The organism is Rhodococcus sp. NPDC019050 (assembly GCF_055664235.1).
The window spans coordinates 1-57,671 of sequence record NZ_JBVOON010000020.1; the positions used below are offsets into that span (position 1 = coordinate 1).

Here is a 57,671-nt window from a genome sequence, read left to right on the forward strand (position 1 = left end):
CGCAAAACGCTCGGCTGGGATACCCCAGCCGAGCGTCTGCGTGATCTAATCACCACCAACTAACAGCGGTGTTGCGTCGACCCCTTGAAACCGCCCGATGGAAGGGCCCTTTCGTCGTCCGGGGACCAGCGCCGATCCTTTCTCGCGCTCGGCCGGTCGTTGCGGTGGCAACCCGTCGTGAGGACTGTCCCCCCGAACACGCAAAAGGGGGCCTCCTCCCGCGGTGCGGGAGGAGGCCGGACGGAGGGCAGCGGACTAGATACCGGCTCCGTCGTTCTGCTCGGCGTTCTGCTCATCGGTGCCTCGAGGAGCGGGCTTCTCCCCGTCGTGGTCACGATGATGTGCGCCGGGTCCGCGTTCGTCGCGGGTCGCGTCGCCGGGTCCACGTTCGTCACGGAACGGCCTTTCGCCTTCCTCGGATCCGGTGTCGCTGTCCGAACGGGGTCCACGCTGTTCGTCGGCGTCACCTCCGCGGTCGCCCGGGCGATCACCCGGTCCGCGTTCGCCGTCATGTCGAACGTCCGGCGCCGAATCGGGACGTTCGTGCCTGCGCTCGGCGGAGTCGTCGTTCTTCCGGCCGTCTTCCGCCTGCTGCGTGTCTTCCTGGGTCTGGGCGACCACTTCACTCGGGCCTGTGGGATCGTCTGTGGCCACTGCGGTTGCGACTCCCACCGATCCGGCCGCCACGGCTGCCGCCGCGACACCCGCGATGAGCCATCGCTTGTCGATGCGCATTGTTTTCGCACCCCTTTCGTTACCTGTCCGCATTACCGACGGTAGGAACCGCAGATGAAATCTTCCTGAGAAACGGTTGTGGAATCGGCGTGCGATTCGATGCGGATCGTCTGTGCTGCAACATATTCTGTGACAGGTGCCACAAAAGGCGAGGCCCGCACCGGTCGGTGCGGGCCTCGTAGATCGGGCGGAGACTATGCGAGCGACCGGGCCATACCCCGCTGCACGGCAGCGATGATCTGAGGCCGCAGTTCGGCGGCGGGAACGATCCGGTGTACCGACCCCACACGCTGGGCACGCTGGATATTGTGGATCGCCTCGAACTCGGCGGCGACCTCACCCAGTTTCTCGGAACGCACCGTCGTGCGCAACGCTGCGAGTTCCACACCGAGGCGGGACTTTTCCCCGTCTTCGGCTGCCGCGAACCGGGACTCGAGTTCGACGGTCCGGGCATCACCGGCGGTGCGCTTGTTGACGTCCCGGGTGAAGACGACCGCGGCAGCGGGAGCGCCGCCGAGCACGGACGCGAACGAGCCTTCGACCGCCAGCACCTCCATGTTCTCGTTCAGCGCGCCGGAGAACACGACGAAGGCGCCGCCGTGGTAGCGGGAGACCACCACGAACACGATCGGACCGTCGAAATTGACGATGGCACGGCCGATTTCGGCACCGTACTCGAGCTGGAGGTTGCGCAGCGACTCGGGGGACCCGTCGAATCCCGACAGGTTCGCCAGCACCACGAGCGGCCGGTTGCCGCTGGCGGCGTTGATGGCGCGGGCGGTTTTCTTCGACGACTTCGGGAACAACGTGCCCGACGTCCACTGATCCGGTCCGTCGGTCGGGAACCAGCCCTTGCGCGGGATGGCGCGGGACTCGATCCCGATCACGGAGACCGGGATGCCGCCCAGGTGTGCATCGAACACCACCGAGGTGTCAGCGTCGGCCATATCGGCCCAGCGCTCGAGCACCGAGTGGTCCTGGTCCACGACCGACCGCATCACGGTACGGATGTCGAACGGCTTCTTGCGATCGGGATTCGTCTCGGACGAGAAAATCTCGCCGACCGTGGTGAAGTCGCTCGACGGGTGGACGTGCGGGTAGAGACGCACGTCGCGGTCGGCCGGGTCGAGCGACTCGGCTGCGCGTGGGAAGCGCTCTCCCGGAGCGACATACGCGTGAGCGTAGTGCGCGAAGAGGGTCTCGACAGCCACGCGGAGGTTCGGCGCCCAGTACTGCGCCTGGCCGTTCGGCCCCATCACGCGGTCGTATCCACCGATACCGAAGTTGTCCTCCGCCGAGACACCGCCGGAGTAGTCGAGCGACTGCTTACCCGTCAGCACCATCGCGCTGTCCGGGGTCATGACGAGAATGCCCTTGGTGTGCATGAGCATCGTCGCTTCGGCGTTCCAGTACGGCTGCGCGCCGACGTTGATGCCCGCGACCACGATGTTGATCTCGCCGCCGTTCTGAGTGAACGTGATGATGCGGCGTAGTCCCCGCGACACCCAGTCCATGTTCTCCGTCCCGGAGTCCATGGAGATGGTGGCACCCGACGACAACGCGAACCACTCGACCGGAGCACCGAGGCGCTCGGCCAGATCGATCGCTGCGACGAGTCGGGAACACTCGGCTTCGGCGACGGTCCCCAGTGCCTTGGTCGGATCGCCGAACAGGGCCACCCGTGTCATGCCCTCGGGGTAGCGGGGCGTCGGGGTGTCCACGATCCCGACGATCAGGCCCGCGGTGTTGCGTCCATACGGGCGGTCGACGGCAACGAACTGCCCCTGCTCGTCGAAGTCGTATTCGGTGAAGGTGCCGTCACCGCCGGTGAGCAGAGGAATCAACTCGTACGGGTACACGGTGCCGCGCGCACGCGACCGCTGCACCTTCTGGGTGTACTCGTCGAGCGGCTTGAGCGGTTCCTTCGGAGGTTCGGTGACCCGCACGACGACACCGGCACCGGAACGGTACGAGAATCGTAGGGCCACTTCGCGCGCTTGCTGATCCGGGTTTTCGCGCAACCGGCCGATGACGGTGATCTCTTCGAGGCCGGCACCCACGGTCAGCGGTGCGGCACTTCGGGCGACCCGGCGCAGATCGTCGCTACCGAGGTCGACGACGGGCCAGACGTAGAGGACGACGCGGTTGGTCTCGAGCCGTCGCCCGCCTCGTGCGGCCTGCGCGCGACGCATCCCGTCGAGCGAACTCGCGAGCGCGCGTTCGAATGCGGGAAGGGACACGATCCTGCCGGCCTCGTCGCGCTGCTCCGTCAGATCCCGCACCTCGGTGAGGGCGATGAACCGTTCGTCGGACGGATTATCCTTCGCGACAAGGTGATAGAGGTAGGTGTCCGGGCTGGACGGCAGGCGCGTGCCGTCGAAGTTCTTGAGGCGCCACAGATCGAGTCGCTGCCCGGTCAGGGGATGGATGTCGCGAATGTTGCCTTCTTCGGCGTACCCGGATTCGTGTGCGCGGAAGGTGAATACGTGTTCTTCGGCGATATCGGTGTGGCACACCGTCACGGTGACTCGGCGCACCCGGGAGATCGTCTCCCTGACGGAGAGGATCGAGGACAGGACGGACGCCTGAGCGTCGGCATCTGCCGGTGCGTCCTCCCATGCGACATAGAGGTCGATCACCAGGTTCTCGATGTCGGGCAGGTCCGAAGCCGATTCCTCGATCGTGTCCAGTAGCGACGAGAGATCGGCGTGGGACGTCTCCGCCGAGATCAGGTAGAGGCGAGTGCCGCGCAGATCGAAGTTGCCGGTGACGAACTGCCGTCCGTCGACGACACAGGAGCGCACGTCTTCGAGGGTCCGGATCTTGTAGGCGCGACGGGTGATGACCTCGAGCAGCGGACCGGGGACCGTACCGGGTCGCGAAATCTGCTGGGCGAGAAGGTCGACGAGGGGCTCGGGGGTTGCGACGAGCGAGTCGATCCGCTGCGCGTAGTCGGCGGCGTGCGGATGCTCCGCGAGATAGGCGAGCGATCCGCGCACACCGTCGTACACCTGCTCGCGGGCCTTGCGGATGACCGGTTCTTCGAAGTAGCGGTAGCGCAAGTTGCGGGCGATGTCGCCGACGACCGGGAATCGGACCTGGGTCGCGACGATCAGCCGGTCGAGGACCTCGTTGAGTTCGTGGGAGAGTCCGGATTCCATGTCGTCGCGTTCGACCCAGCGGTCGAGCAGTGCGGTGACCACCGGGACGTGCGTTTCGATGCGTTCGAGGGCGAGGAACAACCGGTACACCGCGTCTTCGAGATCGTGGTTGCGCTCGAGTTCGGTCACGTCGTAGTGGTGCAGTGCGCGTGAGAGGCGAGCGCGGAAGCTGTCGGGAAGTCCACCGACCTCGACGTCGAGCGACTGCAGGTAGCCGTGGAAGAACTCGCGCGGACTGTGTACGCGATCTTCGGTGTTCCGCTCCTCGTCCGTCGGACGGTTGCGCGAGAGTTCGCACACGTCGGCGAACGTGGTGAGCAACGAGAGTTCGGCGCGGACGAGATCGCACGACTGCACTCCCTCGGAGAGCCGCTCGTATTCGGCGAGCAGTGTCGCGGTGCGCTTGGCCGACACGTCGTAGCCGGTGACGAGAGCCCCGAGCGAATCGAGTCGTGCGAGGGCGTCGGCGGCGTGGTCGTCGCTGAGAACCGGTGCCGGCGTGGGGAACTGGACACGCTCGACCGATTCGGTGACGACCTCTTCGACGATCTGATCGAGACGCAGCAGTGGCGCCCCGGCGTCCACCTGCGCGTTCACCACTCCGAGGATCTCGCGGACCTTACCGGCGAACGGCGCGCGGACGGCCGTCTCCATCTTCATCGATTCGAGAACGACGAGGGTCTGCCCCGCCTCCACCTCGTCGCCGACCGCGACGGGCACGGCCACGACGACGGCGGGCGCGGGGGTACGGACGACACCTGCCTCGTCCTGGCTGATCTGGTGGCTGATCCCGTCGACTTCGACGAGGAAGTGCGCCGGCCCGGCGATCGAGACGATGTGGTGGCGCCGTCCGTCGAGCGCGAGGCGTGACTCGTAGTCGCCCAGACGCTCGAGTTCCACGTCGAACTCGGAGACCCCGGTGTCGAGGCGGTACCGGTGTGGGCCGACCTGTCCGACGACGAGTTCGTACGCCTGGCCCTGGTAGCTCAATTCGATCTTGCGTCCTACGGCGTGCCGGGCGCGGGGCCGTCCGCCGCGTGCGGAGGCGAGGAATGCGGCGCGTTCCCGGGCCTCGTCGGCGTCGTACACGTCGACAGCGGTTGCGACCAGCGCGATGTCGGCGACCTTCGTCGGTCCGGTTTCGCTGCCGGCGCCGGTCCGGTCGAGCCAACCGGTGTCGGCGGACGCGTCGACGACCTCGGGACGGTCGAGCAGGTCGAGCAGGAAGGACTTGGTGGTCGTGCCACCGTCGAGGACGACGGTGGTTTCACGCAGAGCGGTGCGCAGCCTGGCGAGTGCTTCGGCGCGGTTGCGCCCCCACGCGATGACCTTGGCGACCATAGAGTCGTAATCGGGGGGAATCACGTCTCCCTGGGCGATGCCGGTGTCCACACGCAGACCGGAGCCGAGTGGGAACTTCAGCAATTGGACCGTGCCGGGCGCGGGTGCGAACCCGTTGGTGGCGTCCTCGGCGTTGAGCCGGGCTTCGACGGCGTGGCCGAATTCCGGAGGGCACTCGCCGGGCAGCGCCTCACCCGATGCCACGAGGATCTGCAACTTGACCAGGTCGATGCCGGTGGTCACCTCGGTGATCGGATGCTCGACCTGCAGGCGCGTGTTGACCTCGAGGAATGTGAAGGTCTTCAGGTGAGGCTGGTAGAGGTACTCGACGGTGCCGGCACCGCAGTAGCCCGCGGCACGCACGAGATCGGCGGAGACCTTGCGAAGGTGATCGGACTGCTCCGCGGTGAGCAGGGGCGACGCCGACTCCTCGATGACCTTCTGGTTCTTGCGCTGAATGGAGCAGTCGCGAACACCGGGGGCCCACACGTTGCCGTGCGTGTCGGCGACGACCTGCACCTCGACGTGGCGTGCGTCGGTGACGAGGCGTTCGATGAAGACGACGGGGTCACCGAAGGATCGTTCGGCTTCACCCTGGGTGCGCTCGAGCGCCAATTCGAGTTCGTCTTCCGCGTAGACCTTGCGGATGCCGCGTCCGCCACCGCCGGAGCGCGCCTTGATGATGAGCGGGTAGCCGATGGCCTGGGCATGTCGCCGGGCGTCGGCGCGGGAGTCCACGGGTCCACCGGACCAGGGGGCGACCGGCACGCCGACCTTCTCGGCGAGAAGCTTGGCTTCGACCTTGTCGCCGAGCAGGCGCATCGCGTCCCCGGACGGTCCGATGAAGGTGATGTTCAGCCGGGCACACAGGTCCGCGAAGGCGGGGTCTTCCGCGACGAAGCCCCAGCCGACCCAGACTGCGTCGGCCTTCGCTTCGAGGAGTGCCCGCTCGAGTTCGGCGTGGTCGAGATAGGGGGTCGCGGCGGTGGTCGAGGGGTGGAGAGTGACGCCCTCGTCGGCCTGACGGACGAACATGGCCCGGCGTTCGGCGTCCGTATGCAGAGCAATCGTCTTGATGCCGTAGCCGTGTTCGGAATTGAGTTCCCGGACAGCCCGGATGAGACGGACCGCCGCCTCGCCCCGGTTGACCACTGCGATCCGCTTGAACATACTCGTTGCCACCGTTCTCCATGGTTGTGCGCGCAAGTCACGCGCGCGTCGGAAAGGTCCACCCCGACGAGGAAGACAATTTATCCGGTCCTCGGCCCCTACGTCACGAATCGGTAAACGCGAGCGGGCACATCTCTCCGTCGACTCCTCGTACATCGTGGTGGGCTTGCGTGTCTCGGTCACCGACTCTGCGAGTTCTGGCGACCGATTCGTCGAAAGCGGTGCGAACGCGCCCCGGTCCTCATCCGGTGGTCGCCGCCGTCGACGACACACACCCCCGTGCGGATGGAAACGCCCCGTACGGCTAACAGCATGGACGAAACATGAGGGTTTGTCACGTTTGGCTCCCGAACGCGGCTCCACCTGCGAAAACTCGCGTATCGGAGGCGTTTCAACACCGTTTTTCGCGTCTCTGGCCCCCGGGAAACAGTGCGAGGGGGTGGAACGGCCGACCCGTACCGCGAGGTAACACCGGCGGGTAACTTCGGCGGTGGCTTCGTGTTCGCTTCGTACTGCCGGGTATGTCCTTGCGGCACAAGGACTTCGGTGGCAAGGGTTGTGCGTGTCGTGCGAACCGGCCTGGTTCCGGAACTCGTGGTGTGACATCGATCACGAAGGCTGAATGCGCTGTCCGCTCAATGGAAATGCGCTGCCCGCCCGATGGAACTGCCCGCCACCGGCGGGTACGTGGCGAATCGGGTCCTGCCGACCCTCGCCGCCGATCGTGACCCGCCGATTTCTGGGACAGTGGATGACAGCAAGGCCTACGAGGAGGTGCCGATGCCCGGCTCAGATCGACCCGAAGTATCCGGCGAGTTCGAGACACCCGAGCGTCGGCGGGAGCGCATCGCGGGACAGGTGCGACGCTGGTGCGACCGGTGTGCGATCGACGGCCGGCACGGACCGCTCTCCGATGCGGCAGCGCTGGCGCTCGCTGCGGGCTACCTCGACGAGGGAGCGCGAACGGTGCTCGCCAACCGACGGCGCGCAGGGCGGAGTCTGCCCACCCTGGACGGCTTCGGGGCATTGCGCCTGCTGTCCGACGAACTCGCACACGTCACCGCCCGGGCGAGCGGACAGCGACCGGGAGCCGCGCGACTGGTTCTCGAGTTCCGCGCGAACGAACTCGGCAAGCGGTTGCGCGCCGCCGAACATGCCTTCCTCCATTCACCGTCGCACTACGCGCAGGGTGTGCGTGCAGTGCGCCGGGAACGCCGCGACGGCCTCCATCTGGAACTCGATCAGCGAGAAGCCCTGTTCGCGGCACTGCGGCGCACTCCGGCACCGCTTCCGGTCGCGCCCACCGAGCAGGCGCGCGGGGCTGCTCTCTCGATTGCCGTGGACCGGGTCTCGCGATGGTCGGAACGAACACCGGTCGCCGATGCCGGCCGGCGCGCGGCCGACATCCTCGCCCGCCGGATGCCGGAGGACGACGACCGGTTCGCCGACCGGTACGACACGCTGTTGTTCCTTGCCGGCTCGCTCTACGACCGGATCGAGTCGTCGGCCGCGTGGCGGTCGGAGTACTTCGCGGTGCAGCGTGCCCAACTCGATCTCGCGGAGGAGGTCACGCAGATCGCGGTGGACACTGTGGCTCTGCGCGGACTGCTCACCGAACTGCGTGCCGCGCTCGGCAGCGTCTCCGGCGAGGGTGGCGCGGCCGCGCGGGCTGCGTTGGAGCAGCGGGTTGCGTCGCTCGGTCCCGTGTGGGACCAGCTTCTCGCCCGCGTGGCGGCCCTCGCCAGGATCGGCGACCTGCTCGGCAATGCCGAGAGCCGGATGAGCATGGTCGACGTCGCGCGCCGCACCGCGAGTCTCGACGATCGCATCGACGACCTCATCGGCCGCTCGGGTGCGCGCGAACTCTCTGCGGAGAATACGGACTTCGTCGGGGACCAGTTCGGGTCGGCGGCGGAGCTCATCGGGTCGTTGCACACCGCGCTCCGGAGCGACATCGCCGAACTCACCCGGAAGGATTGACCGTGTCCGTTGTGTCCGGTCACAGCTATTGAGCCGTTAGCAGGGGCATGCCACCCAGTCCAAGAAATGTGAGGTGCTTCACTGGTGGAAATGTCCGATTCGGTGGTATCGTCCTCGCGTTCATTCGGGGTTGGACGACGGGGGTGGCGCGAGTGGTTTCACGGCGGTTGTGGGCGGGGCTCATGGTCGGGATCTTGGCGGCTTTCGTTGCGGGGTGTGGAGGGGACACCACCGTGACGGTGGTGGACGATCCGCCGCTCGAATCGGCGTTCGAGGCGGTGCTCGCCGAGGGGCAGGAGCGCACCCTCGGGGACCTCGCCCAGGTCGCCGACCTGAAGGGCGAGGAATGGGACCGCATGTACTACTTCCGCGTCCCTCTGCTCATGAGCGAGGTCAACCGCATCCTCGGTACGTCGGGTGTCGTGTGGAAGGATCTTCCGACCGTCGGTGCCGAAGGCATGATCGTGTTCATGTCGGAGGGCAACGTGGTGCACGCCGTCGTCGACCGTTCGCCCGCCCTCGCTCTGAGCGGATTCGCCACTGCCGACTCGGTTGTCCGTCCGGATACCTCGGGCGGGCTGGGCAAAGTCGGCGTGGAGGCCAAGGGGAGATAAGACCGGACGTCATGTTTGTCCGGATCGCGGTGTACGTTTCTACGGGAAGAGAAGTCGAATCCTTCCGAAGAGGTGCACGGTGGCGCGGGTAATCGCGACGATCAACCTGAAAGGTGGCGTCGGCAAGACCACGACGACCGCTGCATTGGGCGAGTTCATGGCGGCGGAATTCGGGCAGCGAGTCCTGCTCGTCGACCTCGATCCTCAGACGAACCTCACGACGATGATGATCGGTGAGGAACGCTGGAAGGAACTGAACGAACTCGACCGCACCCTGGCGGCGCTGTTCCGGGGCGCGATCGAATCCGATACAGCGGCGTTCGATATCGAGAAGGCACTGCAACACGACGTCTCACCGGTCAAGTCCGTGCGTGGGGTGGATCTTCTCGCGTCGTCCCTCGATCTCATCGAGATCCAGGAGGGGCTCAGTCATCGGCAGTACGCGGATCCCGGTTCGCACCGGCCCATCGAGATCCTCACGTCGGCGATCGAACCGATCGCCGACCGCTACGACTACATCCTTCTCGATTGCCCGCCCAATCTGGGCATGCTCACCCTCAACGGGCTGAGATGCGCCGACGGTTACCTGATCCCCACGATTCCGGACATCCTGTCCACGTACGGTATCCCGCAGTTGCAGAAGCGGATTCAGGAGTTTGCGCAACGAACCGGACACCCGCTCCGGGAGATCGGTCTCGTCATCACGAAGTATCGCAGCGCATCGAATCTGCACCGCAGCATCATCGAACAGTTGCAGCGCGACGACCGGATCGCCGACGTCGTGCCGGCCTGGGTACCCGAGGCGAACCAGATCGCGGCGTCCGCCGAGTTCGTTCCGTACGGCACGCTCAAGCGCAAATACGGCAACACCGGGCAGTCCGACGCGCTGCGCATTCTGACCGAAACCATCCTGATGAACGCGCAGGTGTACCTGTGACGAATCCGGACACCGGTGAGGCCCGCCTCCGCATGCAGATCGGCGAGGCCACCGCTGCACTGCTCCGACTCGACGACGCCGCGCCGGGTGCTGCAGGAACACTCGTCGCACTCGTGCGTGTCGTCGCAGACGAAGCCGCCCGGACCCCGCGCTTCGCGAAGGCACTGTCGGCCGTGCTGGCTCCCGAGAGCAGGCCCGCACCGATCGGAGCACCAGCCTCGAGTTCCCCGGGCCCCGCCTGTGCCACGTCACCGGACGCGCCGGCACCCCGGAACCGAGTTGTGCCGTCGGCGGTGAAGACGCCCACCAGGCGCGGCAAGCGTGCCCCCGGCCCCTTCGACCCGTTCGTGATCTTCCGGGACGGGGGTGAGTCCGGGCTGCGGGACAAGCTCGAGACCCTCGATGTCGAGGCACTGAAGGACATCATCGCCGAGCACTCGATGGACTACGACCGCCTCGCGATGCGGTGGCGCACCCCGTCGAAGTTGCGCGATCGCATCGTCGAACGTGTCAAAGCCTTGACTACCAAGGGAGACGCATTTCGGTGATGGTTCACAGAAACTATCGTTACCAGGCTGAGACCCGTAGGGTGAGCAACAGAGCCCCCGAGTTGTGCCGCGACACCGTCGCACCACTTCGCGTCGGTTTTCGGGCACGAGAGAAGGACAGCACGCATGGGTGATATCGCAGGTCAGGGCATAGCCGCTTTTGTGACGGACGTCCAACAAAGAGGCGGACGCGCAGAGCCGATCGACGACCACCGAACCGTGAAGGTCTGCGGTACCGACGGCGTCGAACGCGTGGTCCGCGTCCGCGTGACCGCGCGGGGGCCGTGGCTCGCCCGCCGACAGGACGGCATCGCCGGCAGCGACGAGACCGGGTCGTCGCACTGGGTGTTCGTCGACCTCGGTCAGACTCCGCCCGCCTTCTACATCCTCGAGTCCGCCGAGATCGAAGCCGGAATCGAAGAAGAGGTCGCGCTGTGGCTCAGTGAGCGCCCCGGCCGCACCGCTACCGGAAGTCATCCCATCGCGCTCAGCGGCGTCGCGCACGGCCACGACCGCTGGGATCTGCTGGGCCTCGACGCAGTCAAGGACACCACCCGTGCCTGTACGCCCACTCGGCGGAGCACCCGCCGGACGGCAGCACCGGCCGCACGTCCGGCAGCTCAGCCGGAGGAGATCGATCCGCGTGTCTTGGTGTGCGCCGATGTCGGCGGCTACCGCGTGCAGGGACGCTTCGATCCGGCGTCCGGCGCTCTCGAAATCACCCGTGGACCGATGGAGGGCCGGCGTTTCCCCGACCCCACCACCGCGGCCGACGCGGTCTCGGGCTTCCTCAGCGGCGACATCGAGTCGCACGACGGCGACACCTTCTGGCGGCTCGACGGACCGAAGGCTCTCGCCCTCGGCGAATACCTCGCTCGCAGCAACTGACAGGTTTTCCGTGGGTGCGCGAGCGATCGGGACGCGGTCGTCACACCACGACGGCGTACGCCGTGCCCGTGCGGATCCACAGCGCCCCTGAGCCCGCCGTTGCGCCCTGCGCCTTCAGCTCGCGTTTGAGGATCTTGTTGGTCGCCGTGACCGGGAGGTCTGCGTCGATCCGGACGTAGCGTGGCCACGCCTTCGGGGACAGATCGGTCTGCGCGGCAAGGAATTCGGAGAATTCGTCCGGACTCAGAGTGGTGTCGTCCCGGAGCACGATCGCTGCCATCACCTGGTCGCCGACGTGTTCGTCGGGCACCCCGTAGACGGCGACGCGGCTCAATTGCGGTAGTCGCTGAACGATGCGCTCGATCGGCGCGGCCGCGAGATTCTCACCGTCCACGCGCATCCAGTCCGCGGTGCGTCCCGCGAGGTAGATCCAGCCGTCGGCATCCTTGTATGCCAGGTCACCCGACCAGAACATGCCGTGCCGCATCCGTTCGTCGGTGGAGTCCTGATCGTTGTAGTAGCCGGTGAAGAAGCCGCCCCCTTGCGTGTTGACGAGTTCGCCGATGGCCTTGTCCGCGTTGGTCAGGGCACCGTTGGGGTCGAACTCGGCCGGCGCGCACTGCGTGACGGTGACGGGGTCGTACACCTCGACGCCGGCCAGTCCTTTTCCGATGGAGCCTTCGGGCGTGCCTTCTTCGCGGGTGATGATGACGGCTGTCTCCGTCGAACCGAACCCGTCCCATACTGTGCAGCCGAACCGCCTCGCGAACTCGACGATGTCGCGGTCGGTCGCCTCGTTGCCGAACGCGACCCGCAGCGGATTATCCGCGTCGCCCGGCTGCTCGGTCGTCGCCAGCAGGTACGCGAGGGGCTTGCCGACATAGTTCATGTACGTCGCTCCGTAGCGACGGATGTCGTCGAGGAAGCCCGACGCGGAGAACGTTGCCGGCGCCATGGCCGCGCCACTGCACAGCGACACACACCACCCGGCGAGGATCGCGTTCGAGTGGAACATCGGCATCGACAGATAGGCGACGTCGTCCGAGGTGATCGAGAAACGCGACACCAGGTTGTTGCCCGCGAAGATCACCATGATCTGCGCCAGCAGAACGGGTTTGGGGTCGCCACTCGTTCCGGACGTGAAGATCAACATGAACGGATCCATCATATCCACTTCGCGGTACGGCTCGAGTGGAGGCGCACCTTCGACGAGCAACCGCCACTGCGGGCTCGCGACGTCGAGCACCGTGGCGTCGCCTAGGTCGAGTCCTTCGAGCAGGGGCGCGTGGGCGGGATCGGTCAGCACCACCTGGCAATCCGCGCGCCGGATGTCACCGGCCAACCCCTCGCCGCGTCGCGTGGTGTTGATGCCGACCAGCGGGAACCCGCCGAGCCCGGCGGCAGCGACTGCGTGCAGCATGTCGGGTGTATTGCCGAGCAGCGTGCCGACGTGCATGGGCCGGTCACGGTCGAGAATCGACAGCAGCGCCGAGGCCTGAGCCGACGCCTCCGCCAGATGCTCGCGCCAGGTCCAGCGTCCGGTGTCGTGAACGATTGCGGCGGTGTCGTTGTCGAGAAATTCGCGCAGCGCCTGCTGAATGGTGTCGGCCATGGTCGTCGTCCTCAGTGGGGTCGAAGGGGAGTGACGGGATCGGAAACCACCGGGGTGTCCGGTGTCGGTCTCGCAGAACCGGTGAGATGCCGGGTGAGGAAGAAGATCTGATGCGCCACGGTTGCGTCGAACCAGTCCTTGCCCGGCCATACGTCGAAGTGGTCGCAGGGGTAATGGCGTACCTCGGCGCGCGCACGGAACGCCGCCTGCGCTGAAGCGTGCGGTGGGGCGCTGCGATCGAAGTCGGCGATCTGTACCAGTGCCGGGCACCGGACCGACGCGGCATGTCGTCCGGGCCGGTACCGGCCGAGCGACAGCACGATGTCCGCGTCGATTTCGTTGCGCCAGGTCGGTCCCGCGAGGGCGAGATAGTCCTCCCGGTGCCCGTCGAGGTTCAGCGCAGCTGCTTCTCCGGGACCGCCAACCAGTGGAATGATGCTGGGGCCGCGGCCGATTCGCGTACCCAGCCGGCTCCGTATCCCGGAAGCCGTGGACCGCAGCATGGCCGAGGCGGGTGTATGCCGGGCGGCCAGCACACCGGCGGAGAGTCCGTCGACCAGGGGAGTCAACGCTATGAGCGCCGCGACACCCGGGTCCTGCGCCGCGATGGTCAGCACATGACCGCCCGACAACGACACGCCCCACAGGACGACTCGATCCGGGTCGGCGCCGGGGAGGCGGCGCGCTGTATCGACCGCTGCGCGGTAGTCGGCGAGTTGGCCGTCGATGTCCACGCGTTGCCTCCGGCCACCGCCCGAGGACCCGAAACCGCGATAGTCGAACGCGAGGACGTGCATACCGGCGTCGGCGAAGCGCTCCGCGAACGGGGCCAGGCCCGAATCCTTCGTCCCGCCCAGCCCGTGCGCCATGACCACGACGGGAGCCCGGCCGGCGACCTCGAACGGTCCCGGTCTCGCGGGAAAGTGCCAGGCGTCGATGTCGGCGTCGCGCGACCGGAATTGCAGAGACCGGAATGTCATCGGGTGCCTCCGCCGGCCCGGGCGGTCCCGGCCGGAAGTTCGTGTGTGCGGATGTCGTGCTCGTATGCGAAATAGTCGAGTTGCTGGGTGTGCCGCGGCCGGTCGAGCATGTGGCCGGTGTACTTCTGCTGGTCCGCGGTGATGACACGTTCCATCTCGTCGTCCCCGGGTAGCGCGTACCTGCCCACCGCGTACGCCGCGATCACGCGGGCCTGGCATTCGACGAACGGGAACAACGTCGGCGTCGCCTGGGCGAATCCGGCGAAGGCGAGATCCGGGAACCCGGGCGCGAAGATCCGCTTGTAGAGCGCGATGTGGTTGTCGGGCGCGCTGAGGAAGTCCGGATCGAAGAACGGGAAGGTGATGTTGTACCCGGTCGCATAGACGACGATGTCGACTTCCGTCGAGGTACCGTCGACGAAATGCACTGTCCGGCCTTCGAATCGCGCGATGTCGGGTTTCGGCGTGATGTCGCCGGAGCCCAGTCGCAGCGGCAATTCGACCGACTGGGTGGGATGGGCTTCGAAGAACTTGTGGTTGGGGGAGGGGAGGCCGTACAACTCGGGTCGGCCGGAGAGCAGCGGTTGCCCCCATTGGGCGAGCTTGCGTTGCCAGGCCAGCGGCACGTACGGGACGGTCCGGTAGTACTTGTCGGCAGGACGCCCGGCGATGTACTTGGGGACGATCCACGCACTCGACCGAGTCGAGAGTGTCACCTCCGTCTGCAACGTCCTCGACGACAGTTCGACGGCGATGTCCGCGGCACTGTTGCCGATTCCCACCACCAGGATGCGTTTGCCGGCGAAATCGAGCGGTGTCCTGGGGTCGATGTAGTGGTGGGAGTGCATGGCCTCTCCCGTGAACTCGCCCGGGAATTTCGGGATCCTGGGGTCCCAGTGATGACCGTTGGCGACCACGAGGAACTCGAACCGCCGGGTGCCGCCGTCCGCGAGGTCGAGTTCCCAGCCCCCACCCGGCAGGTGCCGTGCCTGGCGCACCTCGTTGCCGAACTCGATGTTCTCGCGCAGGCCGAACGCGTCGGTGTATGCGTCGAGGTAGTCCTTGATCTGGGTGTGATGCGGGAAATCCGGATAGGACTCGGGCATCGGAAAGTCCTTGAATGACAACTGATGCTTCGACGTATCGATGTGGAGGGAGCGGTAGGCGCTACTGCGGCCGTTGGGGTTTCCGAATGCCCAGTTCCCACCGACCCGGTCGGACATTTCGAAGCACGTGTAGGGCACCCCGTAGTCGGACAACATCTTGCTCGTGGTCAAGCCGCTGATTCCTGCGCCGATGACAGCGGTGCTCGGTGCCGACATGTGACCTTTCCCCAGCCTCTGGTGATACCCATTCTTCGTGATGACGGTCACAATGTAGAACACGTTCCGGGAGAGAGCCATGCTTCGTGGATGTCGGGCGGTGCGCCGTCGCGACAGCGGTTCGCAACGCTTACCGAATCGGATCCTTAACGGTCCACGAGGAGGAGAGTCGCTACGTCGCGGCTTGCGCACCCCCGGGTTCCGGCGCCGCCATCGCGGCGAGGTGGGCGAGAAGATCGGGGTAGCGGCGCGTGTGCGCGCCACCGTTGAGATCGATGGTTGCGCCCGTCATCCACGACGCCGCATCCGAGACGACGAACGCGACGACCTCCGCGACCTCCTCCGGCCGCCCGGCGCGGCCGAGGGGTGTGTTCTCGAGATAGTCCTCGCGCAAACCGGGTACCAGCGCGACCCCGGCTGTGAGCGGGGTGTCGACCAGACCGGGGGAGACGGCGTTCACCCGCACGCCTCGTGCACCCAGTTCGAGCGCCGCGACCTCGGTGAGCATGAGGACGCCGGCTTTCGCCGCACAGTAAGCCGCCATCCCGGGCGCGGGTTGCCGCCCGTTGAGCGAGGCGATCGTGACGATGCTGCCACCGTCGCGCACCACCCGCCCGGCATGTTTCATCACCAGGAACGCGCCGGTCAGGCACACGTCGAGCGTGGCCTGCCAGCCCTCAACCGTGAGTTCGGTGATTGCCCCCGGCACCGAGACCCCGGCGCATTCCACGACGACATCGGGCGCGCCCTCGGTGGCGGTCACCTCGGTGAAGAGCGATTCGACGCTGTTCTCGTCGGTGACGTCGACGGGCATCGCCCGCGCTCGGCGGCCGAGTTCGCCGGCACGCGCGTGCGCGGCAGGTTCGTCGAGGTCCGCGATCACCACGTTCGCACCGCGGCCGTGGAGCAGGCGGGCCGTAGCCCAACCGATCCCCGACGCTCCGCCGATCACCACTGCCGTCCTGCCGTCCATTCGACCCCACCCTTCTCGACCGACACCGGAACACGCCTGTCCGACGAGTCTGGACAGTTGTCCGGCAATTGGGCAAGGTATTCGCCCACAGCGTGAATTCCGAGGCCGCAGTGGTGGCCGAGTACGCCGGAGAGAAACGAGTGGTGCCGTGACCCGACCCTTATTCGCGACCCGGTTCGACTTCCGTGCGCCCGGCGCGGCACCACGTGAGCGGCACGCGATGTTCGCACGCGCACTCGACCTGGTCGAATACGCGGAATCCAGCGGGCACGACGCCGTCATGGTGTCGGAGCACCACGGTTCGGAGGACGGGTACCTGCCCAGTCCCCTTCCGGTCGCGGCGGCGTTCGCAGCCCGCACCCGCACGATCCCCATCACCGTCTCGGCGCTGATCGTCAACCTCTACGACCCGGTGCGCCTCGCCGAGGACATCGCCGTGGTCGATCTGTTGTCCGGGGGCCGCGTGTCGTACGTGTTCGCGCTGGGATACCGGCCCGAGGAGTACGCGCTCTACCGCCGGCCGTGGACCAGTCGCGGACAGGACACGGAAGCCGCGCTCGAACTGGTGCTCGACGCATTGCGCACCCAGCGGGTGGACCGTGCAGGACGGGTCGGTGCCGTGACCCCTGCCCCGATGTCCCGGCCGCATCCGTTCGCCTATTACGGAGGCGGCACACCGACTGCCGCGCGCCGGGCAGCGCGCTTAGGCCTCAACTTCCAACCGCAGATCGCCGACGAGTCGTTGCGCGACCTCTATCGTGCCGAATGCGAGCGGCTCGGACGCCGACCCGGGCACGTGATGATGCCCCCACCAGGTCCGGCGACGGTGTTCTGCGCTGCCGATCCGGACGCGTTCTGGGCGCGGTACGGACACCACCTGCTCGCGGATGCCCGCGGTTACGCCGCGTGGCAGCAGAGCGGCACGGTGTCGTCGCACGTGTTCGACGGGTCGACGACCACGGAGGAACTGCGGGCTGCGGGCACCTATCTGGTGGATACGCCCGACGGGCTGGTCCGGCGGTGCAGGCAGGGCAGTCTCCCCGTCATCACTGCTCATCCGTTGTGTGCGGGCATGCCGGAGGAACCGTCGTGGGACAGCATGCGGTTGCTCGGGGAAGTGGTCGTCCCGGCACTGCGCGAGGATCGGGAAGCAATCGCCGAGAACCGCTCCGCGGGCTAGCTTCGCGATTTAGTCTGGGACGCATCTGCTTGCCCTGCAGGCTGACGACGCGCGCCGTCGGGTGCGTGTGGTTCGTTCTGCATCGTCGAGATCGTCGCTCCGGCGGCGTGAGGAGGACCGATGAACGCGGTGATTGCTCCGGTCGAGCCGACCCGGCCGTTTCCCCCTCGACGCAAGCCGAAGGGCGCGGTCATCCGCGACCTGATCACCACGACCGATCCGAAGACGCTCGGGTTGATGTACATCGTCACCTCCTTCGTCTTCTTCCTCATCGGCGGGCTGCTCGCACTGCTGATGCGCACCGAGCTTGCGCGTCCCGGCCTGCAGTTCCTGTCCAACGAGCAGTACAACCAGCTGTTCACCGTGCACGGCGGAATCATGCTTCTCATGTACGCGACCCCGGTGGTGTTCGGGTTCGCGAACTACATCCTCCCGCTGCAGATCGGCGCGCCCGACGTCGCCTTTCCCCGGCTGAACGCGTTCAGTTACTGGCTCTTCCTGTTCGGTTCACTCACGGTCGTGTACAGCCTGGTCACGCCGCGAGGAGCCGCAGACTTCGGGTGGACCTCCTACATGCCGCTGGCCTCGGAGGAACACACTCCCGGTGTCGGCGCGAACCTCTGGTTCCTCGGCCTGGTCATCACAGGTCTCGGCACCATCCTCGGTGCGGTCAACATGATCACCACGGTGGTCTGCATGCGCGCTCCCGGTATGACGATGTTCCGCATGCCCATCTTCACCTGGAACATCTTCATCACGATGATCCTGGTGTTGCTGGTGTTCCCGCTGCTCGCGGCCGCGTTCATGGGTGCGATCGTCGACAGGGTTCTCGGAGGCCACATCTACGATCCGGCCAGTGGTGGTGCGATCCTCTGGCAGCACTTGTTCTGGTTCTTCGGGCACCCGGAGGTGTACGTCGTTGCGCTGCCGTTCTTCGGCATCGTCTCGGAGATCTTCCCTGTCTTCAGCCGCAAGCCGATCTTCGGCTACAGCGGCCTGGTCTACGCGACCATCGCCATCGCCGCGCTGTCGATCGCGGTGTGGGCACACCACATGTACGCGACCGGCGCCGTTCTGCTGCCGTTCTTCGCATTCATGACATTCCTGATCGCCGTCCCGACAGGCGTGAAGTTCTTCAACTGGATCGGCACGCTGTGGAAGGGGCAATTGACCTTCGAGACACCCATGCTGTTCGCCGTCGGATTCATCATCACGTTCCTCTTCGGCGGCCTGTCCGGCATCATCCTGGCGAGCCCGCCGCTGGACTTCCACCTGCACGACTCGTACTTCGTCGTGGCGCACTTCCACTACGTGCTCTTCGGCACCATCGTGTTCGCGACGTACGCCGGCATCTACTTCTGGTTCCCGAAGATGACCGGACGGATGCTCGACGAGCGCCTCGGCAAGTGGCACTTCTGGCTGACCTTCGTGGGCTTTCACACCACGTTCCTGGTGCAGCACTGGCTCGGTAACGAGGGCATGCCGCGTCGGTACGCCGACTACCTCCCGTCGGACGGGTTCACCACGCTCAACACGGTCTCGACCATCGGTGCGTTCATCGTGGGGGCCTCGACGCTGCCGTTCCTGTGGAACGTCTTCAAGAGCTACCGCTACGGCCAGGTGGTCACCGTCGACGATCCGTGGGGTTTCGGCAACTCGCTCGAATGGGCGACCAGTTGCCCGCCGCCGCGGCACAACTTCACCGAGTTGCCGCGCATCCGGTCGGAGCGTCCCGCGTTCGAGCTGCACTATCCGCACATGTCCGAGAAGATGCGCACCGAGGCGCACGTCGGACCGGGCAGCAACAAGCGCGAGGTCAATGTGCTCGAGGGGGCCGATCGTTCCCCGTCGGACAGCACCGACGAAAGCCGGTGACCCGACCTCCCGTGCCTCAGGGGCCGGGAGACGGGTCGGGGACCCCGATCACGAGAGCGCGTGCGCGCCGCTTCACAGCGGCGGTGTCGCCGACGCCGAGAACGTCGAGCGACGCGGTCGCGAGCATTTCGGGAAGCTTCGCGTCGACTCGTTCGTCGTCGGCGCGGATCGCGATGGCCGACTCGACGAGCCGGAACGGTAGGCCCGCCCGGGGATCGTTCTCCCCGACTATCTCGGTCGCCAGATCTCGATAACGAATCGCCAGCTGCTCCCGCTCTGCCCGGAAATGCCCGAACCGCTCGGTGCGCACCTCGGGCAGCAGATACAGCGCACCGAGATTCCATCTGCCCGCGCACAACTGGGCGGTGTCGAACCAGGCCAGTGCGCACAACCGCACCGCCGGGGGGTGGTTGTCGTCCAGACTCGCGTCGAACTCGATCGTGGGTTCGACGGTGTCCTCCAGTAGTGCGACGAGGATGTCGTTCTTCGTCGCGAAATGGTTGTAGAGCGACGCCTGCCGGATGCCCACCGCGTCGGCAATGAGCCGGGTCGACGTCGAGGCGAACCCCCGGGTGGTGAAGAGTTCGGCTGCGGCATCGAGGATTTCGGCACGCGCGGTGGCGCCGGGGCGACGTGGTTCTCGTAGCCGGGGACGGCCCGGTCCTGCGTGGGTCACTCCCTCACCATGGCACAGCGCTCGCGTGTGCCGCGCAATCGTGTCCGGAGGTGAGAACTCCGAAATCAGGACGAAACATGGGTCACGGAGTTGTTACGCGGCGGCAATTCCCCGCATATGCGCACTCGGAAAACTGTCGAGTGACAGTTTCCCCGAGCGCCACGATCGGAGCACCATGACCGAGACCCTCGCGACGGCCACCACCCACGCCGCCCGCGCCCACGCACGGGCACAGTCGGGCATCGTCACCGACGGTATGCCTACTGTTCCGGCGTCCGCGTGGCCGGCGGCTCCCACCGGACGTGCCGCCTCCCTCGTCTGGGCCGAGACCGTGCCCGGTGGCCGCTACACGAGCAAGGTGCTCGCCCGGGGAACTCGCTTGCGGCTCCGCGACATCCACGGTGCAGCCTGCGCAAACCTCCTGTTGTTCCGCGCCGACGCCCCGCACGAGCGGCTCAACGTCGCCGACACGCTGAAAGTGCCGTGGCAGGCGTATCTGGGAACCGGCCATCCGCTGCTGTCGGATCAGGGCCGAGTGCTCGCCACGATCGTCGCCGATACCTCCGGCCGTCACGACGCGCTGTGCGGCACCACCCACGTCGCGGGAAACACCGCGAAATATGGAGTGGGAGAGCTGCACTCGCAGGCTCCCGCCGGACGTGAACTCTTCACTGTCGCCGCCGCAAAACACGATCTCGCCCCGCGCGACCTGCCCCCGTCGCTGTCGTTCTTCCACGGCGTGCGCGTCGAGGATGACGGCACGCTGATGAGCACCGGCTCGGCTGGGCCCGACACCTACGTCGAATTGATTCTCCACCTGCCGGTGATCGTGCTGCTCGCCAACACCGCGCATCCGCTGGATCCCGCAGAGGAGTTCCCGACCAGCACGCTCGAAATCCTCGCGTGGCGAGCATCCGCCGACCTCGACTCGCTCCCCGCTACCAACCCCGAATACCAGCGCGCCGTGCTCAACACCGAAGACGCCTGGGCTGCCGCTGCTTCCGGAATGGAGAACTGACATGACCGCCACGCTCGACTCCACGGACCTCGCTCTCGTTCCCGGCCGCGTCCTGCTCGACGAGGTCGTCGGGGTACGCGGACCCTGGTCGGCCGTCGTCGCCGCGGGCGACGTACTCACCATCGTCGATCTCCACGGCAACCAGGCCGTCGACACCCTCGTCTACGACGCACACGACCACACCGCCCGCTACAGCGCCGCCGCCACCGTCGCGGGTCAGGGCAACCTGTTCCTCACCACCGGATCGGTACTGCGCGACGCGGACGGCGGACCGCTGATGACACTCGTCGCCGACGAGGTGGGCATCCATGACACGGTCGGCGGCGCCTGCTCGCAGGAATCGAACACCCTGCGCTACGGGCACCACACCAAGCACCAGCACGCGTGCGTCGAGAACTTCCTCATCGAAGGCGCGAAATGGGGTCTCGGCAAGCGCGACCTGGTTTCCAACATCAACTTCTTCATGAACGTGCCAGTCGAGGCGGACGGCACCCTCGGGATCGTCGACGGCCTGTCGGCACCGGGTAAGCGTCTCGCGATCCGTGCCGAGCGCGACGTGCTCGTTCTCGTCTCGAACTGCCCTCAGATCAACAACCCCTGTAACGGTTTCGATCCGACTCCGGTGCGGATGATCGTCACCCGGCCCGAGGAGGCGTGAGACGCCCATGACCACCAAGATCACGGTCGAGCGTCCGGGGATGCTCACCACCGTCCAGGACTACCCAGGTAGGACCGGGTACTGGCAGGTCGGTGTGCCACCGTCGGGTCCGATGGACGACCTGTCGTTCCGGCTCGGCAACGTCGCTCTCGGCAATCCCGAAGGTGCGCCTGGACTCGAGACCACCATGGCCGGACCGGCGCTCCGGTTCACCGAAGCCACCGAGGTCTGCGTCACCGGCGCACCCGTCACGATCCGGGTCGACGGCACGGCCGTCCCGCAGTGGCGTCCGGTCACCGTTCCCGCGGGCGGCCTGCTCGACATCGGCGCCGTCACCGGGCCCGGCCTGCGTGCCTACGTCCTCGTCCGCGGTGGTCTCGACGTGCCCGAATTCCTCGGCAGCGCTTCCACGTTCACCCTGGGGACGTTCGGAGGACATGAAGGCCGGACCCTGCGCGACGGTGACGTGCTCGTCGTCGGGGAAGCCGCCGAGGGCACCAGCTCTCCCGTCCCGTCCGAACACGTGCCGGCGCTGAGCAGCCACTGGGAGATCGCGGTGACGGAGGGTCCGCACGGAGCCCCCGAGTTCTTCACCCGCGCCGACATCGACACGCTCTACGCGACCGAGTACGAGGTGCACTTCAACTCCGACCGTACCGGCGTCCGGCTCATCGGCCCCAAGCCGCAGTGGGCACGCGCCGACGGCGGAGAAGCCGGACTGCACCCGTCCAACATCCACGACAATGCGTACTCGATCGGCGCACTCGACTTCACGGGCGACACACCGATCCTGCTCGGCCCGGACGGCCCGAGCCTCGGCGGCTTCGTTTGCCCCGTCACTGTCGTGGCGGCGGACCGCTGGAAGCTGGGGCAACTCGCCCCGGGCAACACGATCCGTTTCGTGCCCGTGCGGTCGGAACGCGCGGCGTCGCGCCGGGACCTGGGTGTCGCACGGCGAGCGGGGCTCTCGCTCGTCTCGTCGTCCGGTGGAGACGGTGACGACGGTGTGCTCACCCGCCGTGACGGGAACACGGCCGTCACCTACCGGCGCAGCGGTGACGACAACGTCCTCGTCGAATACGGCGACATGACACTGGATCTCGCTCTGCGCGCCCGCGTGCACGCACTGCACCAGCGACTCGACGCCGAGCGCCCGTCCGGACTCCTCGAACTCACACCGGGCATCCGGTCGTTGCAGGTCAAGGTGGATCCGGACGTGTTGCCCGTCCCGAAACTGCTCGGATTGCTCGGCGAGGCCGAAGAGGCCATCGGTGACAGCGACGAACTCGAGGTGCCGAGCCGCCAGGTGCGCCTGCCGTTGTCGTGGGACGACCCCGCGACGCGGGAAGCCATCCAGCGCTACATGCACGGCGTCCGCGCCGACGCACCGTGGTGCCCGTGGAACATCGAGTTCATCCGCCGGATGAACGGTCTCGACACGGTCGCCGACGTGTTCGACACGGTCTTCGCGGCCGATTACATGGTGCTCGGCCTCGGCGACGTGTACCTCGGCGCACCGGTAGCGACGCCGCTCGATCCCCGTCATCGCCTCGTCACCACCAAGTACAACCCGGCCCGGACGTGGACCCCGGAGAACGCCGTGGGCATCGGCGGCGCCTACCTGTGCATCTACGGCATGGAAGGCCCCGGCGGGTACCAGTTCGTCGGCCGCACCACACAGGTGTGGAACCACCGGCATCCGGAACCGGCCGGCCCGTTCGAGGACGGCACCCCCTGGCTGCTCAGGTTCTTCGACCGCATCTCCTGGTACCCCGTCGACCCCGAGGAACTGCTCGACCTGCGGGCCGACCTAGCAGCCGGGCGAGGTGGGGGAGTCGACATCACCGAGGGCACGTTCTCGCTGGCGCGGCACCGCGAATTCCTCTCGGAGAACGCCGAATCGATCGATGCCTTCCAAGCGGTCCAGTCCGTGGCATTCGCTCAGGAACGGGGTCGTTGGGAAGCCGGCGGCGCATGACCACGCTGACAACCGCCGCGGTTTCGGGCACCCGTTTGGAGCGAACGCTGCTCTCTCGTCCGGGTTCGGCTCCGGACACCACGACTCGCGTGACGTGGCTGCAGGGCGACAGGCTGTACTGCGACCTCCGTCAGCCCGTGTCCATGCCGTGGGTCTCGGCACCGTCGCTGGGTTCGATGAGTATCGACGACCTGCTGGTTCTCGCGACGCAGGACGGTTTCGCCGGGCAGTTGCTCGGCCGAGGTACGCATGTGGAATGGAACCGCGTCGTGGCAGTGCATCCGGCAGGACCGCACCCGGATGCGGGAACCCTGGGCATGCTCGACGACACCACGATCGTCGAGCACGGCGTCTTCGAGGACTACCTCGAACACTGGCGAATTGCCGCCACCTCCACCGACATCGACGAATCGCTGCTCGAGGACGTGGACACGGGTGCTCCTGCGGTTCTGGTGCGGGTCGGCGACGACTTCGCCTTGGCCCGGGGGCGCGTGACGCCGCTCGGCTCACATCCCTTGGACGAACAGATACGCGGGGCGGCCACGCTCCGTGCAGCGCGAGAACTGATGGACTGTGAAATATCCGTCGGGGCAATCGAAAACGGTGCTTGGCGCATCTCCGCCTCCACACTCCCGTTCCGAATCGGCGCTCTCCTCACTCCGGAAGCCACCGGGATTCTGTCGACCCACGACACCGATGTCGAGGGCCGCCCGGCGACCCGAAGATTTCGCCGACTCGATTCCCCCGACAACGAACCGAAAGGCATGTCGTGACGTTCACCAGTATTCCGACCATCGACGTCACCGACCTCGTCACCGGCGACCCCGTGGGTCGCCGCAGCGTCATCGACGAATTGGGCCGAGCAGCACGAGAAGTGGGCTTCGCCCAGATCGTCGGACACGGGGTCGACCCAGCGTCCTTCGACGCCCTTCGTGAAGCCACGGAGCGCTTCTTCGCCCAGCCCGACGATGTGAAAATGAAGGTCTACATCGGCAATTCGACGAACCACCGTGGGTACGTTCCCGCAGGTGAAGAAGTCTTCGCCGGCGCGACCCCGGATCACAAGGAAGCCTACGACCTGTCGATCGACCTACCCGCGGACGATCCGGACTACCTCGCCGGCAATCCGCTCCTCGGGCCCAACCAGTGGCCCGACCTCGACAAGTTCACCGAACCGGTATCCGAGTACTACGACGCGGTCTTCTCCCTGGGGCGAGTGTTGTTGCGTGCCTTCGCGGAAGCGCTCGGAGAGCCCGCGGATCTGTTCGACCGGCATGTGACCACCCCGCCCGCGCAGCTGCGGCTGATCCACTACCCATACGACCCGAGTGCCGCCGATCGTCCCGGCATCGGTGCCCACACCGACTACGAGGTCTTCACCCTGCTGCGTCCCACCGCCCCCGGGCTCGAGGTGGTCAACGCAGACGGAACGTGGATCGACGTTCCCTTCGCCGACGATGCCTTCGTGCTGAATATCGGTGACCTACTGGAGATCTGGACGAACGGAGAGTTTACGGCGACGTCACATCGGGTGCGTAAGGTATCGCAAGAACGTTATTCGTTCCCGTTGTTCTTCAACGTCGACTACAACACCTGGGTCGAGCCGTTGCCTCAGTTCGTCGGCACAGACGGACCGCGATACGACGGCGTGAGGGCAGGCGACCACCTGTTCGCACAAACCGCGCAGAGTTTCACCTATCTCCAGCGCCGACTCGCCTCGGGTGAGATCACCCTGCCTGACAATGCACGACCCCTCTACTCGCTCGGACGCGAAGCCCAACGCAGCGCTCCTGCCGTCTGATCTCCTCATCTGGAGTTGCCATGATCATCACCGGTGTTGCCGTATGCCTCGTCGTTCTTCTCGGCGCAGGCTTCTATTCCACCCGTAAGGTCCGGGGCGATACGGGGAACTTCCTCCTGGCAGGACGATCCCTCGGGGCTCCCATCCTCGCGGTGCTGCTCATGTCCCAGGTCATCGACTCCAACGCGACACTCGGCAGCGCGGATCTCGCTGCCGGGTTCGGATTCTGGGCCGGTGCGGCGATGCCGCTGGGCGTCGCGCTGAGCGTGCTGCTCGTCGGCCTGTTCTTCGCGAAGAAGCTGAGGGCGACCGGTGTCGTGACCCTGCCCGAGTATTTCGCGCAGCGTTTCGGTCGCGGCACCGAGATCACCGCCTCCGTCCTGACGGTCGGAAGCTTCGGCATCCTCCTCGCCGGCAACCTCGTCGCGCTCGGATACCTTCTCGAATACTTCGTGGGCCTCAACTACACCGTCGCGGTCCTCGTCCTGATCCCGTTCGTTCTGGCCTACACGATGGCCGGCGGAATGTTCGCAAGCGTCTACACCGGCGTCGTGCAGTTCGCGGTCATGGCGGTCGGCATCGTCTGCCTGCTGGGATGGGTGGCGTTCGGTCCCGGATTCTCGGCTCCGGAGGGGCTCGGCATCGGCGGTCTCGGGCAGCTCACCGATCCGGCGCAGGGTGCCGCGATCAACTGGGCAACGCTGATCGCACTCGGCCTCGGCAACATCGTCGCGATCGACCTGATGCAGCGGGTGTTCTCGGCGAAGAGCCCGCACGCCGCCCAGCGGGCCTGCTTCTCGGCGGCTACCGGCATCCTCGTCCTCTGCGTACCGCTCTCGTTCGTCGCACTTGCGGCAATCTCCATCGTCGGGGACAGCGCCGTGGACGGCCCGATCCTGTACGTGCTGCTCGGCGAGTACGCCCCGAAGTGGCTGTCGATCCTGGTGCTGTCCGGACTCGTGACGGCCTCGCTCACCACCATCAGCGGCGTCCTGCTCTCCACTGCCACGGTGCTGGTACGCAACCTGTTCCGCGTCGGCGGAGAACACGCCGCAATGTCCTCGGACGTCATGCGGGCCACCCGGCTGTGCATGCTGCCCATGGCGGCGTTCGGTGCGCTGGTCGCCCTGCGCGTTCCGCAGACCGGCATCCTGCTCACCTTGACCTTCGACCTGCTGCTGGCGTCGCTCGTGGTGCCGTTCATCCTCGGGTTGTTCTGGAAGCGGGGTGACGGCCGGGCCGTCGCCGCGGCAGCGATCTGCGGCATCGGCGTGCGCGTCGGGTTCTTCGTACTCACCCCGACGATCTACGGCGTCGACAACACCCTGTTCTACATCCCGAACGATCTCGTCACCGCAGCCGCCGACGGCTGGACAACCTTCCTCGGGGCGATCGTGGCGCTCGTCGCCTACGTGACGGTCGCACTGGTCACCCGGCCTGCGACGCAGCCGCAGCCTCCGGTGGTCGTGCCGGTCGTCGCGCCCGAACGGCAGCCCGTCGCGGTGTAGGCCGTCCCGACCACATAAAGCGGCGCCACCGGAGAAGTTCTCCGGTGGCGCCGCCGCATGTAAGAGGGTGTCTGCTACTTCTCGAAGACGATGTCCTCGATCAGGGTGTGCTGCTCGACGGCGGACGGCGCCTGCATACCCGGTGCCTGATCGTCGGAGTGCGCGGCCTTGAACGAATCGGAACGCAGCCAGGCGAGGAAGTCGTCCTTGGAGTCGAACTCCATCGTGGACAGGTAAGGGAGGCCGTCGGCTGCCGGACGGAGAAGCGTCGTGCGGTTGAGGCCGGGAACGCCGTCGAGGGTCTCGCGCATGCTGTCGACGAAGACCTTCTCGAACGCCTCTGCCGTCTCGGCGGGAACCTCGATGCGGTTGGTGATGACGTACACGATGGGGCCTTTCTCGACGGGCAGGACTTCTCCGGGAATCATACGCCGCAGGTGAACTGGGGTATTTGCGCGGTAAGTGGGGATCGACTCGCGGAACAGCGTGCGCAACTCTCCACTCACCGCGCGGCTGCGGCAATCCGGGAGCGTGCACGGGTGACGGCGCGTGCGAACCGGCCCGCGACCACCTCGAACCGCTCCAGCTCTGCCCAGTTCCAGCGGACTACTTCCAGTCCCAGGTCGCGCAATGCGTCTTCTCGACGTTTCTCGGCGAGGAGGTCACGACGGTCCCGGTATTTGATGCTGCCGTCGAACTCGCCGACGATGCCGAGGCCGTCCCAGGAGAAGTCGAGGCGGTACCGTCGTCCGTCGCGCACGACCACCTCGCGTTGCAGATCCGGTGCGGGTAACCCGGACTCTCGCATACGGATCCGCGACAGCGATTCACCGACGCTCTCGCTTCTCCCGTCCAGAAAATCCAGAACCGACGCCGCGGCAGTCGTACCGGTGTGGTGTCGTGCCCGCGCGAGTACCGGGGCCAACTGCAGGCGTGTGTTCGGGTGAAGGCGTAGAGCGGAGTCTCCGGTTGCCACCGCCTGGTCGCGCGGCAGCGTGCGGGCGAGATCGACGACCGTCCTGGCGACCGACGTGACGGCGACTCCGCAGATATCCACGAGATCGTCATCGCCCCACGTCGTGTGGTGCGCGTGCAGGTGTGGCGTGATCCGCCCGTGTCGCGCCGGACGCGAGACGTGCACGCGGGTCAGAGGCACCTTCCAGATATCGAGACGATGGAGAACCGCCGCAGACACATGGCTGATCGCTTCACCCGGCTCGAGAAGCGAACCGACGTGGCGCGCGTGCACGCGGTGGCGCCCCGCCTCGTCGAGCGCGTCGTACTCGGTCCGCCGCAGGTAGACGCCGCGGGCAAGCGGGACGAGTGTGCCCGCGCGCAGCGCGTGCCGTATGTCGTTGTCCGACGCCCCTGCGGCCGTGAGCGACGTCCTCGTCAGCACTTTCGGCTCGTCCATGCAGCGGATCGTGCCCGACCCGGTCACGGGTCCGGGCGTTCGAAGGCAACGTACCGGCGCCCTTGTGGACAAATGCCGTGTCTGCGGACAAGTACGCGCGGATCAGAACAGGCGCGGAGTCGCGTGGGATCCGTCCCGGGCTTCGACGACCCGCGCATGCCACCGATCGACGAGCCACATCTCGACCAATTCCGGTCGCGTGGCCATGAGACCGGCCCACGTGTTGATCAGTTCGACGTACCGGTGATAGCGACGCACGGTGAAGTCTGCGACCGACGGGTCCTCGAGCCATCCCTCGTGCACGAGCGTCGATACACCGTGCTGGTCCAGCATCTGCGCGGGACCGGTGTCCGTGCGCGCCTCCACCGCCCACAGGTAGGACGCCATCAACGGCACACCCACTCCCGGAATGTCGGGCCATCCCGACCAGGTCTGACGAGAGGTGTCGGGGAGCCCTTTCGTCTTGGCGCAATAGTCGAGGACACCTTTGATCTTCGCGAACGGGTGGCGACCTTCGGGGGTGCGCACGTCGCGGACGTCGGGGAACCGCCGCACCGCTTTTCGTCGTGGATGCGCGCTGCGCCATGCCGCACACAGGAACAACAGGCCGAGAGCCTCGTGGTCGGCATCGATCAGGTCGCTACCCAACCGAAGGTCGTTGCGCTGCACCACCGCAGTGCCGGTGGTGACGATGCGGCCGTCGAGGTTTCGTCCGCGCAACCTGATCTCGTGTCCCGCGTCCTCGAGATGATCGTTCCACCACTGCAGATCGACCGTCACGCCGTCGTCGAGCACCTGAAGATCGAAGGGCCGTGCCCGGCACCACTCGGCACAGGCCTTCGGAGGCTCGAATCCTTCGTCGTACGGATGCATTCTCGTGAGCCTGCCACGGGCACTCGATGTTCCGTGCCCGACACACGCGGCGGCATCATCACAGCTCGGTTTCCATCTCCCGGAGTTGCCGTGCCCAGTCGAACTCGGCCTCGAGAAATGCTTCCCCTCCCGAAGCGAAAGCGTCGCGCAGGTCGGTGAGCGTGGCAATGAATTGGTCGATGCGCTCGCGCGCGGATTCCGGTGTTCCGGCGGCCTTGCGTGCATAACCGTCGGCGAGTTGTCGGGCGGACTCGAGGTCGCCGAAACCGTCGGTCCGTGTGAGCCCTTCCGACTGAGCCCGTGCCAACCCCAATTCGTGAAGCATTGTGTTGCAGATTGCGACGATCTCTTCGATGACGTGCGGTTCCAGTCGTACGAAGTGGCTCATTCAGTGATGTCCTAGCCGTCGATGAGAGGTTCGATGTCCGTGACAAGTTCCGTGAAACCCGCGCACCACTCCGTCTGGGGAACGCCCCTAGTGTGATCGGCGTTGTAGATGCGGCTCAATATGACGATTCCGAACTCCGACTCGAGTACGAAGGCACAGCTGCCAGACAGAGCTGGATCGACTTCCTGGAGAGCGCGTCGACCATTGATCACCGTCTCCGACGCGACGTGCCCGTTCTTCGCGAGTTCTTCCTCGAGGGTGACATTGCCCGAAAGGATGATCAGGCTGTAACTGCGAAGGACGCCAGGTATGTGGAGCGTGCCTCGATAATCGCAGCCGAGAAAGCTGTAGGTGCCCATCGGCAACTCTTTGGGCCTCTTGCTCCTGGGATCGAAACCCGAAGACGCGAGCAGTTCGTCCGGAATATCCAGACACGGGTCGAACGTGATCTGCGGGCGACGCGAGTCGTCCACGACCCGCGGCGTCCTCGTCGTCGAGGTCGGCGTTTCGACAGCTTCCGGCTCGCTCGGCGTCGCCGCGCCGGATGCGCATCCCACCGCCGTCACCACGACAGCCAGCGATGCGACCACCCGAACGACACAATTCCACCCACCCACGCGACCCCCCGATCCGCTGATTGCCGCAGACGCTAGCACAGGGAACGCAGAACCGTATCGCCGCGATCTGCGCGCTCAATCGGGATCTACTCACGCAATAGCGTTGGCAGATAACAATTCACCGCGCAAATTCGCAGGATTACCCGTTGGCGGCATCGAGCAGGCGCTGAATCTCGTCCTCGCCGATTCCGAAATCGCCGAAGCTGAGAATCCGGCCGATGGGCATCGACGCTGCCATGGCGAGGACCGCAGGATCGAGAGCCGGAGCCTGCCGGTCTCCCGACGCCACGAAGATCGTCGAGAGCGCTTCGGCGGCAGCAGGGTTGGCCAGAACTTCACCGATCGACGACTCCAACGTCAACGGCACGTTCACGGCATCGCCGGCGACTTCCGCAGTCGCCGTGACCCGGATATCGCGACTCGACGCGCCGACCTCCACGGTGTACAGGCCGCCCTCCACCACCCACGCATCGACACGGGGGTCCCAGTATGCGAGGTCCGATCGGCGAACCGCGATTCGGACCTCCCGCGACTCGCCGGGTTCGAGGAATACCTTCGCAAATCCCTTCAACTCGCGGGGTGCCCGCGACACGGCGGACGACGGCAGCGAGACGTACACCTGCACGACTTCAGACCCGGCGCGGTCTCCGATGTTGGTCACCGTGACGGTCACGGCCAGATCGTCGCCAGCAGTCACGGCCGCGGCGCCGTACTCGAAGGTCGTGTACGACAAGCCATGTCCGAACGGGAACGACACATCTTGGCGTCGTGCATCGAAGCCGCGGTAGCCGACGAACAATCCTTCCCCGTAGCGGACGTGCCCGTGCTCGCCCGGGAAGTTCGTGAACGACTGAGTGTCCTCGAGCCTGACCGGGATCGTTTCGGCGAGACGCCCGGACGGGTTGACTATGCCGAACAGCACGTCGGCCAGCGCGCCGCCACCCGCTTGTCCGAGCAGAAACCCTTCGACGATCCCGGGCACCTTGTGCGCGAAGCCGGAGACCCGCACGACACCTCCGTTGGAGAGGACGACCACCGTGTCGGGGTTCGCCGCAACCACGTCGTCGAGCAGTCGTAGTTGCTCGGACGGGAGTTCGAGATCGGGGCGGTCGAAGCCTTCCGATTCGAGTTCGGAGGGGAGTCCGAGGAACAGCACAGCCACCTCGGCGCCGGCAGCGGCGTCGACGGCAGCCGTGCGGAGTGCGTCGTCGGCGGTACCGTCGAGCAAGTACCCCGCGGCAAAAGCGACATTCCCGGACGCGAGTGCGTTGATCTCGTCGAGCGGTGTGTCGATCCGGGTGGGATTGATCCGCGACGATCCCGCTCCCTGATACCTGGGAGTGCGGGCGAGTTCGCCGATCAACGCAACGTCGACGTCGAGAGGGAGTGGAAGCAGGGCGCGCTCGTTCTGCAGGAGCACGACGCTCGCTGCCGCAGCTTCCCGTGCGAGGGCATGGTGGTCGTCGGCGTTGTAGGTCGCGTCGGCGTCGGCGCGCGAGGCGACGCGGCCGACGAGGTCGACGACCCGCGCTGCTGCCGTGTCGAGCACCGTTTCGTCCAGCGTGCCCGACCGCACCGCGTCGACGATCTCCTGATCCGTGCGACCTCCGCTCGACGGCATCTCGAGGTCGAGGCCCGCTGCCACCGCAGCGACCCGATCGGCGACGGCGCCCCAGTCACTGACGACAAGACCGTCGAATCCCCACTCACCTCGCAGCACGCCGGTGAGCAGCCACGGATTCTGCGACGAGTAGACCCCGTTGATGCGGTTGTACGAGCACATCACCGTCCAGGGACGTGCATCCTCGACGACGCGCTGGAAAGCGCGCAGGTAGATCTCCCGTAAAGGTCGCGGGTCGACGTCCGCCGACACACGCATCCGGTCGGTTTCCTGGTTGTTCGCCGCGAAGTGCTTCAGGGACGCACCGACACCCTGCGACTGGATGCCCCGAACCAGCGCGGTGCCGAGGATGCCGGCGAGCAACGGATCCTCCGACAAATATTCGAAGTTCCGTCCGCACAGCGGCGAACGCTTGATGTTGATCCCCGGACCGAGGAGGACACCGACCTGCTCGGCGCGGGCTTCCGAGCCGAGCGCAACGCCGACGCGTTCCAGAAGGGCCGCGTCGAACGAGCAACCGAGCGCGACGGCGGGGGGAAAGCAGGTCGCTGGTATCGAGTCGGCGAGCCCGAGATGGCCGCCGCCCTCGGACTGCTTGCGGACGCCGTGCGGCCCGTCTGTCAGCATGATCGACGGAATGCCCAACCGGGTAAGCGGTTTGGTGAACCAGAAGTTCAGCCCGCTGGTCAAGCCCGCCTTCTCTTCGAGGGTTGCTCCGCCGACGATGCCGGCGGGGGAGCGGTTGGGTGCGTCCTCGGTCATCGGGCTCCTTCGGCGGGACTTCGCCGCAGCGTATCCCCGTCGAAGTGGGTGAGTGTGCGGGTCGGGAATTCGGGTACCACGACAGAACCAGCCGCTTCCAGGAGGATGTCGATGGACACCGTGACAAAACTGCTCGATCGCGCCGGACGAACGTACGCGGAGGATGCGGGCATCACACTGAAAGACACCCCGAAGCCCTTGTTCGAGCTTCTCGTCCTCGCGTTGCTGTCGAGTACGCGAATATCGGCGGATATCGCCGTCGCTGCGGCGAAAGAACTGTTTCAGGCAGGATGGCGTACCCCGGAGGCAATGGCGAAGGCGCCACGTCCGGACGTGATTGCTGCGCTCGGACGCGGTCACTACGTTCGGTACGACGAGAGCACTGCCACTCGGTTGCGCGAGATGGGCGAACGAGTCGAATCCGAGTACCAGGGCGATCTGAGAAAACTGGCACAGCGTGCTGACGGTGACGCTGCGGCAGCGGCCCGTCTGCTGGAGGAATTCGACGGAATCGGACCTGTGGGAGCGGAAATCTTCCTGCGCGAAGTCCAGGACGTGTGGACCTGGCTCCGGCCCTACCTCGACAAGCGTGCCCGGCAAGGCGCCGAAGCGCTCGGTGTGCCCGCAGAGTCGGAGAAATTTGGAGAAGCACGCGCCCGACGGCCGGTTCGCTCCGCTTGCCGCGGCGCTCGTACGCGTCTCGCTGGACGACGACCTACTCGAGGATGTGCGCGGCTGATCGGTCACGCACCTTCGACTGCCGCCAGGAGCATCTTCGCCGCTACCGAGATCAGCTTCGTCCGGTCGGCATCCGGGGGCCGGAGCAGGGCGATCCGGGAGCACAGACTCGCGGTGGCACCCATGACGATGAAGACCAGGTCGTCGAGTGCGTCGTCGTCGAGATCGGGGCGCAGGCGTGTGGGAATGATGCGCGCCAAGGGGCGGAGGGGGGCCTCGATGTCGGCCCAGGCGAAGCCGAACTCTGCCTCGTTCGAGGTGTAGGACACTCGCAGGACCGGGGCGTGCTTCTCGAATGCCGAGGTGAGCCCCTCCACGACCGTGACCATAGCGTCGAGAGACGCCTGGTCCATCGCGCGGGCGATTGCCGTCGACAGCGCCGTGGTGATGTTGTGGACGGCCGTCATCCTCAGTTCGTCGATGATGGCGTCCATGTCCGGGAAGTAGCGGTAGACGGTGCCGATGCTCACGTGGGCGTGTTCGGCGAGAGCCGTCGTACTGACGCGTGCCCCGGGCCGACGCTCGAGAAGCTCGTGCGTGGACGTGAGAAGGTGCGTACGCATCTCTCTGGCACGGCGCTGAGTCGGGGATGTTCGTACCCCTCTACCGGCCGAATTGCCGTTCGGTGTGCTGGTCACAAGAAATGAATAGTAAGTGAGGATTTCTCGTGTTTGCATGGAATGTATGAATCGACGCATTCCGCGCGAACTTGTCAACGCAGATCTCGCTGTGCGTCGCTACGGCGACCTCGGAAGCAGGTGGCTGGACGGGATGTGGCAGGCCGACCCACTGGCCGACGCGGTCGTCGCCGACGATTTCGGTTCCTCCTCGGCCACAGCCGAAGTACGCAGGGCGTTGGCAGACGGTATCCACGCTGTCCCGAACGCTCCCGAGTCGCTACGAGCGCTGTTCACACGCCTCGACGACGAACCCGAGTGGCTCGACCACGACCGCCTGGACCACGCTGCCGATGCCCTCATCCGTCACACCCCCGTGATGGGCATGGTGCTCGGGGCGGCGTCGCTGCTTCGGGGTGCCGCCAGCGAGATCGCCGGGAAGCCTCTCGCGCTGACCGGTCGTTACGTGAGCCAGCCGGCGGTGCGCTCCGTCGAGGTGGGGGAGTGGTTGCGGCATGTGATAGCTCGCGACGGAATGCGCCGCAACGGAGAAGGTTTCGCATTCACCGTCCGGGTGCGGCTCATCCACGCACACGTGCGCCGGGGGATCGTCGCGAGCGGACTCTGGGACGAGGACGCATGGGGTGTGCCGATCCCACAGCCCTATATGGCGTTCACCATCGCCGAATTCGGGCACATCTGTGTCGAAGCGATGCAGACGCTCGGCGTGCGTTTCACCCGCACGGAACTCGACGACATCTACCACCTGTGGCACTACGTCGGGCATGTGATCGGCATGAGCGACGAACTCAACCTGTGTAAAGAAGCCGATCACGTGCTCGTCGAGGAGTTGTACCGGTTGACTTCTCCGGGACCGAGCCAGGACGACCGAGATTTCGTGGCCGCACTCACCGACGACTATCTCGTCCCGGAACTCGCGAACCTCCTGCCCGGAAACGACCGTGTGCGAACATCTCTCGCTCTCACGCTGATGCACAGCCTGCAGCGTGTCTTCGTAGGTGACGCGGAGGCCGATGCGCTGGGGATCCCGGACAGCCCGCTCAAGCACGTGGTGCGCCGGGCCGGCCCCGCGCTCGCCCTCGTCAACCGGATCCAGGAGCGGCGCTACCCGGACAAGGCTCGGACCACCTCGCGGGCGTACAAGGTTCGGGACGCAGCGATGGATCGTATGCGCGTGGACTACGGCGTCGCCCACGACCTGGTGGACGCCGCTCCCCGTTAACCATCTGAAAGAGAGGAAATGCTCGCCGAATGGAGATTTGCGCGGCGAATATCGTGAGCGAATCTCCGTTCGACGCGCAGATCAGGATCTACACGTCCCTGTCCGCGGTATCGAGTGCGCGTGCCCAGTCGAATTGCGCGTCGAGGAAGTCCTCGCCTCCCGACGCGAACGCGTCGCGCAGTTGGGTCAGAGTGTCGATGAACTGTTCGATCCGCTCGCGGGCGGATTCGGGTGTGCCGGCCGCCTTGCGGCTGTAACCGGCGGCGAGTTGGCGGGCGGATTCGAGATCGCCGAAACCGTGCGCGTTGACGAGTCCGGCCGCGCTGCGCGCTGCCTCTTCCAACTCGGTGAGCATTGTGTCGCAGATGGCGACGATCTCGTCGATAACGTGGGGCTCCAGCCGTACTGACTTCGCCATATGTATCTCCGTCCTTGGCGCTCTTGGTCAGCCTCCGATGAAAGGCTCGACCCTCGTCACGAATTCTTCGAGACCTGTGCACCACTCTGTTTGTGGAACGGGTCCGGGGCGATCCTTGTGGTAGAGGCGGTTGAAGAGCACAATGCCGAAATTCGTCTCGAGGACGTACGTGCATTCGTCATTCCCGGTGGGCCCGACCTCACGTAGGGCGGGACGGCCGTTTATCGTCGTTTCGACCGCCACATCGCCGTTCTTCTCTAGTTCTTCTCGGAGGGATACGTTCCCTGCCATGACATTGAGGCTGTAACCCCGTCTCACGCCGGGAACAGGATCGGCTTTCCGGTACGAACAACCCAGGAACGTGTACGACCCCATCGGCATATCCGAAAACTCTTTGTGCGCCGCGTTGTAGCCGGCCTCCGTCATCACATCGTCGGGGAGGTCGAGGCAGGGATCGAAGGTGACGGGAGGACGTCCGGAGTCGTCGACGACGCGCGGTGTGCGCACTTCCGACGTCTCGACAACCGTCTCGGCTCGAGCACGTTCGTCGGGGGGTGGTGGAGACCCGCATCCTGTCGTGACAGCTATTGCGGCCACGAGAGAACACGTCGCCAAGCCCCGCCTGCTCATGAGCCCCCCGGATCCGCAGTTGGCGCCAGACGCTAGCACACCCGGTTCGGCGGAGCGGAACGAACTTCGGCGGAGTCCGCGCCCTCAGCCTGGTCCCGCAGAGAGGGCATCGAAGACGCGCTGAGCGAATGCCTGGTCCTCAATTCCCAGGATGTCCGCCCAGAAATACGCTGCTTCGGTGCCGTAGTCATGGCCGTGGCCACTGGGTACGTCAGCGGCGAACACCATGTCCAGGGTCACCTGCCAGAACGTCACGAACGGGATCCACGACATGCTCTTGTCGACATCGGCGCCGCGCTCTTCCCGGAGCCAATCGGGGCGGTTCAGGATCAGGTCGGTGGACCACCAGACGATCGGATCGCTCGGGTGCTGCCAGTACACGATGCGGGGGAACTCCCATTGGCGCAGTCCGGGAAGGTCGGTGAGATCTGCAGGTGTGGCGGCGAAGCGCACATTCTGACCGCCGTAGACGACGGGGAGGATTTCGCGGCTGCCCGGATCGCGCGAGTCGGTGATCCTGCGCCACTGCTCGGTGAAATCGGGGGTGCCCACCCACAGGGCGCCGTCGGTGCGGGTAATCATGTCCTGCGCCCCGGAGAACGCCGACTGGCCGCCGTACGATCCGAGGGATTCACCGAAGACCAGTAGCTTCGGCCGTGTGTTCGGGTCCAGGTCGCTCCAGCGGTCGTACACGGCTTCGAACAGTGCGCGACCGGCGTTGCGTGGGGAAACCCGGTCGGCGAGGAACGCCAGCGGACTCGCCAGAAAGGAGTACTGCATCGCGGCGATCGCCGAGTTCCCGTCCGCGAGGTATTCGAGGCTGGACGCGACGTCTTCGTTGACCCATCCACGTCCCGTCGTGGTGGCGACGGCCAGATACTCCCGATCGAATGCGTTCGTGCGGTCGAGTTCCGCCACCACACGTGAAGCCAGGGTGTCCATCTCTTCGGGTTCGGACTGTCCTCCGGCGTTCTCGATCGAGCGGTAACCCGCGTAGACCCGGATCGGCATCATGGCCGGCCTACCGGTGACCGCGCCGATCTCCTCCGGTGTCGGTCCGCCGGCGACGAACGTCCGGCCTTCGCGTCCGAGCGAGTCCCACGGTTGTTCCGACGCGTCGGATCCGGACCGGTCGGGGGACTGCGGTTGCACGACACCGGCTGCGGTGCCCTCGTCGACCACCTTCGCCGACCCGTCGGCGATACGCGTGATCCCGGCCGCGAGCAGGCCCTCGAGCGCCAGAAATACGACGGCTCCCACCACCACGACACTCACTGCCCGCGCGACGGGCACCGGCAGAATCCGCACGACCTGCCGAGTGATGAACTGCGCGACACGACGCAGACCTCGCCCTATGAGAAGGAGGATCAGCGAGAGGAACAGGGCTACGGCCAGCACGCCGGGATAGTCCCAGTTGCTTCCGCTCTCGATGCCCACGAGTTCGCGGCTGATGTTCTGCCAGCGCGACCCGAGCGCGAGGAACGTCGGCACCACCACGATCGCGACCAACGCGAGCAGTATCCAGAGGACCTTTGCGGCTTTCGGTGGCACTCGGACGTCGAATCCGCATTTGCGTATCCCCCATGCCACCAGGACGCCGATCCCGTAGCCCGTCACGATGCTGATTCCAATGGCGACCCCCTGCAGATACCACGCACGCGGAAGTAGCGAGGGCGTGAGCGACCAGCAATAGAATAGCAACGCCACCACCAGCCCGAGGAAGCTGAACCGACTGAGCCACTTCATGATTCCATGCCGCATTCGCATGGGAAGGGAGACGCGTTCATGAGGCGCGGGGGCCGGAGTGGTGTCGGTCGTCGTCGTCACGGGCGGGTCGCTTTCGTCGTAGGACGTTCTGCCGGCGGGCTGTAGTTCGTCCATTCCGTTTCGACTTTTGCGCCGGAGCCACGTCGAGGGGACGGAATTCGATGCCGTGCGACGAAAACTAGCAGAATGAGGGGGTAATTCTCGGGAGAAGAGGCCATGGAATTCCGATCGACAGCGACGGTTTCCGGAAGGCGCGTCCCGGCACAGTTCCGCGCGGCGATGAGGACTGATCTCGTCCGCACCGGGTCGCTGCGTCTCGATGCGGACGGAAGCGGCATATCGGTTGCTCCGGACCGGATTCGGCGTGATCGGCATGCGTGCGGTCGCGGCGTCCGAAAGCCCGGATATGCCCCGGAGACGTCCCGGCCGGTGTCATTCTGGAGAGTGAATCGCCATCGATCGGCGGGAGGCCGAGGATGAAAGCACTGGTATTTCATGGTCCGGGACAACGCGCGTGGGAAGACGTGCCCGACCCCACGATCACCGAACCGACCGACGCGATCGTGCGCGTCGACGCGGTGACGATCTGCGGCACCGATCTGCACATTCTCGGTGGTGACGTTCCGGCGGTGACGGACGGACGAATTCTCGGTCACGAAGCCGTGGGCACTGTCGTCGAAGTCGGCTCCGGCGTTCGCAATCTCATGGCCGGTGACCGCGTACTGGTCTCGTGCGTCTCCGCCTGCGGCCGATGCCGATACTGCCGCGAGGCGCGGTACGGCCAATGTCTCAACGGAGGCGGCTGGATTCTCGGACATCTGATCGACGGAACCCAAGCCGAACTGGTGCGAGTTCCGTTCGCGGACAACTCGACCTACAAGATCCCCGAGGGGGTCAGTGACGAGCAGATGCTCATGCTCGCCGACATCCTGCCCACGTCGTACGAGGTGGGAGTACTCAACGGGTGTGTGCGTCCGGCCGACGTGGTGGTCATCATCGGCGCCGGGCCGATCGGTCTCGCCGCGATTCTGGGCACCAAGTTGTTCAGTCCCAGCCATATCGTGGCCGTCGACCTCGCCGACAGTCGCCTGGAAGCCGCGAGATCCTTCGGAGCGGACATCGCTCTGAACGGTGGACGCGACGATGTCGCAGCGGTCGTGGGTGACCTCACCGGTGGGCTCGGAGCCGACGTCACGATGGAAGCGGTCGGCGTGCCGCAGACGTTCGAGCAGGCGGTGGCGCTTGTCCGGCCGGGCGGACACGTCGCGAACCTCGGCGTCCACGGTTCGCCCGCGACACTGCATCTCGAGGACATCTGGATCAAGGATCTGACCATCACGACGGGCCTCGTCGACACGTATTCCACTCCGACGCTCATCGGGCTCGTGGAGAGTGGACGGCTCGACACGTCGCCCATGATCACCCACAGGTTCAACCTCGACGACTTCGAAGAGGCATATGACGTATTCGGCCGGGCAGGGGAGACGGGTGCGCTGAAAGTGCTGCTCACGGCACATTCTTCGACCTGATCGCTGGGCGGTGGAACCACACATATCGACGGGATGAGCGACGGCGTTACAGCGCCGGCAGAAGTGCAGGGGCGAGTTTTCAGGCGCCTGATCCTCCGGTAAGAATGTCCGATCGGACCGAGTTTCAGCTCGGCCGGGAGGACATCCGGAGGGGTAGACGTGATCGATCTTCGTGCGCCGGCGAGTGGAACCGTCACGCTGCCCCGAGGGCATCGCTGGGTGGTGGTCGATGTCGAGACCTCGGGTGTGCGTGCAAACGCCCACCGCGTGCTCAGCGTCGCCGCGCTCGCGTTGCGCGAGGACGGTTCGGTCGAGCGGGAGTTCTCGTCGCTCGTCGATCCCGGTTGCGACCCCGGGCCGGTGCACATCCACAACCTCACCCGCGAGCGGCTCGCGGGAGCGCCGCGCTTCGAAGACATCGCGTCGGAGCTGGCGGACATTCTCGCCGGCGGCACCGTCGTCGCCCACAACGCGTCGTTCGACTACGGCTTTCTCGACGCCGAGTTCCGGCGGGCGGGAAGGACACTTCCGGTGCAGCAGCGGCTGTGCACGCTCGCGTTGTCGCGCCGCCTCGACCTGGACCTTCCCAACTACCGGCTCGCGACGCTCGCGGAGCACTGGCAGATTCAGCAACTCCAGGCACACGACGCGTACGACGACGCGCGTGTGCTGACCGAAATCTTTCTGCGCAGCGCCGGAATGGCACAGACACTGCAACTTCCGCTGCCCGTCGTGAACTGCCGGAGCAGCAAGTCGGTGTACCCGGCATCGGTGACCCGGGTTCCCTGCCGGTGGAAGAACCCGGGCAAGCTCACGGACGCCGGTCTCGTGCAGGGTATGAAGGTCGTGATCAGCGGGTCGACCGCCACGCCGCGGACGGCACTCGCCGAGCGCCTCACCGAAGCAGGGCTCGACGTCCTCAACCAGGCGAGCCGGCAGACCAGTGTGCTGGTGTGCAACGACCCCGTCGTGCAGACCGCCAAGGTGCGCAAGGCGATGGCCGAAAGCATTCCCGTCATCAGCGAGCGACACCTCGACGACCTTCTCACCCGGGTCGCTCCCGGCGAGCCCAAGGTCGCCACCGTCATCGATGTCGTGCCGCAGGCACAGATCCCGGTGGAGACTCCGCAGGTCGTCACCGCCCCCGCCCCCGACGACACGGCGCCGGCACAGGGCTGGGCGCTGCAGGGCCACAAGCCCAAGTTGTGGTCGGGCCGAAAAGTACTGTTGCTGGGCGGAACCCATCTCGAAGCGGTGATGATGCGGTCACGCATCGCGCAACTCGGTGCCAGGCCCGCCCTCAACTTCACGGCCGCGGTCACCGACGCGCTGGTCCTCGGCGGCGGCGAAAGCGACAAGCGGATGCCCCGGGTGCTGCAACGCGCGCTGCCCGTCCTCACCCCCGACGACGTCAACGCCGCGGTGGAGAAGGGTGTGATCCCACCGCACATGCGGACCGAAGCCCGAATGACGGCGCCGGTGCTGTCGCTCGGCGAGGTGACCGACCTGCCCGCGAAGATCACGTCCTGGTCGGTGAACATCGCGTGGAAAGCCGAAGCTGTCGACGACGAGTTCGACATCGACATCGTCGCGTTCCTGCTCGGTTCGGACGAAAAAGTCGACACCGATGACGATTTCGTCTTCTACAACAACCCCGTGTTCGACGACGGGGTGGTGGAACTGACCATCGACGGCAGCAGTGAGCAGTGCGTCCGCGTCGACCTCGCGTCGCTGCCCGCCGAGTGCGAGCGCATCGCCATCGCGGCGGCTATCGACGGCGACCGTACCTTCGGTGACCTCGGCGCCGTCTCCGTCAGCGTCGACAGCGACGACGGCACTGCCGCGACCTTCGTTCTCGACGCCGGGACCACCGAACGCACGATGGTGCTCACCGAGATCTACCGCCGGGCAGGCAAGTGGCGTCTTCGGGCGGTGGGGCAGGGCTACGACGACGGCCTTGCGGCCCTTGCGGTGCGGTACGGGGTCGACGTCGATGCCTGAACGGTCACGGGTACTGCCGTCGCGAGATCCGCGATGAGCATTCGTATTCCCCAGGAGCCGAGGTTCGCGCATGTCACCGAAGAAGTGGTGTGGCGGGCGCTGATCGATCAGCTCGGGCCGAACGACCTCGTGGTCGCGAACCAGCGCGTCACCGACCACGACAAGGACCACGAAATAGATTTCGTCGTGGCGCTCGAGGGCTACGGTGTGATCTGCCTCGAGGTCAAGGGCGGGGGAGTCTGGTACGAGAACGGCGCGTGGTATCAGCGTCGCCCGGGCGGACCCGCCGTCATCGATCCGGTGGGACAGGTGCGGGGTGCAATGTACGCGTTACGCCGGTACGTCGACGACGATCCCCGTCGCCCCGTCGGCCACGTGCGCTGGGATCACGTGGTCGTGTTCCCCAACAGTTCCTTTCCCGCAGACTTCGCCTTGCCGGAATGTCCCCGCTGGAAGGTGATCGACCGTGACGATCTGAGCGGAATCGTCGGCAAGCTCATGAAGGTGCTCATCGATCAGCACGTCGCGAGAACCGGGATCGACGCGGATTCGATCCTCGAACTCGCAGATGTGCTGTCGGGGCGTGGATTGCCTCAGCGCGACGTGGTCTCGCGCGCACCCGAGAACGAAGACGCCGGCAACCTGCTCACCCAGCAGCAAGCCGCGGTACTCGATGCGGCGCGTCTGCTTCCCCGCGTCGAGATCCGCGGAGGAGCGGGAAGGAACACCGACCAGAAAACGGCCGCTGTCGAGCGGCTTGAGCAGCTCGGCCACGGAAGTACGCCCAGAATATGCGGACGGCAGCTCCTTCAGATTATTTCACGCTGTGCCGACATAGAACTCGGAAAGCCCTATCGAAGACTAGGAACTGGTACGGCGTTGCACTTGTAGGAATCGGCAACCTAAGTTGTCGGTGGTGGTTCATTCATGCGCAGAGACCAGATTCTGCATCTTCTCCGTTCCGTTATGTGACGGACCACGATTGAGACGTCAGGACATTGGGTCAAGATGGGGAAACGCGACAGGCTGTGGCTGGTGGCGCTCTTCGCAAAATCAATCTTGTTAGGTATCCTGTACTGATGTCTACGAAATCGATACTGGAGCAGTACAAGATTCATGACTTCCTTTCGTGGGATGCGGAAGGGGCCCTCATAATTAACCGAGATTTCCAGAGGCGCGAAGTATGGGCCCCGATCGCGAAAGTGATGCTAATTGACTCGATCTTGCGGGGTATGCCTATGCCAAAGATATACCTCCGGACAAAGGTTGATCTTGCTACGAAACGCTCTGTTCGAGAAATAGTAGATGGTCAGCAACGACTTAAGGCTATCATCCAATTTTCGAACAATGAGCTTAAATTGAGTAGTAGGGCTCAAGAATTTGCAGGAATGACGTATGCGGATCTTAGTGAAGACTTGAAGGAGGAGTTCTTAACCTATCCCATCGCGGTCGACCAGCTTATAAATGCTGATGACACAGATGTGTTGGAAGTATTCGCTCGACTGAATTCTTACACGGTATCTCTGTCGCCGGCGGAGAAGCGCCACGCGGAATTCCAGGGTGATTTTAAGTGGGAGGTTGTGAAGGCCGCGGTCGACTGGAGAGTCTTATGGGAGGAGCTGAAGGTGGTCCAGGGTCGCGATCGATTAAGAATGAAAGACGATGAACTTGTCGCGGAGATCTACGGTGTGGTTCTTGAAGGCTTGCAAGACGGAGGTAGCTCCTATGTTAATTCACTCTACAAGAAGTATGATTCGGGTATCCCGGACATTGAATCCGTTCGAAGTCGAGTGTATAACTCGCTCGGAAATATAGTCCAAGATTTCGGTGATCTGATTTCGGAGTCGGAAATCCGCCGTTCGACCCAATTCTTGATGCTATTTGCCGCATATGACCGTTTGCTCACGGAAGGTCATAAAATAGATAAGACGGACGCTCGTCGACGCTTGGAGGAGATTTCGTTTTCTTTAACCGAGGAGGTGGATCCTATTGGCGTGAAGGGGTTTGTGGCCGCATCAAAGGGGTCGACGCAAAGGATCGCGACACGGCGGGTAAGGTTTGACGCCTATCAGTGGGCGCTAATTGGTAAATCCGATAGCGTGTAGGCAGTAGACTTTGACTAATAATCTATTGGGTGTAAGTCAGAAGTTTATCCGCAGGTGTCGATTGATCGAAGATCAATTTGTCCAGTTGGACAATCCTGATGCGCAACTGTACTGCATATTGCGTTTTTATTCTGAGTGGGAGCGCTTTGTTGAGGATGTCATATTTGTTTCTGCGGTACGAAGACCAATTACTGGTTCAGGTGTGCGTCTAGACGTAGCGGCGGAGGTTCTTGTACGCGGAAGTTTTAGGGATGCTCTCGCATGGTCATGTGCTCCACGGAACGGTCGTCGTCCGAAAGTAATCTATTGGGGAGATGCATCGAGAGTTGTTCCAATCGTCAGCAGGATGGGTTTGTCGAACGCCCAATCTGTCGTAGGTTCGCTTGGTGCCAGTAACTCTTGTGCGGACGATCTTCGAAAGCTTCGAAACTTCGTTGCCCATCGGAACCCGGATACGTGGGAAAAAGCAAGTGAGGTATGTTCAATCGGCTCTGTTGGAGATGTTTCCAACTATTTGGGTGAGTACGTTCCGGGAGGGGCGAGAAGGTTCTCGGCGTGGTGTCGGAATTTGGAGATCTTAGCCGTGGCTGCAGCGTCGTAGAGGGAGGTAGATCTGTATCGGCGTATATTGCTTGCTGTCTGCCAAATGGCGCAGCTCGCCGCAAAGTGTCACTGTGGCGGTCGGTACGTCTGGGTGACGCTGAACAGTCGGTTCTTCGCCGTGTCGGCCGCACTGGGTGAATCGCCGGTGGGGGACAGGCGGGGTGTGGGTGTAGCGGTGATTCCCTGTGGCATGCCGAGCTGCGCCCGATATCCGCGCGTACGGTTGAGCGGAAACATGCCGGTGTGAATGCGCTTATGCACACCGACATGGGACCGGATGCGGAGCTGTCGGGGACAGTTTCTAAGGTGGTGGGGTCCGTTGCCGTCGGCGGGTGGAAGCAGGGTGTGGAGTGGACGTCGCGTCGAGGGACAACGATCCCGAACTGAGGGACCGCGTGCAACGCCTGCTTGCCTTCATGGCAGAGCTCGTCAAAGCCCGCAGCGCACCGGTTCGCATCGTCGACAAACACCGTGCCGTGATGTCCCTCGAGGAGGGAAACATCAGGGCCGGCCTGAAAGCTCACGCCGCGTCGGGTGAGGTCTTCCTGCGCGCGCGTCGTGCTCAGCTCGAAGACCCACCACTCCCTTCCGGTGAGTTCGCGACGTACGTTCGCGGAGACATCGCCGACTCCGACATCGAACCCGAACTCGACCCGACGGCCCCCGCCACTTTGGCAGGCTTCGACGCCTGGCTCACGGACTGGCGGACATGGGCGGCCGTCGACCGTGAACGACGAGCCGCGTCGCATCTGTACACGTTCCTGCAGCGAACGATGCTAGACCTCGAAGACCAACCGGAATCGCTCGAACTCGTCGTCGCGTCGGGTTTGCTGCATCTGTCCGAGCGGGTTGCGGGCGCGCGGGTTCGGACGCACCTGATCACGCAGTCCGCTCTGATCGAGCGGCACGGCGACTCCGGCGACCTGGTGGTCCGGCTCGATCCCGGCGCCGGCCCGTCGTTGGAAGACGTCCAGATCCTCACCGGGCTGGAGGTGTTCGACTCGTCGAGTGTCCGCGAACTGCACGACTCCCTTGTCACTCAGGTCGCATCGCCCCTCGATCCCGCCGCCCGTGCGTTTCTGAAGAGCTGGGCCGAGCGTGCGCTCACCCTGCGCGTCGAGGTTGCCGAACGTGCGGAAGAAGCATCGTCGCCCGACGCATTCGTCACCCCGTCACCCGCACTCGTCCTGCGCAAGCGCGGTGCCCACGCACTCATCGAGTACTACAACCGCATGACCGAGGCCGCAGCCGACGAAGCGAACCCGGTACCGCTCGGTCTGGCGCAACTCGTGGAAGCCATCGAGCCGGCAGACCGTGTCGCATGGCTCGACCGCATCGGCACGCCGTCGGCCCTCTTCACCGGGGATCCGCTGCTCCCACTGCCCGCGAACGAAGAACAACGCGAGATCCTCGACCGGCTCGCCGGCGACAGCGGCGTCGTGATCGAAGGCCCACCGGGTACGGGCAAGACCCACACCATCGCCAACATCGTGTCCGCGCTGCTGGCGCGTGGCCAGCGGGTGCTGGTCACCAGTGAGAAGGCGCAGGCGCTGCGTGTACTCCGGGACAAGCTCCCGGACGAGCTTCAGGACCTGTGTGTGGCGGTGACCGACCCGGTCGACGGCGGGTCGGTGGAGCTCACCCGCAGCGTCAGCGAAATCGCCATCCGCAAAGCGCAATTCAACGCGCGGCGCGCGCAGGAACGCATCGACGAACTCACCACCCAACGGAACGACGCACTCGGCCGTCGAGCGACTCTGATGGAACAGATCCGGCAGGCGCGAGCCGAAGAAGCGTCGGTCCACGCCGAGGTCGCTGCCGGTTACGGGGGGACGGTTGCGTCGATCGTCCGGCGGGTCCGCGCACAACAATCCAAGTACGAATGGTTGCCCGCGCCTCTCCTCACCGACACCCCGCCGCTGACGGTCGACGAACTCGTCAACCTCCATGCGCTCCATCAGCGCTCGAGTGTCGAACGCGCGCGTCGTCGGCACCAACGCTTCCCTGAGCTGTCCCTCCCCACCCAGAGGGAACTGCAGTACGCGTGTGCTGCCGTCTCGCAGGCATCGAACGGCACCGCGAACGACGAGATGCAGGGGTTGCTACGGATACTCGAGGGCGCATCCCTCGAGGCACTCGCCCACATCCGCGAGCGGTGCGAGCAGTTGCAGGGTGCCCTGAAGGATGCAGATCGCCTCGACGCTCGAATTCGTCGCGTCGCCGACGACGTCCTGTCGGGGAAGGCTCAGCATCTGTGGGGAAAGACCGCCGAGCTCGCAGGGCTCGTGCAGGCCGCGCAGGACGCCGACCGGATCGTCGGTGCCAGCTCGGTCCAGGTGCCGGTAGCGGGACCGCTCGCCTTCGAGGCGTACGACGCACTCGCCCGCAAGCTGGAGGCCGGGGAAACCTGGCGCAACGGTTTCGCTCGGTTCCTGAGAAGCGACGAACAATCCGCAGTCGAGGCGCTCGGTGAGCCGGCGACCGTCGACGGCGTCGCGGCCACCACCGCCCACACGGTGCGCATCGTCGCCGAACATCTCCGCGTGCTCGAGGCGATCCGGGTGGCGGGGGTCGTCCTGCGCGATCTGGGCATCGACATCGAGCTCGACGAGCCGCGCAGCCGTGCTGTGGGCACCCTCGCCTTCATCGACCGCGACCGCGTCATCATCGACAGTCTGGTGGCACGGGTGCGAGACGTCGAATCGGCGCTACGCGACATCCACGCCGGTGCGCCGCGGATCGCTAGTGTCGAGCAGGCGCGATCCATTGCGGAGTCGGCACGGGCCATCGCCGCGACTGGCACTGCGGAAGCAAGCAAGAACTGGCTCGAATCCATCGGAATGTATGTGCGGAGCCAGACTGCCGGCGGAGCGTCGCCCGAAGGACGCGCGCTCGCACGCGCCTTCCACGAAGCGGACTTCGAGGCGATCAATGCGGCGCTGGACGCGTGGGACCGTGCGGTCGGTGAACAACGCGAGGAGCTCGAACTCGTATCCCTGCAGGCGCGTTTGACGACCGCTGCACCCGCGCTCGCCCAGGCCCTCGGAGACAACCCGTTGAGCTTGGCATGGCCGGTTCGTCTCGCACACATCGAGGACGCGTGGGCGTGGCGCCGCGCAGACGACTGGGTGCGGCGCTTCCACGAGCGGAGCGACGACGGGCACTTCGAACGCGAACTCGACGCCGTCGAGAAGGACATCACGCGTCTCACGACGCAGCTCGTCGAGGAGAAGGCGTGGAGTGCGTGTCTCGCCCGCACGACTGCCGAGCAGGTCCAGGCACTCCATTCGTACCGCGACCATGTCGCGAGCATCGGTAAGGGAACCGGGCGGTATGCGGAGCGCTACCGGGCCGCGGCGCGCGAGGCCATGCAGGTTGCCCAGGGCGCGGTGCCGGCGTGGGTGATGCCGTTGCAGCAGGTACTCGCTTCGATTCCACCCGAACAGAATTCGTTCGATGTCGTCATCGTCGACGAATCGAGCCAGGTCGACATCAGCAGTCTGTTTCTGCTGTGGCTGGCGCCGCGAGTGATCGTCGTCGGCGACGACAAGCAGTGCGCACCGAGTGCGGTGTCGTTGGGTGCATTAGACGGCGTCTTCACTCGTCTCGATTTGTACCTGCCCGACATTCCGAACTACCTGCGCGACAGCTTCACTCCGCGCTCGAGTCTGTTCTCCTTGCTGCGGTCACGGTTCGGAAGCATTATCCGGCTGCGGGAACACTTCCGGTCGATGCCGGAGATCATCGCGTGGTCCAGCGAACAGTTCTATGCGGACGACCCGCTGGTTCCCCTGCGGCAGTACGGGTCCGACCGCCTGCCGCCACTACGCACCACGTACGTCGAGAGTGGCGCCGTCACAGGGCAGAACTCCACGTTGGCGAACCACGTCGAGGCCCATGCCCTCGTCGACACCCTCGTGCAATGTGTCCAGGACCCCGCGTATGACGGCAAGACATTCGGCGTGGTCGTTCTGCAGGGACAGTCGCAAGTCGACGTCATCCAGAACGAACTGCTGGACCGTCTCACCCCGGCTCAGTGGGAGGAACGCAGGTTGCGCGTCGGCACGCCCCCCGATTTCCAGGGCGACGAGCGGAATGTGGTGTTCCTGTCGATGGTCGTGGCGCCCGACCAGAACATCGCGGCCATGACGCGGACCGAGTACCAGCGCCGTTTCAACGTTGCGGCGTCGCGTGCTCAGGACCAACTGTGGTTGTTCCATTCGCGGACGCTCGACACGCTGCGGCGGACCGACCTGCGGTATTCGCTGCTCTCCCACATGCAGTCGACGTCGACGATGCCCGCCGCACCCATGCCGGACGGTGTGACGCGAGACGAGCGACACGAGGCGTTCGGCAGTCTCTTCCAGCAGGAAGTGTTCCTCGATATCGTCGCCCGCGGATATCACGTGAACCCGCGGGTCGAGGTGAACGGCCACTTCATCGATCTGGTGGTGACCGGTGCAGCAGGCAAGCTGGCTGTCGCGTGCGACGACGGGCAGTGGCACACCAGCGCTGACCGGCAGCGCGCCGACCTCGAGCGGGAACGTGAGCTGCACCGGAGTGGGTGGAAGTTCTGGAGGGTCCGGGAGTCGGAATATTACCTCGACCCGGCGGCGGCAATGACCGGACTGTGGGGCGAGCTGGAACGTCGCGGAATCACGTCCGGCCGGGTGGATATGCAATCGATCGCCGGGACGGACGATTACTGAAACGGCTTGTTAGCAACAGGGTCTCGGCCGGGAACGTTACAGTGCGTCTTTCCGCCCGCATTCTTCAGCAAAGTACACAGGTGCCTGATATTTATTGATGTGCAACAACTCTCAGCGAAGGATCCCCGAAGACATTGTCTCTTGGGGACTCTTCGTATACGAAGGGTGCGGCGTCTACGACGGTAGGGCGATGAACGTCAGCGGATCCGAATTCTCGAAGCGATCACTGACATTGCCCACCAAACCACCTTCGACGGCGGTGTCGCCGAGCAGATCCAGCTTGCGTGCCGACGCCCCTTCCGAGAAGTCGAGATCCTCGAGGTCCACCCACACGATGTTGGGACGCGTCGTCGACTCGAAGACGTAACGCTTGCCCGTCAGATCTGCGACGATCTGCCAAAGCGTCTGCGATGCAAACGGTTTCCCAGGATCCGGCACTCGGAACGGTTGTGCGGCGTTGCGGATGACGCTGAACATTCCCGCGATGGCCTGAACCTGGCTGTCGGGGACGGGAAGTCGCCCGACGTAGTGAGCCGCGCGGGCGAATCTGTCGGGTGCCGCATCGGTGCCGGGGAGAGGTTCGTCGCCACCGAACCCCTGGACGCGTTCGAGCAGTTTCAACTGCTCGCAGTAGGTGGGTGAGTTGGTCATGACTGTGTAGTCGCGGCTGTGCCACACCGTGGGCTTGCCGTCGAGGTATTCGATGATCGCGGAATCGCCGGTCGCATCGTCGAGGGCGAGGTGAACCGCCGGCACCTCGCCGGTCGCGGGATCGCCCAGCGGCACGACCCGCAGTTCGTTCTCCTCGACGTACGCGACGGCGTCGGCGACGGTGGAGAAGTTGTCGAGGAAGTACTGCATCCACACCGCGACGCTCAGCGCGGGTTTGCTGGTGTCGCGGTGCCCGTAGTCCGACTCGGTCAGCCACAGGACGTGCCCCGCCAACCCGGCTTCGTTGAGGCCGTCGACGGTCATCACGTCGTAGGCTCCCGCAACCACGCTGCCGTACTTCGACGTCCACGAGAGTTGCCCGCCGACCCCGTCGTCACGTGTCATTCCCCGGGGGAACGCCCACAGGTTGGTGGCGGTCTCTCGGTGGTAATCCATGTTCCGGCCTACAAGCACTTGACCGGATGGGCCGTGCCACACGACTCGGGTGCACATACGCGACACCTTTCCGCGGGAGTTCCGCGCATCGGCAGTTTCCAGTACCTGTGACTCGGCGTATCCCGGTTCGCATTCCTGTGCCGATTCGCAAGGGATTTCGATGTTGTATCACGGGGTGACAAACGATGTCGTCAACGATACAGCCGGGGATCGACTGTCGGGGTGAATTGTGTCGTCATTCGTCCGGGACAGTGCGTCGAGGATTGCTTTGACCCGCACCTCGTCCTCGACTTCGAGAAGGTCGGTCCAGAAGAACGCCGCTTCGGAGGTGTAGGTGTGGCCGAGTCCACCTGGTACCTCGGCTGCGAGCACCATATCCAGCGTGACCTGTCAGAGCGTGACGAACGGCATCCACGACATCTCTTGGTCGATGTCGGCGCCGCGTTCCTCGCGCAGCCGATCCGGGCGGTGCCGAACCAGTTGGGAGGACCACCACACGATCGGGATGTTGCGGGTCATGACGTTGCGACACCAGCTCAGGAGTTGAAGAAGGTGGACGGGCCTTCCGGCGGCAAGATGGGAAATACCCGTCCGATCTCGCATGTCGCGGCAGAGACGGGAATCTCCCGAGCGTGCGCCAGCAAATGGATGGCCCGCTACCGCGAACACGGCGAGCTCGGTCTGCTCGACCGGCCCAGCGTCCCTCATCACCAGCCCACGTCGCACGCAGCATGGTGGATCTTGCGCAGCGCAAGGCCGACGAGGCCGGCGTGGGCATCGGAGGTCACCAGCTGCACCCCGAACAGGCCCCGGGCGACCAGTCCGCGGAAGAAGGTCAGTCAGCCGGCGCCGTCTTCGGCGGAGGTGACATCATGCCCAGCGTTTCGCGGTAGCCGTCGGCGTTGACCCCGACCGCGACCAAGGCGTGGACGATGACGACTCGGCCGTTCTCGCGGGCTTTGAGCACGAGGGCGTCGGCGATGACGAATGTGTACGGGCCCTGGCCCAAAGGCCGGTTCCGAAACGCGCCGACCTGCCCTTTGAGTTCCTTTGCCATGACGCTGACCTGCGATTTCGGCAGTGAGGTGATTCCGAGGGTGTCGACGAGTTTCTCCATCCGGCAGGTCGAGACCCCGAGCTTGGATCGAAATCGACTCGCCCCGAGCACGGTTCAGAGCTGACCGGTTTCGGCATAGGCATGGGACATCCGGTCGCGGCTCGATCACGTATACGTTCGTTGTGAGCAAGTAGGGGTGATGGATGGACGTTTTGCTCGCATCACACGTAGACGCGGATGATTTCGATTGCCGGCTACGCCGAGAGGTCATGGCTCGGCTGCGCCACCGTCATGCGCGAATGTGAGAAGCGTTGTGCTGTTTGTGTATTCGAGCCCGGCGACCTGCTGGATGTCGCACATATCGTGCCTGATGCCGTCGGCGGCGAGTTCATGGGCGATGCGGGCTGCGGACCATTTGTGGGTCCGACGCAGGGTTTCGAGCCGGGAACCATATGTGCCCGAGCTTTCCTGAGCGCCCACAGTGCGTCCGAAAGTCCCTCCCCGAGAACCCTCGGCAAGTCGGTTGTTGCGGCTTCGGAAAGACTCTCTATGTCGGGGTGGATGGACTGAATGTCGTTTGGGCGAGTAACTCGACTTTCGGGATTGCGAACTCGACCAGCATCTCGGCAGACTCGAGCGCATCGGCCGTGACGAATATGTTGGCGGAGAGTGCGCCGATAGCGACCGATGCAGGGATCGGATCGTCGCTCATGTGCCGACCTTCAGAGCTCCCATACCTGGTCGGGATCGTCGAGTGCGGCACGGATCTGACCGAGATCGCCCAGATCCGCGAGGGGAGATGTTCTGGCGATGTCGACGATTCCCCGTAGCACGTCAGTGATTGCTTGCGTGTTGTCTTGCTCGAGCGCCTGGTCGAGTCGGGTGAACAAAGCGTCGAAGGTTGTTCGTCGCTCCGCGAACGCTTGCTCGAAGTATCCCTTGACGATCGACTCGGCGGATTTGATGCGCTGGACCTCCGCGGCTGCGTAGGTGTGGAGTCTCGCGCGCTTCGTTTGCTCGACGGCGTGGATTTCGATGCACTCCTGCGCGGCTGAAACCAACTGGGATAGCGCGGTGAATCCGTCGGCGGCGGAGATCGCGCGTCTCACAGGGCCTAACACATCGCCTTCGTAGATTTTCTGATCAGGCTTCTTCGGCGCCAATGCCGTCTCCTCGGGTCATGGGGCGGTACCGTACGGCCACTTTCGCGCTGTCCTCGGTCAGTTCGCCGTCTTCGTCGAGGACGGGAGTCGCAGCGACATCCCGGACGGCCACGGTGAGTGCCATCGCTTTCTGGAAACGGGATGTGTGGACGCGTGGGTCGAAACTCTCCGAGTCGAGAAGGTCCAGTGCCGCGACGGCTTTGGTGGTCAATGTGCGGAGGAGGTCGCGGAGCTCGTCGATCCGCTGGTCGATACCCGTCAAAAGCGCATCTGTGGTGCCCAGTTCGGCGTTCGCGATCTCGATTCTTGCTTGGAGTTCGGCGGCTTCGGTGAGTGCTTTCTCACCCTGGCCCTTGATGACGAAACCGCTGATGAGTAGTGCGGGACCGAGGGTCACGACATTGAGTGCGGCGGCCCCGAGCGCCACTCCACCGCCACCCGCCGATAATGCGCCTCCGCCGAGCCAAGCCATAGCGGCGCTCTGCGCGGCCGCTCCTGACAGGCCCGAAATGGCAGCCCCCGTGCTGGCAACCCCGAAGCTGGTGGCCGCGGCCGAGACTGCAGACGCGGTTCCGACTCCGGTCGCTGCCGCTCCCATCACCCCGCTGATCCACCCGCCGAGATTGAGTTCGAGTCCACTCGGCCCGTCGAAATAGGAGATGCCTGCATGAAGTCCGTCGGCCAGTAGTTTCTCGTTGTCTCGGACCTGCTTTTCGTTGCGGCGAAGGAACTCTGCCATTCGCAACACGACATCCACCAGCGATTGTTGCTGCAGGTCGCCCAGCGCTTCGAGTTCGGCATTCGTCTTGCCTATGCGTTCCTCGATAGCATCGCGCCGCTTCGTGTATCGCTCCACGGCCGTACGCAACTGGCTCGATGCTTTTTTTCGGTCGGCAATGCCCTTGCCGCCGAGAGCGACACCGCCGCTACCGGTCACGGCACCGATCGCGATCAGTGCGGCAGGTATCAGGGGTAGGACCATGTACTTTCCTTCATGCGGGTTGGCTGAGTGTGCCATCGAAATCGGATAATCAACCAAACGGTGGTGTTGAAGGTCGAAGTGCGTAGGCATCAAGTGCGGCGAGTGCGCAGGTGTGGTGGCCGGCGCCGAAACGGTGTGATTGTGGCAGGGGCAGTTCAGAAAGGTGACTTTAGGGGATTGCGGGTCTTCTGACTGTCCCCTGTTCGAATGATCGACAACGACCTCGGCAGATGCCTGACACCCCGGCGCCTTACGGGCAACTACAGTACCTCGAAGATCACGCTCACTTGCTGCACGTCGCAATGCGTTACCCTTGGCGCCGGAATCCGGGTGGGGAACACCGATGGGGATCGGTGGTCGGATCCAAGGGGGGATTATGAGCAGTGCTGTGCGAGAAATACCACCGATCGTTTATCTGCCATGCATCGAGAAAGTGATCGATTCTGCGGATGCAGTGGTCGAGCTGAGACGCACCCAGGACGGCCGGACGGCGCTTCTGAACCATTCCGCTTTCGACAGGTTCCAGAGATGTTGCGGGGACCTCAAACCGTGTGTTGCACTCCCGGCGGTTGCCTTGGAGGCCCTTCACCGCGCTGACCCGTTCGACCTGCTGCTGCTGGACGTTTTCACGCCGGAGGGGCAGGTGTCGGGGGAGTGAGCGTTTACGTCGATCACACTGCACTCGAAGAGATAACGGCGATGTGCGGGACTGCCAGTAGAACTGTCGGGGAAGTGGGCGAGACCGTTCCGTTGTCGGTCGATGCGGGGGACGCGACGGCGCTCGTACTGGGAATCGCTGCCCTGCTACTGGAGAACGGGGGCGACCTGGTTGCCGCCCTCGCGGCGACCAGCGTTGTCGTCGCAGAGATCAACACCGCGTATCGCAACGGGGATCACGATCTCGCCGCCGACCTGACCCGGGTGTGGGCCGAATGACCGAGCCGCTCGATACCCGCCTGCCCGGTGACCCCGAATCCATTCGTACGGTGGGACGATGGCTCACCGATAAACTCGCGGCCGAAGCCGACCGAGCGGCCGATGTGATGTACGCCGCGCGCCGCCTGGCGGACGGTGGATGGGAAGGCCCGGCAAGCGAGGACTTTCGGAAGCTCCTCACTACGGACGCCCAGACCGCGGAGCGCTTCGCTGAGACGATTGCCGACTACGGGCGCCACATCGACAACCTGGCCGGCCAACTGCGATCCGCCCAGTCGGATCTGGAGAGCGCACGCGACGCGGCACGGGAATCCGGATTGGCGGTGGAAGGCTGGCTGATTCATCCACCGGGAACTCCCCCGTTGGTTCCCGGCGTACCGCCGGAGGACGCGTCGCCGAGCGTTGTTTCGGCCTATGACGCCGCTGTGTCGGCACGACGTCGACATGACGAGCTGACCGCAGCCTTCGAGATCGCCGACGCCGCAGTGAGAGCCGCGAGATCTGTCTGGATGATCGCGCTGGAATCGACCCGCAACGTCGGGGCGGAAATTACAAGCAAATGGTTCTTCTTTGCCGCCAACTCGGTGAACGGCATATCCGGTGCACTCGCTGTTGTGAACGCGGCCGCATTGAGGAAGAACGCAGCGTTCTTGGCCGGAGAAGCGCAGAAGTACGTCGACCTGGCGCGAGCGGGAGTACCCGGTACACCAGCCTCGGCGGTCTACCGAGATTTCGATCTCGGGAGGGCCTTCGCCCATCGTGCCGACGACGCGGCAGCCGCGGCTGTCAGGTCTGACGGCCTGGCGCGAATGAGTGGTATCAAGCTCGGCGGAGCTTTGGCGGTTGCAGGCGTGGCATACGACGTACTTGCCACGGACAAACCGGTTGGTCAGGCGGTTGTTTCCGGGGCTGCGGGATTCGGCGCCTCGTTGGCAGCGGGTGCGGGGACCGGTGCCTTTTTGGGGTCGGCTGTGCCGGTCCTGGGGACAACGGCAGGGGCGATTGTCGGCGCAGCCGTGGGATCAGCCGCAGGGCTCGTCACATCAGGTTCGGTAGACGCTTTGTACGCCAACGGGATCGGGGATGTGGGAGGTGCTGTTTCAGCCGGTGTCGACGCGGTCGCCGAGGCCGGATCAGCCGTTGGCGATGTTGTGGAAGGTATCTGGGATGCACTATTCTGATCAGCTCTCACGACCGATCGAATGGTCGGCGCGAAGATGGACTCGACGCCTGGTGCTCTCGGTGATCGTCATGTCGGCGTTTTCCGTTCCTGCGCTACTCATTGCGGCAGGTGGACTCGTGATCGGTGATCCATACCTGGCGAAATATGGAGTGTTGTTCAGTTGCGTATTAGTGAGCGCGATTCTGATGCCCTTCGCGGCGAATGCGCGTCGGAATCGGGTGCGCTCGATTCGCACCATGGAGTGGAACGGTGTGTCGGCGACTGTCATCGAACATTCACGGATCGTATTCGCAGTGGTGACGACATTTTTCCTCGCCGGGGCTGGACTCTGCCTGTCGGCTGCAGCGGATATTTTTCGTCATGGCGGTGGTGGAGGGATAATAGTCGTCGGCATCATGCTGACCGTGTTCGGATGCGTTGTGGGCTTCTTTCTTCCCATGATGCTGATCGGAAGAATTCGCCGTGGACGACTTGTGTTGACACCGAACGTGATCCACCAACGAGGCTGGAGTCTGGAATCGACGTTGGACTGGCACTCCATCCTTACAGTCAGGCCCGTGGTACTCGGAAACTGGGTGGTTGTGCTTCTCGGACACCCTGCAGCACAGTGGGAGAGACGTGCGACGGTGCCCCGAGGTCTCGGGTGGGACGGGTTGCCCATCACACCGATGATCGAAGTGCATTGTCACATGCACCCGATCGATCCGGTGCTTCTCTACTCGCTCTTGCGGTTCTACCTCGAAAACCCTGGGTATCGAAGCGAGCTGGGGACCGATGCCGCTCTGGACCGGATTCGGACCCGAGTTTTTCCGTTTTCTGATACGTGTTGAAAGCAGACCTCCTCAGAGCCGTGTTCGTATCCGATGCACCCTAACTGCCGATCAGGGCGGACCGCTTCCCGCTCCATGTGACCACGAGTTCGTCGCGCGCACGGCTCGCCGCAACATAGAGCAACGAGCGCTCCCGCAGTAGTGCCTCATCCTTCTCTTCCTCCGGTACCGTCCGCAGTGATGCAAGTGAGGGGACGTGGGCCTCGTCTACACCGGCGAGGATGACGCGAGAGAATTCCATCCCCTTGGCTCGGTGCATGGTCAATACCTGAACGTGGCCGGAGGAGGGTTGGTTGTCTTCGAGCGCGCGGGCGTCGATGCCTCGTTCTCCGAGCGCACGGACGAACCGACCGCGCTCGTCCAATCCTCGGGTGAGCACGGCGATGGTTTCAGGTTCGATGCCGTCATCGATCCACTGTCGTACCTGTGCTGCTACTCTCTCGAGTTCTTCTGTCTGGGAAGAGCATTCGACCAGGCGTGGGTTGGGTCCGAGACGAGCGGAGCGATACTCGGTGGTGGATTCCTCACCCTGTTCAAGATCTTTGTATTCGGCGCCGGACAGAATCCCGACAGCGAAATGCAGGTTTTGCGCCGTGGTGCGGTAGTTCAGTGTCAACCGCCGAGACCGGCCCACGATCTTGATGCCGAGCCGGCCGAGCACGACGGGCTGGCCGTAGATCCGCTGGTGGGAGTCCTCCGCGATGAACAGGTCGTTCGGTCCCTCGGGCACCAGTGCGCGCAGCAGCGCCCAATGTGTGGCGTGTAGGTCTTGGGCTTCGTCGACGATGACGTGGTCGGCGATATACCCGCGGCCTGCTTCGTGTTGTATGCGCAGGTGTTCGGCAGCTACTGCGAGCACCTCTGGGAAGCTGAGGGTGCCGTCCATGCGGCTGTGTCGCCGGTACCCTTCGATGAGCTTCCACACGGCAAGACGCTGCGGCCGGCTCAAGCGGACGCCGCGCCCCGGCCTCGCTACTTTGGCGTACTGCTCGAGTGTGGTCACCTTGTTGGCGAGAACTACCGCGACGTATTCGTTTTCGAGAAAGTTCGGCGTGGACAGTTTGGCGTCGAGACCACTGTCGGTTGAATCGATGACCTCGCGCCACACCACGTCGGAGCGAGTGCGGGCATGGCCGAAGTGGTACGCCGCACCCAGGACGGCTTCACTGGCCGGACCTAGATCATCAGCCTGGTCCAGCACAGCCTTCGCGAGAGCGTCGACGCCCCGCACGTAGACCCCCGGTTTCCCGAGCTTGGGCGCGATAGGGATGTTGGGGTCGAGGAAGCGCAGGTCCGCTTCGATACCGAGAGCGAGGGTCTTGTTGTAGGTCGTAAGGATTATCCGCGCATCGGGGTTCTGCTTGCCAAGGTGCCGGGCGCGATGGATCGCTACGACGGTCTTGCCGGTGCCGGCTCCGCCGGA

The 57,671-nt window shown here is 65.0% G+C and carries 47 protein-coding genes and 3 pseudogenes (1 of these 50 running past the window's edge); 25 read left to right on the top strand and 25 right to left on the bottom strand.

The genetic code is table 11. The features are described 5' to 3' along the window. Nucleotides 1-255: 255 nt before the first annotated feature. Together AC0B44_RS18320 and AC0B44_RS18325 are read right to left on the bottom strand one after the other, a co-directional pair. Nucleotides 256-735, bottom strand: a complete 480-nt coding sequence (locus AC0B44_RS18320) for a hypothetical protein (RefSeq protein ID WP_471904239.1) — start codon at nt 733-735, stop codon at nt 256-258. A gap of 194 nt (nt 736-929) precedes the next feature. After that, nucleotides 930-6,407 carry an ATP-binding protein gene (locus tag AC0B44_RS18325; RefSeq protein WP_471904286.1) on the bottom strand — a complete coding sequence of 1,826 codons (5,478 nt, stop codon included), beginning with the start codon at nt 6,405-6,407 and terminating at the stop codon, nt 930-932. 780 nt (nt 6,408-7,187) lie between these two features. On the opposite strand from AC0B44_RS18325, the gene AC0B44_RS18330 reads away from it, so the two are divergent. The 5 genes from AC0B44_RS18330 to AC0B44_RS18350 all read left to right on the top strand — a co-directional run bounded on the left by AC0B44_RS18330 (nt 7,188) and on the right by AC0B44_RS18350 (nt 11,374). Further along, entirely contained in the window at nt 7,188-8,387 is a 1,200-nt protein-coding gene (locus AC0B44_RS18330; RefSeq protein WP_471904240.1) for a hypothetical protein, read from the top strand. Nucleotides 8,388-8,539: 152 nt separating this feature from the next. Beyond that, nucleotides 8,540-9,001 carry a hypothetical protein gene (locus AC0B44_RS18335; RefSeq protein ID WP_471904241.1) on the top strand — a complete coding sequence of 154 codons (462 nt, stop codon included), beginning with the start codon at nt 8,540-8,542 and terminating at the stop codon, nt 8,999-9,001. Nucleotides 9,002-9,080: 79 nt separating this feature from the next. After that, nucleotides 9,081-9,938: a ParA family protein gene (locus AC0B44_RS18340; RefSeq protein ID WP_471904242.1), complete on the top strand. Its 858-nt coding sequence runs from the start codon at nt 9,081-9,083 to the stop codon at nt 9,936-9,938. Further along, a complete protein-coding gene (locus AC0B44_RS18345) occupies nt 9,935-10,486 on the top strand; it encodes a hypothetical protein (protein WP_471904243.1) in 552 nt (183 codons plus the stop codon). Before AC0B44_RS18340 ends, AC0B44_RS18345 begins: the two co-directional genes overlap by 4 nt. A gap of 126 nt (nt 10,487-10,612) precedes the next feature. Next, the gene (locus AC0B44_RS18350; RefSeq protein WP_471904244.1) at nt 10,613-11,374 is read left to right on the top strand and encodes a hypothetical protein; all 762 of its coding nucleotides are present in this window, start codon (nt 10,613-10,615) and stop codon (nt 11,372-11,374) included. Nucleotides 11,375-11,414: 40 nt separating this feature from the next. Here the strand turns inward: AC0B44_RS18350 and fadD1 are convergent, their stop codons facing one another. From fadD1 to AC0B44_RS18370, 4 genes are all read right to left on the bottom strand, one after another. Next, a complete protein-coding gene (gene fadD1 / locus AC0B44_RS18355; protein WP_471904245.1) occupies nt 11,415-12,986 on the bottom strand; it encodes a fatty-acid--CoA ligase FadD1 in 1,572 nt (523 codons plus the stop codon). An 11-nt stretch (nt 12,987-12,997) separates the two neighbouring features. Then, a complete protein-coding gene (locus AC0B44_RS18360; RefSeq protein ID WP_471904246.1) occupies nt 12,998-13,966 on the bottom strand; it encodes an alpha/beta hydrolase in 969 nt (322 codons plus the stop codon). After that, nucleotides 13,963-15,288: a flavin-containing monooxygenase gene (locus AC0B44_RS18365; protein ID WP_471904247.1), complete on the bottom strand. Its 1,326-nt coding sequence runs from the start codon at nt 15,286-15,288 to the stop codon at nt 13,963-13,965. The genes AC0B44_RS18360 and AC0B44_RS18365 overlap by 4 nt, the downstream gene beginning before the upstream one ends. 172 nt (nt 15,289-15,460) lie before the next feature. Further along, complete coding sequence (locus tag AC0B44_RS18370) at nt 15,461-16,261, bottom strand: SDR family NAD(P)-dependent oxidoreductase (protein WP_471904248.1); 801 nt, start codon at nt 16,259-16,261, stop codon at nt 15,461-15,463. 148 nt (nt 16,262-16,409) lie between these two features. On the opposite strand from AC0B44_RS18370, the gene AC0B44_RS18375 reads away from it, so the two are divergent. Beyond that, nucleotides 16,410-17,441, top strand: coding sequence for an LLM class flavin-dependent oxidoreductase (locus tag AC0B44_RS18375; protein ID WP_471904249.1), 1,032 nt, complete (start codon nt 16,410-16,412; stop codon nt 17,439-17,441). A gap of 120 nt (nt 17,442-17,561) precedes the next feature. Further along, nucleotides 17,562-19,316: an aa3-type cytochrome oxidase subunit I gene (gene ctaD, locus AC0B44_RS18380; RefSeq protein ID WP_471904250.1), complete on the top strand. Its 1,755-nt coding sequence runs from the start codon at nt 17,562-17,564 to the stop codon at nt 19,314-19,316. 16 nt (nt 19,317-19,332) lie between these two features. Here ctaD and AC0B44_RS18385 read toward each other — a convergent pair whose 3' ends face one another. Continuing rightward, a complete protein-coding gene (locus AC0B44_RS18385) occupies nt 19,333-19,992 on the bottom strand; it encodes a TetR/AcrR family transcriptional regulator (protein ID WP_471904251.1) in 660 nt (219 codons plus the stop codon). Between the two features lie 175 nt (nt 19,993-20,167). Here AC0B44_RS18385 and AC0B44_RS18390 point away from each other — a divergent pair, with 175 nt between their 5' ends. From AC0B44_RS18390 to AC0B44_RS18415, 6 genes are read left to right on the top strand one after another with little or no spacing between them, the layout of a single operon-like run. Further along, on the top strand, nt 20,168-21,010 hold the full coding sequence (locus AC0B44_RS18390; protein ID WP_471904252.1) for an urea amidolyase associated protein UAAP1: 843 nt from the start codon (nt 20,168-20,170) through the stop codon (nt 21,008-21,010). 1 nt (nt 21,011) lies between these two features. Further along, nucleotides 21,012-21,668, top strand: coding sequence for an urea amidolyase associated protein UAAP2 (locus AC0B44_RS18395; protein WP_471904253.1), 657 nt, complete (start codon nt 21,012-21,014; stop codon nt 21,666-21,668). A gap of 7 nt (nt 21,669-21,675) precedes the next feature. Beyond that, entirely contained in the window at nt 21,676-23,646 is a 1,971-nt protein-coding gene (locus AC0B44_RS18400; protein ID WP_471904254.1) for a 5-oxoprolinase/urea amidolyase family protein, read from the top strand. Further along, complete coding sequence (locus AC0B44_RS18405; RefSeq protein ID WP_471904255.1) at nt 23,643-24,419, top strand: hypothetical protein; 777 nt, start codon at nt 23,643-23,645, stop codon at nt 24,417-24,419. The genes AC0B44_RS18400 and AC0B44_RS18405 overlap by 4 nt, the downstream gene beginning before the upstream one ends. Beyond that, nucleotides 24,416-25,447 (top strand): isopenicillin N synthase family dioxygenase, encoded by a 1,032-nt coding sequence (locus tag AC0B44_RS18410; RefSeq protein WP_471904256.1) that lies wholly within the window; start codon nt 24,416-24,418, stop codon nt 25,445-25,447. Before AC0B44_RS18405 ends, AC0B44_RS18410 begins: the two co-directional genes overlap by 4 nt. Before the next feature lie 20 nt (nt 25,448-25,467). Continuing rightward, nucleotides 25,468-26,955 carry a high affinity choline transporter 1 gene (locus AC0B44_RS18415; protein WP_471904257.1) on the top strand — a complete coding sequence of 496 codons (1,488 nt, stop codon included), beginning with the start codon at nt 25,468-25,470 and terminating at the stop codon, nt 26,953-26,955. A gap of 74 nt (nt 26,956-27,029) precedes the next feature. Here the strand turns inward: AC0B44_RS18415 and AC0B44_RS18420 are convergent, their stop codons facing one another. The 6 genes from AC0B44_RS18420 to AC0B44_RS18445 all read right to left on the bottom strand — a co-directional run bounded on the left by AC0B44_RS18420 (nt 27,030) and on the right by AC0B44_RS18445 (nt 32,630). After that, the gene (locus AC0B44_RS18420) at nt 27,030-27,383 is read right to left on the bottom strand and encodes an antibiotic biosynthesis monooxygenase family protein (protein ID WP_425902961.1); all 354 of its coding nucleotides are present in this window, start codon (nt 27,381-27,383) and stop codon (nt 27,030-27,032) included. A gap of 74 nt (nt 27,384-27,457) precedes the next feature. After that, nucleotides 27,458-28,369, bottom strand: a complete 912-nt coding sequence (locus AC0B44_RS18425) for a hypothetical protein (protein ID WP_471904258.1) — start codon at nt 28,367-28,369, stop codon at nt 27,458-27,460. 102 nt (nt 28,370-28,471) lie between these two features. Next, entirely contained in the window at nt 28,472-29,242 is a 771-nt protein-coding gene (locus tag AC0B44_RS18430; RefSeq protein ID WP_378527575.1) for an 8-oxoguanine DNA glycosylase OGG fold protein, read from the bottom strand. Between the two features lie 58 nt (nt 29,243-29,300). Next, complete coding sequence (locus AC0B44_RS18435) at nt 29,301-29,630, bottom strand: hypothetical protein (RefSeq protein WP_378527574.1); 330 nt, start codon at nt 29,628-29,630, stop codon at nt 29,301-29,303. Nucleotides 29,631-29,641: 11 nt separating this feature from the next. Then, nucleotides 29,642-30,220 carry a DUF3558 domain-containing protein gene (locus AC0B44_RS18440; RefSeq protein ID WP_471904259.1) on the bottom strand — a complete coding sequence of 193 codons (579 nt, stop codon included), beginning with the start codon at nt 30,218-30,220 and terminating at the stop codon, nt 29,642-29,644. A gap of 166 nt (nt 30,221-30,386) precedes the next feature. Further along, nucleotides 30,387-32,630 (bottom strand): glycoside hydrolase family 3 C-terminal domain-containing protein, encoded by a 2,244-nt coding sequence (locus AC0B44_RS18445; RefSeq protein ID WP_471904260.1) that lies wholly within the window; start codon nt 32,628-32,630, stop codon nt 30,387-30,389. Nucleotides 32,631-32,735: 105 nt separating this feature from the next. On the opposite strand from AC0B44_RS18445, the pseudogene AC0B44_RS18450 reads away from it, so the two are divergent. Then, a pseudogene (locus tag AC0B44_RS18450) lies at nt 32,736-33,369 on the top strand (HhH-GDP family DNA glycosylase). Between the two features lie 4 nt (nt 33,370-33,373). Here the strand turns inward: AC0B44_RS18450 and AC0B44_RS18455 are convergent. Further along, nucleotides 33,374-33,931 (bottom strand): TetR/AcrR family transcriptional regulator, encoded by a 558-nt coding sequence (locus AC0B44_RS18455; protein ID WP_169652676.1) that lies wholly within the window; start codon nt 33,929-33,931, stop codon nt 33,374-33,376. A gap of 121 nt (nt 33,932-34,052) precedes the next feature. Here AC0B44_RS18455 and AC0B44_RS18460 point away from each other — a divergent pair, with 121 nt between their 5' ends. After that, nucleotides 34,053-35,228 (top strand): oxygenase MpaB family protein, encoded by a 1,176-nt coding sequence (locus tag AC0B44_RS18460; protein WP_471904261.1) that lies wholly within the window; start codon nt 34,053-34,055, stop codon nt 35,226-35,228. A gap of 88 nt (nt 35,229-35,316) precedes the next feature. Here AC0B44_RS18460 and AC0B44_RS18465 read toward each other — a convergent pair whose 3' ends face one another. From AC0B44_RS18465 to AC0B44_RS18475, 3 genes are all read right to left on the bottom strand, one after another. Then, complete coding sequence (locus AC0B44_RS18465) at nt 35,317-35,646, bottom strand: hypothetical protein (protein ID WP_471904262.1); 330 nt, start codon at nt 35,644-35,646, stop codon at nt 35,317-35,319. Nucleotides 35,647-35,673: 27 nt separating this feature from the next. Next, nucleotides 35,674-36,276 carry a DUF3558 domain-containing protein gene (locus AC0B44_RS18470; RefSeq protein ID WP_471904263.1) on the bottom strand — a complete coding sequence of 201 codons (603 nt, stop codon included), beginning with the start codon at nt 36,274-36,276 and terminating at the stop codon, nt 35,674-35,676. 84 nt (nt 36,277-36,360) lie between these two features. After that, a complete protein-coding gene (locus AC0B44_RS18475) occupies nt 36,361-38,022 on the bottom strand; it encodes an alpha/beta hydrolase (protein ID WP_471904264.1) in 1,662 nt (553 codons plus the stop codon). A 497-nt stretch (nt 38,023-38,519) separates the two neighbouring features. Between AC0B44_RS18475 and AC0B44_RS18480 the strand changes: the two genes are divergently transcribed. From AC0B44_RS18480 to AC0B44_RS18500, 5 genes are all read left to right on the top strand, one after another. Beyond that, nucleotides 38,520-39,572, top strand: coding sequence for a zinc-dependent alcohol dehydrogenase family protein (locus AC0B44_RS18480; RefSeq protein ID WP_169622702.1), 1,053 nt, complete (start codon nt 38,520-38,522; stop codon nt 39,570-39,572). A 159-nt stretch (nt 39,573-39,731) separates the two neighbouring features. Then, a complete protein-coding gene (locus AC0B44_RS18485) occupies nt 39,732-41,573 on the top strand; it encodes a TerD family protein (protein WP_422423038.1) in 1,842 nt (613 codons plus the stop codon). Between the two features lie 33 nt (nt 41,574-41,606). Then, complete coding sequence (locus tag AC0B44_RS18490; RefSeq protein ID WP_471904265.1) at nt 41,607-42,464, top strand: nuclease-related domain-containing protein; 858 nt, start codon at nt 41,607-41,609, stop codon at nt 42,462-42,464. Between the two features lie 188 nt (nt 42,465-42,652). Further along, the gene (locus tag AC0B44_RS18495; RefSeq protein WP_471904266.1) at nt 42,653-43,678 is read left to right on the top strand and encodes a GmrSD restriction endonuclease domain-containing protein; all 1,026 of its coding nucleotides are present in this window, start codon (nt 42,653-42,655) and stop codon (nt 43,676-43,678) included. A 1,019-nt stretch (nt 43,679-44,697) separates the two neighbouring features. Continuing rightward, a complete protein-coding gene (locus AC0B44_RS18500) occupies nt 44,698-48,990 on the top strand; it encodes an AAA domain-containing protein (RefSeq protein ID WP_471904287.1) in 4,293 nt (1,430 codons plus the stop codon). 174 nt (nt 48,991-49,164) lie between these two features. On the opposite strand, the gene AC0B44_RS18505 is transcribed toward AC0B44_RS18500, so the two are convergent. From AC0B44_RS18505 to AC0B44_RS18515, 3 genes are all read right to left on the bottom strand, one after another. Continuing rightward, nucleotides 49,165-50,154 carry a linear amide C-N hydrolase gene (locus AC0B44_RS18505; protein WP_471904267.1) on the bottom strand — a complete coding sequence of 330 codons (990 nt, stop codon included), beginning with the start codon at nt 50,152-50,154 and terminating at the stop codon, nt 49,165-49,167. Between the two features lie 111 nt (nt 50,155-50,265). Continuing rightward, complete coding sequence (locus AC0B44_RS18510) at nt 50,266-50,469, bottom strand: hypothetical protein (protein ID WP_471904268.1); 204 nt, start codon at nt 50,467-50,469, stop codon at nt 50,266-50,268. A gap of 18 nt (nt 50,470-50,487) precedes the next feature. Further along, nucleotides 50,488-50,616, bottom strand: coding sequence for an alpha/beta-hydrolase family protein (locus AC0B44_RS18515; RefSeq protein WP_471904269.1), 129 nt, complete (start codon nt 50,614-50,616; stop codon nt 50,488-50,490). A gap of 66 nt (nt 50,617-50,682) precedes the next feature. Between AC0B44_RS18515 and AC0B44_RS18520 the strand changes: the two are divergent. Beyond that, nucleotides 50,683-50,844 (top strand): annotated as a pseudogene (locus tag AC0B44_RS18520) (helix-turn-helix domain-containing protein); the annotation flags it as partial. A gap of 11 nt (nt 50,845-50,855) precedes the next feature. Here AC0B44_RS18520 and AC0B44_RS18525 read toward each other — a convergent pair. The 4 genes and pseudogenes from AC0B44_RS18525 to AC0B44_RS18540 form a co-directional block, all read right to left on the bottom strand. After that, nucleotides 50,856-51,235 (bottom strand): annotated as a pseudogene (locus AC0B44_RS18525) (transposase); the annotation flags it as partial. A gap of 466 nt (nt 51,236-51,701) precedes the next feature. Then, nucleotides 51,702-51,866, bottom strand: coding sequence for a hypothetical protein (locus AC0B44_RS18530; protein ID WP_471904270.1), 165 nt, complete (start codon nt 51,864-51,866; stop codon nt 51,702-51,704). Between the two features lie 10 nt (nt 51,867-51,876). Further along, the gene (locus AC0B44_RS18535; RefSeq protein WP_471904271.1) at nt 51,877-52,317 is read right to left on the bottom strand and encodes a hypothetical protein; all 441 of its coding nucleotides are present in this window, start codon (nt 52,315-52,317) and stop codon (nt 51,877-51,879) included. After that, nucleotides 52,298-53,299 (bottom strand): hypothetical protein, encoded by a 1,002-nt coding sequence (locus AC0B44_RS18540; RefSeq protein WP_471904272.1) that lies wholly within the window; start codon nt 53,297-53,299, stop codon nt 52,298-52,300. Before AC0B44_RS18540 ends, AC0B44_RS18535 begins: the two co-directional genes overlap by 20 nt. Nucleotides 53,300-53,675: 376 nt before the next feature. Here AC0B44_RS18540 and AC0B44_RS18545 point away from each other — a divergent pair, with 376 nt between their 5' ends. The 4 genes from AC0B44_RS18545 to AC0B44_RS18560 all read left to right on the top strand — a co-directional run bounded on the left by AC0B44_RS18545 (nt 53,676) and on the right by AC0B44_RS18560 (nt 56,248). Further along, on the top strand, nt 53,676-53,957 hold the full coding sequence (locus tag AC0B44_RS18545; RefSeq protein WP_471904273.1) for an SAV_915 family protein: 282 nt from the start codon (nt 53,676-53,678) through the stop codon (nt 53,955-53,957). A 74-nt stretch (nt 53,958-54,031) separates the two neighbouring features. Next, a complete protein-coding gene (locus tag AC0B44_RS18550) occupies nt 54,032-54,235 on the top strand; it encodes a hypothetical protein (protein ID WP_471904274.1) in 204 nt (67 codons plus the stop codon). Next, complete coding sequence (locus tag AC0B44_RS18555; protein ID WP_471904275.1) at nt 54,232-55,416, top strand: hypothetical protein; 1,185 nt, start codon at nt 54,232-54,234, stop codon at nt 55,414-55,416. Before AC0B44_RS18550 ends, AC0B44_RS18555 begins: the two co-directional genes overlap by 4 nt. Nucleotides 55,417-55,468: 52 nt before the next feature. Continuing rightward, on the top strand, nt 55,469-56,248 hold the full coding sequence (locus AC0B44_RS18560; protein ID WP_471904276.1) for a hypothetical protein: 780 nt from the start codon (nt 55,469-55,471) through the stop codon (nt 56,246-56,248). 40 nt (nt 56,249-56,288) lie between these two features. Here the strand turns inward: AC0B44_RS18560 and AC0B44_RS18565 are convergent, their stop codons facing one another. Then, nucleotides 56,289-57,671: the 3' portion of a 3'-5' exonuclease gene (locus AC0B44_RS18565; protein ID WP_471904277.1), read on the bottom strand. It continues 852 nt past the right edge of the window; the window shows 1,383 of its 2,235 coding nt (coding positions 853-2,235); its start codon lies off the right edge, out of view; the stop codon is at nt 56,289-56,291.

What these genes read in the sequence shown, in the direction of transcription:
- AC0B44_RS18320 (WP_471904239.1), bottom strand. Translation starts at nt 735, where the DNA reads ATGCGCATCGACAAGCGATGGCTCATCGCGGGTGTCGCGGCGGCAGCC.
- AC0B44_RS18325 (WP_471904286.1), bottom strand. Translation starts at nt 6,407, where the DNA reads ATGTTCAAGCGGATCGCAGTGGTCAACCGGGGCGAGGCGGCGGTCCGT.
- AC0B44_RS18330 (WP_471904240.1), top strand. Translation starts at nt 7,188, where the DNA reads ATGCCCGGCTCAGATCGACCCGAAGTATCCGGCGAGTTCGAGACACCC.
- AC0B44_RS18350 (WP_471904244.1), top strand. Translation starts at nt 10,613, where the DNA reads ATGGGTGATATCGCAGGTCAGGGCATAGCCGCTTTTGTGACGGACGTC.
- fadD1 (WP_471904245.1), bottom strand. Translation starts at nt 12,986, where the DNA reads ATGGCCGACACCATTCAGCAGGCGCTGCGCGAATTTCTCGACAACGAC.
- AC0B44_RS18360 (WP_471904246.1), bottom strand. Translation starts at nt 13,966, where the DNA reads ATGACATTCCGGTCTCTGCAATTCCGGTCGCGCGACGCCGACATCGAC.
- AC0B44_RS18365 (WP_471904247.1), bottom strand. Translation starts at nt 15,288, where the DNA reads ATGTCGGCACCGAGCACCGCTGTCATCGGCGCAGGAATCAGCGGCTTG.
- AC0B44_RS18370 (WP_471904248.1), bottom strand. Translation starts at nt 16,261, where the DNA reads ATGGACGGCAGGACGGCAGTGGTGATCGGCGGAGCGTCGGGGATCGGT.
- ctaD (WP_471904250.1), top strand. Translation starts at nt 17,562, where the DNA reads ATGAACGCGGTGATTGCTCCGGTCGAGCCGACCCGGCCGTTTCCCCCT.
- AC0B44_RS18390 (WP_471904252.1), top strand. Translation starts at nt 20,168, where the DNA reads ATGACCGAGACCCTCGCGACGGCCACCACCCACGCCGCCCGCGCCCAC.
- AC0B44_RS18395 (WP_471904253.1), top strand. Translation starts at nt 21,012, where the DNA reads ATGACCGCCACGCTCGACTCCACGGACCTCGCTCTCGTTCCCGGCCGC.
- AC0B44_RS18400 (WP_471904254.1), top strand. Translation starts at nt 21,676, where the DNA reads ATGACCACCAAGATCACGGTCGAGCGTCCGGGGATGCTCACCACCGTC.
- AC0B44_RS18405 (WP_471904255.1), top strand. Translation starts at nt 23,643, where the DNA reads ATGACCACGCTGACAACCGCCGCGGTTTCGGGCACCCGTTTGGAGCGA.
- AC0B44_RS18415 (WP_471904257.1), top strand. Translation starts at nt 25,468, where the DNA reads ATGATCATCACCGGTGTTGCCGTATGCCTCGTCGTTCTTCTCGGCGCA.
- AC0B44_RS18420 (WP_425902961.1), bottom strand. Translation starts at nt 27,383, where the DNA reads ATGATTCCCGGAGAAGTCCTGCCCGTCGAGAAAGGCCCCATCGTGTAC.
- AC0B44_RS18425 (WP_471904258.1), bottom strand. Translation starts at nt 28,369, where the DNA reads ATGGACGAGCCGAAAGTGCTGACGAGGACGTCGCTCACGGCCGCAGGG.
- AC0B44_RS18430 (WP_378527575.1), bottom strand. Translation starts at nt 29,242, where the DNA reads ATGCATCCGTACGACGAAGGATTCGAGCCTCCGAAGGCCTGTGCCGAG.
- AC0B44_RS18435 (WP_378527574.1), bottom strand. Translation starts at nt 29,630, where the DNA reads ATGAGCCACTTCGTACGACTGGAACCGCACGTCATCGAAGAGATCGTC.
- AC0B44_RS18445 (WP_471904260.1), bottom strand. Translation starts at nt 32,630, where the DNA reads ATGACCGAGGACGCACCCAACCGCTCCCCCGCCGGCATCGTCGGCGGA.
- AC0B44_RS18455 (WP_169652676.1), bottom strand. Translation starts at nt 33,931, where the DNA reads ATGCGTACGCACCTTCTCACGTCCACGCACGAGCTTCTCGAGCGTCGG.
- AC0B44_RS18460 (WP_471904261.1), top strand. Translation starts at nt 34,053, where the DNA reads ATGAATCGACGCATTCCGCGCGAACTTGTCAACGCAGATCTCGCTGTG.
- AC0B44_RS18465 (WP_471904262.1), bottom strand. Translation starts at nt 35,646, where the DNA reads ATGGCGAAGTCAGTACGGCTGGAGCCCCACGTTATCGACGAGATCGTC.
- AC0B44_RS18470 (WP_471904263.1), bottom strand. Translation starts at nt 36,276, where the DNA reads ATGAGCAGGCGGGGCTTGGCGACGTGTTCTCTCGTGGCCGCAATAGCT.
- AC0B44_RS18475 (WP_471904264.1), bottom strand. Translation starts at nt 38,022, where the DNA reads ATGAAGTGGCTCAGTCGGTTCAGCTTCCTCGGGCTGGTGGTGGCGTTG.
- AC0B44_RS18480 (WP_169622702.1), top strand. Translation starts at nt 38,520, where the DNA reads ATGAAAGCACTGGTATTTCATGGTCCGGGACAACGCGCGTGGGAAGAC.
- AC0B44_RS18490 (WP_471904265.1), top strand. Translation starts at nt 41,607, where the DNA reads ATGAGCATTCGTATTCCCCAGGAGCCGAGGTTCGCGCATGTCACCGAA.
- AC0B44_RS18495 (WP_471904266.1), top strand. Translation starts at nt 42,653, where the DNA reads ATGTCTACGAAATCGATACTGGAGCAGTACAAGATTCATGACTTCCTT.
- AC0B44_RS18500 (WP_471904287.1), top strand. Translation starts at nt 44,698, where the DNA reads ATGGCAGAGCTCGTCAAAGCCCGCAGCGCACCGGTTCGCATCGTCGAC.
- AC0B44_RS18505 (WP_471904267.1), bottom strand. Translation starts at nt 50,154, where the DNA reads ATGTGCACCCGAGTCGTGTGGCACGGCCCATCCGGTCAAGTGCTTGTA.
- AC0B44_RS18515 (WP_471904269.1), bottom strand. Translation starts at nt 50,616, where the DNA reads ATGACCCGCAACATCCCGATCGTGTGGTGGTCCTCCCAACTGGTTCGG.
- AC0B44_RS18530 (WP_471904270.1), bottom strand. Translation starts at nt 51,866, where the DNA reads ATGAGCGACGATCCGATCCCTGCATCGGTCGCTATCGGCGCACTCTCC.
- AC0B44_RS18540 (WP_471904272.1), bottom strand. Translation starts at nt 53,299, where the DNA reads ATGGTCCTACCCCTGATACCTGCCGCACTGATCGCGATCGGTGCCGTG.
- AC0B44_RS18545 (WP_471904273.1), top strand. Translation starts at nt 53,676, where the DNA reads ATGAGCAGTGCTGTGCGAGAAATACCACCGATCGTTTATCTGCCATGC.
- AC0B44_RS18555 (WP_471904275.1), top strand. Translation starts at nt 54,232, where the DNA reads ATGACCGAGCCGCTCGATACCCGCCTGCCCGGTGACCCCGAATCCATT.